A 48,327-nucleotide genomic window follows, 5' to 3' on the forward strand; every position below is an offset into this window, starting at 1 on the left:
AGAACAGGCGCTATAAAAATGACGTCAAAAACCCAATTTACGCTTATCCGACTACCCCACTCAGGCTAAACTCGCCTCAGCTTTCCTGGCCCGCCCTGAGTGCGCAATGAATCACCCCCACGAAATCCGCCCTGACCTGGACGAAGGCATCGACCGCAAGGTGCTGGCGACATTGCGTGCGCGCTTCCTGTACATCAACCAGTGCCGGCTCGAGCGCGCGATGGAGGGCCTGTCGAGCCGCCAGCAGCTGGTCCTGACCCTGCTGCCGCTGCTGTTCCACGTCAATCACCCGCTGTTGCCCGGTTACGTGTCCGGCGCCACACCGTCCGGGGTGGCGGGGTTCGAGCCGGATGCCGATCAGGTCGCCGATGCCCAGCGCCTGGCGCGCTCGTTCGCCTACAAGGCGCGCCATGGCAACCCACCGCGGCCGATTCACGGCCTGTTCCTGATGGGCAGCCTCGGCTCGCTGGCCCAGGCCGAACAGAGCGACATGGACCTGTGGGTGTGCCACGCCCCCTGCCTGGCCGAAGCCGAGCGCGAGGAACTGCGCCGCAAATGCCAGTTGCTGGAAGCCTGGGCGGCCAGCCAGGGTGCCGAGGCGCACTTCTTCCTGATCGACCCGCAAAGTTTCGCCCAGGGTCAGCGTGACAGCCAGCTCAGCTCCGACGACTGCGGCACCACGCAGCATTTCCTGCTGCTCGACGAGTTCTACCGCACGGCCATCTGGCTCGCCGGGCGCACACCGCTGTGGTGGCTGGTGCCGGTCTATGAAGAGCACAACTATCAGGCCTATACCGAGACCCTGCTGTCCAAGCGGTTCATCCGCAACCAGGACGCCCTCGACCTTGGCAACCTTTCACACATACCGCCCGGCGAGTACGTCGGGGCCGGGCTGTGGCAGCTGTTCAAGGGGATCGATTCGCCCTACAAGTCACTGCTCAAGCTGCTGCTGACCGAGGCCTATGCCAGTGAGCACCCAACCGTGCGCTGCCTGAGCCTGGACTACAAGCAAGCGGTGTTCGCCAACCATCTCGACCTCGACGAGCTCGACCCCTATGTGATGGTGTACCGGCGTATCGAGCGCTACCTGCAGCAACGCGGCGAAACCGCACGACTGGAACTGGTCCGGCGCAGCCTGTACCTGAAGGTCAACAAGAAGCTGAGCGGCCTGGACCGCACCCGCAGCAACGGCTGGCAGCGCCAACTGTTGCAGCGCCTGGCCGATGAGTGGGGCTGGGACGAACGCCAGCTGGCCATGCTCGACAGCCGCAGCCAGTGGAAGGTACGCCAGGTCGCCGTCGAGCGCCGTGAACTGGTAGCGGAGCTCAACCACAGCTATCGCTTTCTCGGCCAGTTTGCGCAAAGCCAGGATGCCAGCAGCCGCGCCGACCAGCGTGACCTGAATGTCCTGGGCCGGCGCCTGTACGCCGCCTTCGAACGCCGCGCCGGCAAGATCGAAGTGATCAACCCGGGCATTGCCCCGGACATCGCCGAAGACACCTTGACGCTGGTCCAGTCGCCAAACCGCAAGGAGCCTGGCACCCATCACTGGGGCCTGTACAACGGCAACCTGGGGGTGCACGAATGGGAGCATTTCAGCCCGATCAAGCGCTGCCGCGAATTGCTCGAGCTGCTGACCTGGGCCCACCGCAATGGCGTGATCGACAGCACCACGCGCCTGGCCCTGCACCCGGGCGACAGCGACCTCAGCGAATTCGAGCTGTTCAACCTGTTGGGCAGCCTGCAGCAAAGCATCCCGTTGCCGCTGGACAGCGTCAGCGAAGAGCGCCTGCTGCAGCCGAGCGTGGCTGACGAAGTCCTGCTGCTGGTCAATGTCGGCGTCGACCCACTGCACCATCACCGCGACCTGAACATCCTGATGACCACCGAGCGCACCGACTCGTTGAGTTATGCCGGTGTACGCGAGAACCTGGTACTGACCCTCGACCAGGTCACCCGCAACAGCTGGAACGAAGTGCTGGTGCAGCGCTACGACGGCGAACACGCGCTGCTGCGCTGCCTGCGGGACTTCCTCAACAGCCTCGGCCAGCGCAGCCACCGCCCGCAGGTTCGGGTACGCTGCTTCTGCCACAACCGCGCCCAGGCCATCGGCCAGCGGGTCGAGGAAATTTTCGACACGGTGCAATTGCTGCTCGACCAAGGCCTGAATCACCGTTACCTGCTGCAGGTGGCGCAGTACACCCATGTGCTGGAACTAGTGCCCGGCCAGGTCAGCCTGGCGACCCTGGCCGGGCATGACGCCGTGCTCGATCACCTGGGCGAAGAGCGCAGCGAGTACAGCCCGTTGCACCTGGATGGCAATGCCCTGCAGGACTACGACCTGCCCCTGTTGCTGGAACAAGGCCGGCGCAATTGCATCCAGGTGTTCTACCGCCTGCTCGATGGCTGGGCCGACCTGTACGTGCTGGATGAGTACAACGCCCTCTGGCAGCAGCGCCTGCCATTGTTTGACGAAAGCCACTTGCTGCTGCCGTTGCAGCGTTTTCTGCGCTCGGTGGTGGTGCGCCATGATGCCCGCCTCCCGCTCGACCACCTGCAGCAGGCTTCACTGGCCATCCACTACGCCCAGCTGCTGCCCTCCGGCCCGGGCAAGGCGCGCAGCATCGAGCCGCGCCCGGCGCCCAGCGCGGGTGTCGACCAACCTTATTACGAGGTGCAGGCCATTCTGCAGGCCGGCACGGGGGATGAGGTGCATGTGACGCTGTATTGCGACCAGCAGGAGTTTTCCGAGCTGGACCATGGTGACCAACTGTATGAAGTGGTCGCCCGGCAGATTCTTGGCCAGCGCCGCAGTGCCGGGCACTACCGCTGCTACATCACCGACCTGGACCTGTCCGAGCTGCTCGAGGACGAGCAGGGGTCGACCTGCCTGTACCTACGCTACAAGCGTCAACTGGAGCAGGCATTGAATCAGGGGCTGGAGCAATTGCAGGCCGCACTCACCCCCTGAGCCAACCGGTGTTTCCCTCTGCACGGAACAGCTGGCAACCAACATGCTGCGCACTCATCCAACGATTGGAGTGCGTCATGAACAAACAGAACTGGATGGCCAGCGTGCCTGAACTTGGCCGCCTGCGCGTTGACCAGCTCATCCTGCCCGGCAGCCATGATTCGGGCATGGACAAACAAGCCGACAATATCGTGCTACCACAGGAAGTGACCCAGGACGTTTCCTGCATCGAGCAGATCCGCGCCGGTATTCGCGTGCTGGACCTTCGTGTACGCGCCAACCGCGAATACACCCCCGACTCAACCTACCGCTACAAGCTCTATCACCTGAGCACATCGGGGCGCACTGTGCTCGGCGACGTCGTGTCGGAGCTGAACCGCTTTTACGAAGACCCCGCCAACGAACGGGAAATCATCATTCTCGACTTCCATCAATTCGATCACTTCAGTGCCCAGGAGCACGAGTGGATGCTGGCGATGCTGGACCAGCACATGGGCCAGCGAATCATCCCTTATGACTTGCACATGCTGACCTTGGATCAACTGTGGAATGACCACCCCGGCAGAACCGTGGTCATTGCCTATAACGACCAGGCCGGAGGCAACCACTGGAATGGTGTGGAACAGGTCTGGATGGGTGAGAACACACCCTCCACAGAGGAGCTGAAAGCCTTCATGGACAAGAAGCGAGGGCAGCAGTACAAGCCAGACGGCACGCTACGCTCGATCCAGTGCGCCAAATACAACAAGGTGGTGTTCACCCCTGATGATTTCAGCGACAAGATTGATGAGTGGTTCCATTCAAAAGACCTGGGCAGCTATATCCAGGGCTTCCACATCATCAATACCGATTGGTCGCTGCGCAGTCGCATCGTCGACAACTGTATTCACGCCTGCCAGCTCAGGGCGCAGAACACGCCCTGAAAGGCCATGCAGGGCTCAGAGGTCGAAATCGCCAGCCGCTTCTGGCTGGTATTCGACTTCCAGCAACTTCAGTTTCAGGGTCTTGCCCCCCGGTGCCGGCCAGTCGATCTGCTCGCCGACCGACAAGCCCAGCAGCGCACAGCCGATCGGCGCGAGGATCGAAACCTTGCCCTCGCCGCCGGCATCTTTCGGGTACACCAGGGTCAGGTGGTAGTCCTTGCCACTTGCTTCCTCACGGCAATGCACGCGCGAGTTCATGGTCACCACACCGGCGGGCACTTCATCATGGCCGACCACCTGACCGGCACGGTCCAGCTCCTCCTGCAAGGCGAGCACACCCGGCGTACTTTCGTCGAGGCTGTCGATCAGGCGCTCGAGACGCTGTACGTCCAATCGGGTGAGGATGAGGGAAGGCTTGGTGCTCATGATCCAGTCAGACTCCTTTGAACAGGCGGTTTCCTGCAGGCAGATAAAGCAAAACCCCGCCCAAGGGCGGGGTTTGTGAATGCTGTTGCGTCACCGACGCACTACCCGACACTACCACAGCCGGGCAAATACTCAAGCCCGTGCACGCAGGGCCTCGGCTTCGCGGCAGATCTGCCGACGCCGTTCGTCATCGGCCGAACGCCATTCGCGAATGTGCTCGACATGCCGGTGGCAGCCGGTGCATACCCGCTGCTCATCCAGCCGGCAAACGCTGATGCAAGGTGAAGGCACCGCCGGGCTGACGTTGCTGTACAGCGGCTTGGGTGGCCGCGCCTGGCTGCTCATGTCAGATCTCGTTGAAGTCCAGCTTCTCGCCGGCCCGCTCCCAGACGATGCGCTCGAGCATTTCGCCAAGCAGCTCTTCGCTCTTCTCGCACACCCACTTGCCGCTCTCCGGGTCGTAGTCGAAGTGGAAACCGCCGGAGCGGTCGGCCAGCCACAGCTGGCGCAGCGGCTCCTGGCGGCTGAAGATCAGCTGGGCGCCGCCTTCGAACTTGACGGTCAGCACGCCGCCGGAATTTTCCATGTCCAGGTCCAGGCCGCTCTCGTCGAACAGGTCTTCCAGTGCCTGTTGGGTCGCGTCGACCAGATCATGGAAACGCGCTTCGCTCAAACTCATTGCAGGAACCTCGAAATTGGCTGCTTTACGGGCAAGCCGGGCAAGATACGGGCGCCGGGCCATGAATGCAAAGGTTTAGCCGCGCTCGATACGGGCCCATTACCGGCGGCGATAACCCCTAAGCATAGCCCGCCCGACGGACCGGCTCTTGCATAGGCAATCCGCCGGTCGCTCGGTATACTCGGGCGCAATACTGCATATTTCAAAGGATTTCACCCATGAAGCGCCTGATTTCCTCGCTCGCGGCGCTGGTCGCGGTTGCCTGCCTCGTTTCGGCCTGCGGTCAGAAGGGCCCCCTGTACCTGCCAGAAGACGGCAAGGACGGCAAAGGCCCGAAAAAGTCGCACCAGCACCAGCACGCTCCAGCGGTCCAGCCGCAAGAAGAGCAGCCAATCCAGCCCGAGCAGACGCCAGAGCAGTAAGGAATTCAGATGAACGCTTTCAACTACCGCGACGGTGAACTGTTCGCGGAAGGCGTGGCCCTGTCGGCTATCGCCGAACGTTTCGGCACCCCGACCTACGTGTACTCGCGCGCTCACATCGAAGCCCAGTACCGCAGCTACACCGATGCCCTGCAAGGTACCGAGCACCTGGTCTGCTTCGCCGTCAAGGCCAACTCCAACCTCGGCGTGCTGAACGTCCTGGCGCGCCTGGGCGCAGGCTTCGACATCGTCTCCGGCGGTGAGCTGGAGCGCGTGCTGGCCGCTGGCGGGCGCGCCGACCGCGTGGTGTTCTCCGGCGTCGGCAAGACCCGTGAAGACATGCGCCGCGCCCTGGAAGTCGGTGTGCACTGCTTCAACGTCGAATCCACCGATGAGCTCGAGCGCCTGCAAGTGGTGGCCGCCGAAATGGGCAAGGTTGCCCCGATCTCGCTGCGCGTGAACCCGGACGTCGATGCCGGCACTCACCCGTACATTTCCACCGGCCTCAAAGAGAACAAGTTCGGCATCGCCATCGCCGACGCCGAAGCCATCTACGTGCGCGCCGCGCAGCTGCCGAACCTGGACGTGGTCGGTGTCGACTGCCACATCGGCTCGCAGCTGACCACCGTCGACCCGTTCCTCGATGCCCTCGACCGCCTGCTGGCCCTGGTCGACCGCCTGGCCGAGTGCGGCATCCACCTGCGCCACCTGGACCTGGGCGGCGGCGTTGGCGTGCGCTATCGCGACGAAGAGCCGCCACTGGTAGCCGACTACATCAAGGCCATCCGCGAGCGCGTCGGCACCCGTGACCTGGCCCTGGTATTCGAGCCTGGCCGCTACATCGTGGCCAACGCCGGTGCCCTGCTGACCCGCGTGGAATACCTCAAGCACACCGAACACAAGGACTTCGCCATCATCGACGCGGCGATGAACGACCTGATCCGCCCGGCCCTGTACCAGGCCTGGATGGGTGTCAGTGCGGTCACCCCACGGGCGGGCGAAGGCCGTGCCTACGACCTGGTCGGCCCGATCTGTGAAACCGGCGACTTCCTCGCCAAGGACCGCGTGTTGAACCTGGCCGAAGGTGACTTGCTGGCCGTGCAGTCGGCGGGCGCCTATGGTTTCGTCATGAGCTCGAACTACAACACCCGTGGCCGTTGCGCGGAAATCCTGGTCGACGGCGACCAGGCTTTCGAAGTCCGCCGCCGCGAGACCATCGCCGAACTGTACGCTGGCGAAAGCCTGCTGCCGGAGTGAGCCCATGCTGCTGCGCTTTACCAAGATGCATGGGCTGGGCAACGACTTCATGGTCCTCGACCTGGTCAGCCAGCACGCGCACATCCAGCCCAAGCACGCCAAGCAATGGGGTGACCGCCATACCGGTATCGGCTTCGACCAGCTGCTGATCGTCGAGGCGCCGAGCAACCCGGAAGTGGACTTCCGCTACCGGATCTTCAACGCCGACGGTTCCGAGGTCGAGCAGTGCGGCAATGGTGCGCGCTGCTTCGCCCGCTTCGTGCTGGACAAGCGCCTGACCGCGAAGAAGCGCATCCGCGTGGAAACCAAGGGCGGCATCATCGAGCTGGACGTGCAGAACGACGGCCAGGTGTGTGTCGACATGGGCCCGCCGCGCTTCGTCCCGGCGGACATCCCGTTCATTGCCGACGAACAGGCGTTGAACTACCCACTGGAGGTCGACGGCCAGGTGCATTCGATTGCCGCCGTGTCCATGGGCAACCCGCATGCCGTGCTGCGCGTCGATGACGTGCACACCGCGCCGGTCCATGAACTGGGCCCGAAAATCGAAAACCACCCGCGCTTCCCGCAGCGGGTGAATGCTGGTTTCCTCCAGGTCATTGACCGCCATCGCGCCAACCTGCGGGTATGGGAGCGTGGCGCCGGCGAGACCCAGGCCTGTGGCACCGGCGCCTGCGCCGCAGCCGTGGCCGCCATCAGCCAGGGCTGGATGGACTCCCCGGTGACCCTTGACCTGCCGGGTGGCCGCCTGAACATCGAATGGGCCGGCCCCGGCAAGCCCGTGTTGATGACCGGCCCAGCCGTACGCGTCTTCGAAGGACAGGTTCGTCTCTAAGCGAGTAACCCCCATGACCGATCAGCCAGTACCCCAGCAGCCCGATGAGCTCGATGCCGAAGCGGTGGTCGCCTACCTGCGCGCCCACCCCACCTTCTTCGCCGAGCACGACGAGCTGCTGCTCGAGCAACGCATCCCCCACCAGCGCGGCGACAGCGTGTCGCTGGTGGAACGCCAGCTCAAGCTGCTGCGCGACCGTAACATCGAGATGCGCCATCGCCTGTCGCAACTGATGGACGTGGCCCGTGACAACGACCGGCTGTTCGACAAGACCCGCCGGCTGATCCTCGACCTGCTCGATGCCGGCAGCCTGGAAGAAGTGGTGATGGCCGTCGAAGACAGCCTGCGTCAGGAATTCCAGGTGCCTTTCGTCAGCCTGATCCTGTTCGGCGACAACGCAGCGCCCGTCGGCCGCTGGGTGAGCAATGCCGAAGCCCAGCAAGCCATCGGCGGCCTGCTTGGCGGCGGCAAGACGGTCAGCGGCAACCTGCGCGAGCATGAACTGGCCTTCCTGTTCGGCAAGGAGCAGCAGCAGGAAGTCGGCTCCAGTGCCGTTGCAGCCCTGGAATACCAGGGGCTGCATGGCGTGCTGGCGATCGGCAGTCGTGACCCGCAGCACTACAAGAGCAGCGTCGGCACCTTGTTCCTCGGCTATATCGCCGAAGTGCTCGGCCGCGTGGTGCCGCGCGTGACCCAGACCCTGCGTCCGGTGCGCTGATGGAACGCCAGCTGGAGGCTTATTGCGCACACCTGCGCAACGAGCGCCAGGTGTCGGAGCACACCCTGCTGGCCTACCGCCGCGACCTCGACAAGGTCATCGAATACTGCAACAGCCAGGGCATCGCTGGCTGGGGCGCGCTGCAGATCCAGCAACTGCGCCAACTGGTTGCCCGCCAGCACCACCAAGGGCAGTCCTCGCGCAGCCTGGCGCGGTTGCTATCAGCGGTGCGCGGCCTGTACCGCTACCTCAACCGCGAAGGGCTGTGCCAGCACGATCCGGCCACCGGCCTGAGCGCGCCCAAGGGCGAGCGCCGGCTGCCCAAGGTGCTGGACACCGACCGCGCCCTGCAGCTGCTCGATGGCGGCGTCGACGACGATTTCATCGCCCGCCGCGACCAGGCCATCCTCGAACTGTTCTATTCCTCCGGCCTGCGCCTGTCCGAGCTGAACAACCTAGACCTCGAGCAGCTCGACCTGGCCGCTGGCCTGGTGCAGGTGCTCGGCAAGGGCAGCAAGACCCGCGTGCTGCCCGTCGGCCGCAAGGCCCGTGAGGCCTTGCAGGCCTGGTTCAAGCTGCGTGGCATCGGCGGCCCACGTGACAGCGCGGTGTTCATCACCCGCCAAGGCAATCGCATGAGCCCGCGGGCCATCCAGCTGCGGGTCAAGGCCGCTGGTGAGCGCGAGCTGGGTCAGCACCTGCACCCGCACATGCTTCGCCATTCCTTCGCCAGCCATGTGCTGGAATCGTCCCAGGACCTGCGCGCGGTGCAGGAAATGCTCGGCCATGCCGACATCAGCACCACGCAGATTTACACCCACCTGGACTTCCAGCACCTGGCCGCGGTGTACGACAGCGCCCACCCTCGGGCCAAACGCAGCAAAGGCACAGACTCATGAGCATCAAGCTGATCACCTTCGACCTCGACGACACCCTGTGGGATACCGCGCCCGTGATTGCCAGCGCCGAGGTCGTACTGCGCGACTGGCTCGAAGCCAACGCCCCGATCCTTGGCGGGGTGCCGGTGGAACACCTGTTCGCCATTCGCGAACGCCTGGTGCAGGCCGAACCGGGGCTCAAGCACCGCATCAGTGCCCTGCGCCGGCGTGTGCTGTTCCACGCCCTCGAGGAGGTCGGCTACAGCGAGAAGCAGGCGCAGGAGCTGGCCAACGAGGGTTTTGAAGTGTTCCTGCATGCCCGCCACCAGGTCGAAGTGTTCCCTGAAGTGCAGCCGGTGCTGGAAATTCTGCGCCATTACTACACCTTGGGCGTGGTCACCAACGGCAACGCCGATGTACGCCGCCTGGGGCTGGCGGATTACTTCCGCTTTGCCCTGTGCGCGGAGGATCTGGGCATTGGCAAGCCGGACCCGGCGCCGTTCATGGAAGCGCTCAAGCGTGGCGAAGCTGAAGCCAGTGCAGCGGTGCATATCGGTGATCACCCGGGCGACGACATCGCCGGGGCCCAGCGCGCCGGTTTGCGCGCGGTGTGGTTCAACCCGCAGGGCAAGGCCTGGGCTGGCGATCAGGCGCCGGATGCAGAGATCCAGCGCTTGTCCCAGCTGCCCGACATACTCGCGCGCTGGCGCTGACAGGGGCCGCTTCGCGGCCCATTCGCGGGCATGCCCGCTCCCACAGGGACTGCACAGGTCCTGAGGCCCATGGTGAACCTGTGGGAGCGGGCGTGCCCGCGAAGAGGCCGGCACAGGCAACCCAAACCTCACAGGCACAAAAAAGCCCGCAGCGACGGCGGGCTCTTTTGTATTCAGCCACTCAGATAGGGCGGCTGCCGTACTTGTTGTCCGGCTTCTTGGGCGGGTCGGCGACCACGTTGGCCTCGACTTCCTGCACCTTGCCACCGCGCGACAGGAATTCTTCCATCGCCTTGGCCAGGGCATCACGCTCTTTCTGCTTGGCTTCCATGCTCGGCATCTCGTCTACCGAGACAGCGGCCTTGGACTTGCCCTTGGCAGTCGGTGCCGGGCTGCTGTCGTCATCGCCAGCATCTTCCGCGCCATCGTCAGCCGCCGCTTCAAGGCCTTCATCAGCCTCGTCTTCGTCGCCTACTTCGAGGTCATCATTTTCCAGATCGTCGTCGCTCATGTTCTACCTCATGACTTGCGAAAAGCAGGTTAGTTATAGACCAGTGCAGCCGTAGACCGGCAGCCACCAGTGAAAATTCAACTGGCCGTGGGTTAGGCCACTGCCCTTGGGTCGGCACTCCTGATGGGAGGCGGCACCCGGCAGGCCCTGCTCCTGGCAGGACCTGAAAAATCCTTGAACCCTGCTGGCCACACGCTATTGGCAAGCCTAGCAAAGGCTGGTGAAGCGTGCGGACTACTCGTCAAACACCCTTTGGCGCGCATTCTAGCGCGCCCGTGGAAAAAGCAAAGCACCATAAACGCCCCAGGACTTGTAAGTTTTTGGCCTACGTCGCGAACGTGAGTGATAAACCGTTTGCACTGCGGGAAATGGCAAAAAACAGGCAAAAAAATGCCCGGCGAACCGGGCAAGTTTTTCCAGCGTCGCGGTTACAGGTTGTAGCCGCGTTCGTTGTGCTGAGCCAGGTCGAGGCCGACCGACTCTTCTTCTTCGTTGACCCGCAGGCCCATCACCACATCCAGCACCTTGAGGATCACGTAGGTGACGATGGCGGTGTAGACCACGGTGAAGATCACACCCTTGGCCTGGATCCAGACCTGGGCACCGATGTCGGTGACAGCGCCGAAGCCGCCCAGGGCCGGTGCCGCGAATACGCCGGTGAGGATGGCACCGATGATGCCACCGACACCGTGCACGCCGAAGGCGTCGAGGGAGTCGTCATAACCCAGCTTGCGCTTGAGGGTGGTGGCGCAGAAGTAGCAGATCACGCCGGAGGCCAGGCCGATCACCAGGGCGCCCATCGGGCCCACGGTACCGGCGGCCGGCGTGATGGCGACCAGGCCAGCGACTACACCTGAGGCGATGCCCAGGGCACTTGGCTTGCCGTGGAAGATCCACTCGGCGAACATCCAGCCCAGCGCTGCGGCGGCGGTGGCAATCTGGGTCACCAGCATGGCCATGCCCGCAGTGCCGTTGGCGGCGGCGGCGGAACCGGCGTTGAAGCCGAACCAGCCGATCCACAGCATGGCCGCGCCCATCAGGGTGTAGCCCAGGTTGTGCGGGGCCATCGGGGTGGTCGGATAGCCTTTGCGCTTGCCCATGACCAGGCAGCAGACCAGGCCCGCGATACCGGCGTTGATGTGCACCACGGTGCCTCCAGCGAAGTCGAGTACGCCCCAGTCCCACAGCAGCGCGCCGTCACCGCTCCAGACCATGTGCGCGATCGGTGCGTAGACCAGGGTGAACCAGATGCCCATGAACACCAGCATCGCCGAGAACTTCATGCGTTCGGCGAAGGCACCGACGATCAGCGCCGGGGTGATGATGGCAAAGGTCATCTGGAAGGTGACGAACACCGCTTCAGGGAACAGCGCGGTGGCCGAGGTCAGGTTGGCCGGGGTGACCCCGCTCAGGAACGCCTTGGAGAACCCACCGACGAAGGAATTGAAGTTGAGCACGCCCTTTTCCATACCGGTGGTATCGAAGGCCATGCTGTAGCCGTAGATGACCCAGAGAATGCTGATCAGGCCCGTGATGGCAAAGCACTGCATCATCACCGACAGCACGTTCTTGGAACGCACCATGCCGCCGTAGAACAGGGCCAGACCCGGAATGGTCATGAACAGCACCAGCGCTGTCGAGGTGAGCATCCAGGCGGTGTCGCCGGAGTTCAGCGCTGGGGCAGCTGCTTCCTCTGCCAGGGCAAGCCCGGGCATTACGAGGGACAATAGGGCTCCTAGCCCTGCGATCTTACGCAGAGTCATGTTGTTTTCTCCTGGGGCGTTGGGTTTGGTGAGGCTTTTTTCGGCGCTTAGATCGCGTCGGTATCGGTTTCGCCGGTACGGATGCGGATCGCCTGCTCCAGATTCACCACGAAGATCTTGCCGTCACCGATCTTGCCGGTGTTGGCTGCCTTGGTGATGGCTTCGATCACTCGATCAAGGTCCTTGTCGTCGATGGCGACGTCGATCTTCACTTTGGGCAGGAAGTCGACCACATACTCCGCGCCGCGATACAGCTCGGTGTGGCCCTTCTGCCGGCCGAAACCTTTGACTTCGGTGACGGTAATGCCCTGCACGCCGATTTCCGACAGCGACTCGCGCACGTCGTCCAGCTTGAACGGCTTGATGATGGCTGTGACTAGCTTCATGAAACTCTCTCCCGATTTGGTGGACTTGCCCCAGGAAAACAAACCCGTCTCAAGTCTAAGCGCAGCGGTTGGCTTTGTAACGCGTCGTCGGCATCCGGCTCCGCGTGCGCACTGCCTGGTCACAAGGAACTGCATCAGTGCATGGCTCGCACAGGTCTTTGCAGAAACCTTGCCAGTTCCGTTAAACCACCGGAAAACAGCGAGTTATGTGAATGGGTCGGGATTGGCCAGTCGCCAGCATGGTAAACATGCACAACTACGGTGCAGCCAGGCCCGGCAAGTTGCTCGAAAAATGTGCAATGACCTGGGGTCAATGGCGCAGCTTTGCCCCGTGCTACACTGCGGGCCATTTCTCAGTATCAGTGGACAGCCGCCCATGCTCGCGCCCAAAGCCCTTCTCGACGCCCTGAGCGACCAGGCCTCGCGCCTGTTCAGCAGCGATACCGCCCAGCCCCGCGCGGAACTGGAAAGCCAGTTCAAGGTGCTGATGCAAGGTGCCTTCAGCAAGCTGGACCTGGTCAGCCGCGAAGAATTCGACAGCCAGATGGTCGTGCTGGCGCGCACCCGTGCCCGCCTCGAGGCTCTGGAGAAGCAGGTCGCCGAGCTGGAAGCGCGGATGGCGCCAGCGTCGCAGGAATAACAATCGATAAGGAGTAGTCACCATGAAAGTCAGTGCCCGCAATGTCTTCGAAGGTACCGTCAGCGCCGTGCAGCCCGGTGCCGTGAATGCCGAGGTCGAACTGACCCTCGGCGGCGGCGAGAAGCTGGTGGCGGTGGTCACCATGACCAGCCTGCACAGTCTCAATATCAATGTCGGCAAACAGGCCGTGGCCCTGGTCAAGGCACCTTGGGTGGTGCTGATGACCGATGCCGACGGCTACCGGCTGTCCGCCCGCAATGCCCTGGAAGGTGAAGTGGTGCGGGTAGGCGACGGTGCGGTGAACGCCGAAGTGGTCCTCAAGCTGGCTGGCGGCACCGAAGTGTTCTCCATCGTCACTCGCGAAGCCGTGCAGGAGCTTGGCCTGGCCCCTGGCGTGAAGGCCACCGCGCTGATCAAGGCGTCGCACATCATCCTCGGCGCCAAGCCATGAAAGCTATGGGGCCGCAAAGCGGCCCCGACTCTATTCAGGCCGAAGCCCGATGATGGCCGGTGGCCTTGGGCGGTAGCTCGCTGGCATGCAGGTCGCCACGGAACAACGCCGCCCCGCACACGGTGAACAACGTCTTCACCCGGCTGTGCGAATTGCGGATCTCGGCCTGAATTTCCTCGATGAGCGGATCGCTCGACTGCAGCGCAACGGCACGACTGGCCCATTCGATTGCCGCAAAGCGGCTCTGTTTGCGCGTGCCGCTGCCCTGCATCCAGGCCAGCCCGAGTTCCGCACAGGCACGCGCGGCGGTCCAGGCATCGGGGTGCTCGGCCAGCCCCAGCAGATAGTCGACCGCCTCGACACGTTCCCGCGCATCGCCGTACTGGCGGAGCAGGATGCCCAACTGCAACTGCGCCTTGGCATGGATGTTCGGATCGCCCAGTGCGTCGAGCAGCAGCCGCTTGACCGCCAGCACTGCCTTGCGGTCCTCCAGCCCTTGTGGGGCGCTCATGCGTTGGCGGGCCAGATCGAACTTGGCCAGGGGGTGACCAGACTCCGCCGCACGCAACAACCAGTGCTCGGCAGCCTTGCCGCTCAGGTAGTGCGCGGGGGTGTTGTCCAGCCAGCCACGGTGCAGGTCGTACAGCGCAATGGCAGCACCCGGCAGCTTCTGCTCTGCACAGGCTTCGTACAGGAAATGCGCAGCCTCATGCAGGTTGGCAGCCCAGAGCAGGCGCGGCACATCGAGCACATCGAAGCCCTGCCCCTCTCGCCCGCACTGGCGCTTGACCGCCATGCGCAACCACAGGCGTGCCTGCTCGTCTGATGGCCCAAAGCCCCACAAGCCGAACTGGTGCCCCGCAGCCCGCAGAGCGCAGGCCGCCGCCTGTCGACGGTCGTCGCATAGCCGCTCGATGACGGTGCGCAATACCTGCGAATCGTCTTCGGCCTCGTTGAACAGCACCAGGCACACAAGGCTATGGAAAGGCTCACCAATGGCCGGGACGAAGCCGTGGTCTGGGTAGAGCGCGACGCTGTCGGCAAAATCACGCATCGCACCGGCGTAATCACGCATCGAATAGCGCCGCAGCGCGCCACGCCGGGCCAGCAGCGTAGCGCGCTCCTTGGGCCTGAGTTCGCACTGTGCCCATTGGGCAAAGGTTCTCTGCCAGGCCGCGACCTGAGGCAGTTGCTTGGCATGCGGCAGCCAGAATGTCTCTTCCAGGGCCAGCCAGCGGATCGCATTACGCTGCGCTTCAGGCCAACCCTGGCACGACGGGCCGCGGACCAGTGCATCGATCGCCTCATCGCTACCGCCCCAACGTGGCGTCAGGCAAGCGGCATAGGCCTCGATCGCCTCGAAGCAGCCGGGAAACCACGCCAACGCATGGCGCAGCCAGTAATCCCGGGCACTCTCACCCTGCTCATGCAAGCGCGCGCTCAACCTTGCGGGCAATGTTTGTGGCAGCTCAAGCAACGGCGTCAGGCCGAATTTGACCAACAGTGGCGCAGCGGCCTCCTGCACCTCCACATCGGCATGCGCGCTGGGCCGATAACGCGCCACCTGGCCATCGAACAGTTCGAGCAGCCAGCCTGGCTCGCGCAGCTGCGAGCTGATCAGCAGCATGCCGATGACTGCAGCAACAGGCTGTGCGCCATGTTCCATGGCCCGCAGAAAATGTGCCGCGCCCTTTTCACAGGCCTGTTCGGCAGCCAGCCAGCGTTCTTCGGACACTTCATGGGAGCCGGCCTGCCCACGGATCTGGCAGGCATGGCTGAAGCAGTGAAAACCCATCACCACATGCGGGTGATAAGCCTTGGGGCAGGCGTCGATCCAGGCCTTGAGGGTGTGCGTCAGGGATTTGCCGCCCTGAGTGTCCCAGTCCAGCATGTAGCCTTGCAGGGCCTCCAGGTAGGCGGGGCACTCACCGGGGGGCGCCTGATGCCACTGCGCCTGGAGTGCATCGAAGAGGCGGTTGAGTTCGACGAATTCATTGGCCTGCACCCGTTCTCGGATCTGCTGGCGGGTGCGAATGAGCGTTTGCACGGGCAGTACCTTAAGTCCATTTCAGGGTTGCTTTGCCATCCACTGGCAACAGCAGTCGCTCTTGAACACTAAGCCATAGCCGGCCACTTCGCAAAGATGTTGGATCCAGTATTTGTCAGATTGTGTGAAATGGCAGGGGAAAAACCTGGCATGCAAAATAAAGTCGCATTTTTCTTGCGCCCGACTTGCTGAAGCTCTCTAGGCTTCGACAAGCCGCAGGAAGCGGCTCTGGATCCAGTCACAACGGAGCGTCCATGTCCCTCGCCCTCATCCACAGCCGCGCCCAGGTCGGCGTACAAGCACCAGCAGTCAGCGTCGAAACGCACCTGGCCAACGGCTTGCCCCATCTCACCCTGGTCGGCCTGCCGGAAACCACGGTCAAGGAGAGCAAGGACCGTGTGCGCAGCGCCATCGTCAATTCCGGGCTGAACTACCCGCAGCGGCGCATTACCCAGAACCTCGCACCGGCCGACCTGCCCAAGGACGGCGGGCGTTATGACCTGGCCATCGCCCTGGGCATCCTGGCCGCCGATGGTCAGGTGCCGTTGCCAGCCCTGGCTGAAATGGAATGCCTGGGCGAGCTGGCCCTCTCGGGCAAGTTGCGCCCGGTGCAGGGCGTGTTGCCAGCGGCACTGGCGGCGCGCGAGGCCGGCCGGGCATTGGTGGTACCACAGGAAAATGCCGAAGAAGCCAGCCTGGCGGGCGGGTTGGTGGTGTATGCAGTGGGGCACCTGCTGGAGCTGGTGGCGCATCTGAACGGGCAGGTGCCGCTACCACCATTTGCTGCCAATGGCTTGGTCCTGCAGCAGCAACCCTACCCTGACCTCAGTGAAGTGCAAGGCCAGGTCGCGGCCAAGCGAGCACTGCTGCTGGCCGCAGCCGGAGCGCACAACCTGCTATTTACCGGTCCGCCCGGTACGGGCAAGACATTACTCGCCAGCCGCCTGCCTGGCCTGCTGCCGCCACTGGATGAACACGAGGCGCTGGAGGTGGCGGCGATCCAGTCGGTCAGTGGCCACACACCGCTGAGCAGTTGGCCGCAGCGCCCCTTTCGCCACCCACACCATTCGGCCTCGGGGCCGGCGCTGGTGGGCGGCAGCAGCCGGCCGCAGCCAGGCGAGATCACCTTGGCGCACCATGGCGTGCTGTTTCTCGACGAGCTGCCCGAGTTTGAACGGCGCGTGCTGGAAGTCCTGCGCGAGCCGCTGGAATCGGGCGAGATCGTGATTGCACGGGCACGCGACAAGGTGCGTTTCCCGGCGCGCTTCCAGCTGGTAGCAGCGATGAACCCCTGCCCTTGCGGCTACCTGGGCGACCCCACTGGCCGCTGTCGCTGCAGTACCGAGCAGATCGCACGGTATCGCAACAAGCTGTCAGGCCCGTTGCTGGACCGCATCGACCTGCACCTGACTGTGGCCCGCGAGTCCACCACCCTCAACAACCAGCCAAGCGGTGAGACCAGCGCCGATGTGGCTGCCAAAGTGGCCGAGGCTCGGGAGGTGCAGCAACGGCGGCAAAGTTGTGCCAATGCATTTCTGAACCTCGAAGGGTTACGCAGCCACTGTCAGCTGGCAGCGGCTGACCAGGCCTGGCTGGAAAATGCCTGCGAGCGGCTGAGCCTTTCTTTGCGGGCGGCGCATCGGTTGCTGAAGGTTGCACGTACATTGGCGGATCTGGATGGCAGCCAGGCGATCAGCCGGGGGCATCTGGCCGAGGCTTTACAGTACCGACCGGGCAGCAGCTAGAGCATGGGGCTGCTTTGCAGCCCCATGATCCATCAGGAAAACTTGCTTCGGCCGATCACCCCGGAGACCGAGTACAACCCAGGCCCAGTCAACGCCAGCCCGCCATAAAGCGCCACCAGCAACCAGGCAAACTGTCCCTGCTCCAGCGACCAGTCCGGATGCACCACCACCAGCGCCACCAGCAATACCGCCAACACCGGCAAGCAGGCCAACCGCGCTGCCACGCCCAGCACCAGCAACACCGGGCAGACCACCTCGGCAAACACTGCCAGGCCCAGGGTCAGCGGTGCGCCCAGGCCAAAAGGATCCTCGATGCGCTGCAACTCCCCGCTCCAGTCCAGCAGCTTGGGCAACCCGTGGATGGAAAACAGCAGCACAGCGGCCATCACCCGCATGAACAGCAGGCCACTGGCGATAAGGGTTGGCGACTGGGGGGCGAGCAGGGTCTTGAGGTGTGGCATGGCAAAGATCTCGTAATTCAATCAATCCAACGAGCATCAGCCGACGGCACAGCGATTGATTGTTCAGGTGTGCTCATTCGCCTGCCAACGCCTCTTCGACCACCTTGAGCAGTACCTCTTCGGAAAACGGCTTACCCAGGCAAGCCTGCGCGCCATTGGCTAGCGCCGCCTGCACCGCGCCATCGTCCCAATGCGCCGACATGCCGATCACCGGCAAGCGCCAACCCCGCCGCGCCAGCTCACGCTGCACCTCCAGCCCGCTCATTCCCGGCATCCTCAGATCGAGCAGCACGCACCCAGCCTCAGGTGCCAGGCCCGAGGCCAGAAACATATCCCCCGTCGCGAACGCCAAGCACTCGAACCCTGCCGAACGCAGCAGGTTGCCCAGGCTTTTGCGCACCGAAGCATCGTCATCGACAATGCACACCGCTCTGCTCATGCGCCAGACCGAGCCTCGATGACGTTGTGCATGGCCACCAACTCCAGCAGCGAGCGAGATTGCATCTTGTTCATGATGTTCTTCTTGTGCACCTTGGTGGTCACCTCACTGGTGCCGATCGCCTTGGCGATCTGCTTGTGCGACAAGCCGCCGACCACCAGCGAAAACACCTGGCGCTCGCGCGGGGTCAGGTGCTGGTACTTTTCCTCGACCTGCCGCGCGTGCTGCCGTTTGCGCCCCTCGGTCACGGCACGCGCACGTACCGACTCAAGCAGCGCCAGCAACTGGTCTTCGTCGAAGGGCTTGGTCAGAAACTCCACGGCCCCGGCGCGCATGGCCTGTACCGTCATGGGGATAGTGCCGAAACCGGTCATGAACACGATCGGCCAGGGCAGCGCCAGCCGGCACAGCGCAGCCTGAACCTCAAGGCCGGTGGTTTCGGGCAGATGCATGTCCAGCAGCAGGCAGGCGCAAGGGCTTTCCAGGCGCGCGTCGAACAGCTCCTCGGCGCTGGCGAACAAACGGTGCGGAATGTCCTGCGAGCGCAACAGGCGGCCCAGTGCCTTGCGCACCGAAGGGTCGTCATCCACCACCAGCACAGGGACGTTCGCAGCGTCGTTGATCGGTTCGCTGGCATCGGCCATAGCGCCAAATGGCGACTTGCCCGGCGCCAGGCAAGGTACGTCGAAGCTGACTTGCGCAGCCAGACGATAGCCCCGGCGCGGCACGGTCTGGATCAGCCCGCGGTCGCCAAAGGCCTTGCGCAGCAGCGACACCTGCACCTGCAGGTTGTTGTCCTCGACCACCGTGCCGGCCCACACCTGGCTGAACAGCTCATCCTTGCCGACCACCCGGCCCTTGGCCTTGATCAGCGTGGCCAACACCTCGAATGCGCGCCCGCCCAACGGGATCGGCTTGCCATCGAGAAAGGCTTCTCGCCGCTCCAGCGATACCTGGGCATTACCAATTCGGATCATGGTTTCCTCGCGCGGGCATGGGCGTTTGCGCAGCCTCGGGCAGCCTAGGTGAGCATCCGCATTCAGACAATTATCCCGAGGGATAGGTCGGCCTCAGCACTATACAAGCGCCTCCCAGCCGCCAGGTATTGATAACGGACAACAGCGTGCCCGTTTCTGCCAAACCGGCTGCAGGCCGCATTCTTGAAGGGGCTGCTGCGTATACTCGCGCGTCAGGATGTTGCTAGCAGGGGGTGCTTTATGCTCGATGAACGCCTCGCAAACAGGCCCATCGATTTCGACCAGTCGATCGACGACGACTGGCTGAATCGCTGCGATATCACGCCACTGGGCCAGGAAGGTGAGCTCAGCTACTTCCGCTTGTGCGACCCCGCCACCCGCCAGGCCTGGATCGCCGTGCGCGCCCCGCTCGAGGCCCCCGCGGCCTGTCAGCGCCTTGAGCGTGACTACCGCCTGCAGCTTGACCCGCAATGGGCGGTAATCCCCTCGGCGTTCGTCCGTTCCGCCGAAGGCCCTTTGCTGGTGTACCCGGCCGGCCGCTCCATCGCCGACCTGATCAGCGAGGGCCCGATCGTCCTGGAGACCTTTCTCGACATCGCGGTAAACGCCGCCAACGCCTTGGCCCAAGCCCATGAACACAACGTACTGCACGGTGCATTGCAGCCCGAACACGTGTGCCTGCGGCCGAACCAGCAGGTGCGACTGGGCTGCTTTCGTGCCGATACGCCAGAACTGATCAGCGATCAGGGCAACGCGCTCGGCAACTGGGCCTACCTGGCACCGGAGCAGGTCTGCCCCCATGGCAGCAGCAGCGACCGGCGCAGCGATATCTATGCCTTGGGCGCGATCCTCTACCAGCTGCTGCTGGGCGAGCTGCCGCTGGCCGGGCGCGATACCCAGCACTGGCGCCAGCTGCATGCCGGCGTTCAGCCACGCACGGCCTGTGAGGTCGACAGCCAGGTACCACAGCCGCTGAGCCGGATCCTGGCCAAGGCCCTGGCAAAGGAACCCGATGCCCGCTACCAGAGCGCCCGGGCCCTGGCAGTGGACCTGGCCCACTGCCAACGGCAATGGGCCGCCAGCAAGACCATCGCTCCCTTCGAGCCCGGTTGCGCCGACCCGGTTTCGCCCAGTCGCCAGCGCCTGTACGGCCGCAATGCCGAACAGAAGCTCATCACCCTGATGTTCAATGCCATGCGTCGCGACAGCAAGCCCCAGGTGTTGTTCATCAACGGCGCGGCAGGCATGGGCAAGTCCAGCCTGGTCGAGGCCGCACTCAAGGCCCATGCCGAAGGCTATTGGGCTGTCGGCACGTGCAACAGCCCGGAACAGGCTATGCCTTATGCCCCCTGGGTCGAGATCCTCGGTTCGCTGACCACCCAGCTGCTGGCCAAGAACAGCCAGGACCTGGACACGCTGCGCCGCGAGATCCTCCATCGCATCAAAGACCACGGTCGGTTGCTCGGCAAACTGGCCCCAGACCTGCAGCTGATCCTCGGCCCCTTGCCCGAGCTGCCGGAAAAGCCCACGCGTCTGGCATTGCAGAAAGCACAGCAGGCCATCATCGAATTCCTGCAGGTGTTCAGCCACCCCGGCCACCCGCTGACGCTGTGTTTCGATGACCTGCAGTGGGCCGACGATGCCACCCGACAGTTGCTGGCACAGTTGCTCGCCCAGGCCCCCGACAACCTGCTGCTGATCTTCGTCAGCCGCAACGATGCGCAAACCGCAGGTATGCCACTGGCCACGCCGGCAACACTGCACAGCATCACACTGAACCTGCGGCCACTGACCGTCGGAGCAGTCACCGAGCTGGTCGGCGAGCGCTACCACGTCAGCCCCGACCAGGCGTTGCAGGTTGCCGAGCTGATTCACGGCAAGACCGCAGGCAACCCGTTCTTCATCAACCAGATCCTCAGGGTCATGGTCGAAGACCGGCTGTTCACCTTCGATACCCAGGCCATGCGCTGGTCGTGGTGCCTGCAGGCAGTGGCCCGGCAACGCTATTCCGACAACGTCGCCGATCTGATGATCCACCGTCTGGCACGTCTGCCGGCCCCTCAGCGCGATGTGCTGCGGATCGCCAGCGCGGCAGGCAGCCGCTGCGATGAACGCCTGCTGCTTGCACTGCTGCCGGGCAAACCGCTGAAGGCCCTGGTTGACGCGGGCTTCCTGCTACCGGGTCAGAAAGGTCTGAGCTTCGCCCATGGCCGCGTGATGGAGGCCGCCTACCAACTCACGCCTGCGCGTGATCGCGGCCAGCTGCATGCATGCATTGCCCAGGCCATGCTCCAGGTCTGGCGCAACGACTTGCAGGAGGGCGTGTTCGAGATCGCCAATCAGCTGCAACGCGCCAGCCCACGCGGGTTTGCAGCGGATGACTGCGAACTTTTCCTGCAGCTTTTGCGTGATGCGGCGCTGCGTTCGCGCGACACCGGCGCCTGCGAACAATCTGCGGCCTACCTGCAAACGTGCGAGCTGCTGCTGCACCAGAGTGCCACGCCGCAAAGCCACGCCACCCATGCCTTTGCCATCGCCTGCATGGCTGCAGAATGCGACCTGCAGCTGTCGCGCGTGGCTGCAGCAGAAGACCGGGTCATGGAATGCCGCCAGCGCGCGCGCTCGACGCTGGAGCGGGTACGGGTATGCCGGCTGCAGGCACGCCTGCACACCGTGCGCGGCGACTACCAGGCCGCCATCAACACCGCCGTCGACGGCCTCGAGCTGCTGGGGATAAGCCTGACTCGCGGTGTCGACCCGCAGCAGGTGGAAGCCAGCCATGCGCATGTCCGGGCTCTGATCGAACAGCAAGGCCGCCATTGCCTGGCGTCGCTGCCGCGTACCGACTCGGAGGAGGTAGCCGCTGCCATTGGCTTGCTGGCCACCCTGTCGTCATCGTTTTTCGTACAGGACGATATCTGCTTCCTGCACCTGGCCAAGCTCATGGAGCTGTCGCTGTTGCACGGTGTCGCCCCGGGCAGCACCTACGGCCTGGCCTGGTATGGGGTAATGATTGCCGAGCGCTTCGGCAGCTACCACGACGGCCATGCCTGCTGCCTGGCCGCGCTCAAGCTGATCGAGCGACACGGCTTCGAGGCCGATCTCACCAGCGCGCTGCTGGCATTGGACCAGGTCAGTGCCTGGACCTCGCCAATGGAGTTCGCCCGCCGCATGGCGCTGGAAGCACTCGGCTCGACACGCCTGAGCGGTGACGAGGCCATGACCTGCTATGCCTGCAACCATCTGGTTTCCGACTCCCTGTTCATGGGCCGCTATCTGCCGGAGGTAGCCGAGGAGGTGGCACAGGGCCTGGCTACCGTGCGTGGTTACGGCTACAGCGATATCGAGCAGATCCTGCAAGCCCAGCAGGCATTCGTCGCCAGCCTGAGCGGCGCACCCTGCACGATCCTGCCCGCGCAGGTGAACTCACCCACCACGTTGTTCTTCCAGCAGCTGTTCAGCGGCATGTCAGCCTTCTACCTGGGCAATGTCGCGCAAGCCATGCACAGCCTGAACGCTGCGGGCGATAACGCCTGGGCAGCACCGGCACATATCAACCTGGCGGACTACCACCTGTTCCGCGGCCTGGCCCTGGGCAGCCCGGAAGCCCCCGGCAGCCTGGCCGGCAAGCTGGCCGAGCTGCAGGCCCTGCGCGGGCGCTTCGGCCGCTGGGCCGGCTTCAATCCGCTGACCTTCCGCAGCAAGCTACTGCTGATCGAAGGGGTGATTGCCAAGCTCGAAGGCGACGGCCTGACGGCCATCCGCTGCTTCGACCAGGCGCAGATCGCCGCGACCGCCGCCGGCTTCATCCACGAACAGGCCTTGGCCCACGAGCAACTGGCCGAGGTCTGCATCCCCAGCGGTCTGATCTCCGGCGCCAACCTGCACCTGCGTATTGCCCGCGACTGTTTCCATATCTGGGGGGCGACCGGCAAGGTGCAGCAGCTGGAGGCCTTGCATCCGTTCCTGCGCACGCAACCCGTCCAGGAGACCTACCGCGCCACCCAGCAGGCCAAGCTGGACCTCGAGGCCGGCATCGAGGCAGCACGGGCGTTGTCCGAGGAAGTGCTGCTCGAAGGCCTGATCGAGACGCTGATGGGCCACCTCACCCAACACTCCGGCGCCGATCACGGTGCACTGCTGATCGTCAGCGGCGCCGAATTCCAGATGGCCGCCCTCGCCTTCATCGACAATGCCGGGCTGCACGTGAGCATGGACAACTGCCAGAAGTTCATGACCCAGGCGCCGCTGTCGATCATCAACGCCACCCTGCGCACCAAGAAGCCGCTGGTGCTCAATGATGCCCAAAACGAATGCCCGGAAGCCTTCCGCCAGGAACTGCACGCCCGCAACGCCCGTTCGGTGCTGTGCCTGCCGCTGGTGATCCAGGGCGTACTGATCGGCCTGGTGTACCTGGAAAACCGCCTGGTGCCGAACCTGTTCGGCAGCCAGCGCCTGGCAATGCTCGAGATCCTTGCCTCGCAGGCGGCCGTGTCGCTGCAGACTGCCAAGTTCTATACACGCCTGGCCGAGGACAACCAGGCCCGGGCGCAAATGGAAGAAGAACTGCGCCGATCACGCGCCGAACTTGCGCGCAGTACCCACCTGCAGGTGATGAACGAGCTGTCGGCGTCCATTGCCCACGAGATCAGCCAGCCGCTGCTGGGTATTGCCTCCAACGCTGCAGCCAGCCTGCGCTGGCTCAAGCGCGCCGAGCCCAACCTGGAAGAGGCGATTGCCGGCCTGGAAGATATCCGCAACGACAGCGAACGCGCCGCCAACATTGTCCGCGCACTGCGCTCGCTGGCCAAGCAGTCGCCGATGCAGCTCAAGGCAGTGAAAGTCGACGAGCTGATTCGCGGGGTATTGCGCCTGACTTCGGCCGATGCTGCCAAGCACCTGGTCGAGGTACAGACCCGATTGCAGGCAGGGGTGAGCGTGATGGCCGACCCGGTGCAGTTGCAGCAACTGGTATTCAACCTGATCACCAATGCACTGGAGGCCCTGGCCGGGTATCGCAGTGAGGGGCTGTTGCGGATTGCGTCTGCGGTCATCGGGGATGTGGTCGAGATCTGCGTGGACGACAACGGGCCCGGCATTGCTGCGGATGAACGCGCGCGGGTGTTTGATGCATTCCATACCACCAAGGACGAAGGGCTGGGGATGGGGCTGGCGATCTGCAGCTCGGTGGTGCAGGCCCATGGTGGGCAGTTGCAGGCGCTGGAGTCGGCGTTTGGCGGGTGCCGGATTCGCTTCACGCTGCCTGTGAAGTCTTCTTAGCCTGTACCGGCCTCTTCGCGGCGGTTCGACGCCTCGATGAACCCGCCCCACAGAGGCCGGAGCAGGTTTACATCAGCGAGCGCTCAACGCCGCATAGCTGTTCATCAGGTTGCGGTAGTTGGGGATCCGCTGCGACAGCAGGTTACCCAACCCTTCGATGTCGTTGCGCCAGTCGCGGTGCAGCTCGCAGGCCACCGAGAACCAGTTCATCATCTGGGCACCTGCCTGGGTCATGCGCACCCATGCCGCCTGCTGCACGGTCTCGTTGAAGGTGCCCGAGGCATCGGTCACCACGAACACTTCAAAGCCTTCAGCCAATGCCGACAGGGTCGGGAAGGCCACGCACACATCGGTCACCACGCCGGCGATGATCAGCTGCTTGCGGCCAGTGGCCTTGATCGCCTTGACGAAGTCTTCGTTGTCCCAGGCGTTGATCTGGCCTGGGCGAGCAATGTACGGCGCATCCGGGAACATCTCTTTCAACTCCGGCACCAGCGGGCCGTTGGGGCCTTGCTCGAAGCTGGTGGTGAGGATGGTTGGCAAACCGAAGAACTTGGCCAGGTCGCCCAGGGCCAGGACGTTGTTCTTGAATTCGTTGGGCGAGAAGTCCTGCACCAGCGAGATCAGGCCAGTCTGGTGGTCGACCAGCAGCACCACGGCGTCGTCTTTGTTCAGGCGCTTGTAATCAGGTTGGCTCATGGGGGTGACTCCTTGGGTTGGGAAAACGGACCGGGACTTACCTGAGGGCTTATCCCGGCGGATAGATCCGGCTTAAGAAAATGCCTGCGCCTGGCGCCAGGCCTTGGGCGGCTGGCCGACCAGGCGGCTGAAGGCCCGGGTGAAATGGGCCTGGTCGCAGAAGCCGCATTCCAGGCTCACGTGGGTGATCGGTGCCTCGGTGACGAGCAGGCGCTTGGCTTTTTCCATGCGCGCCAGCAGGCGCCAGGCCTGGGGCGACAGGCCGGTGTTGACCTTGAAGGCACGGGAGAAATGGCTACGGGTGAGGTTGCACACCGCCGCGATCTCGATGATCGACAGCGAGCTGCGCAGCATCAGTTCCTTCGCCTGGCGCAACCGCGCGGGCGTCAGCGCGCCGGGGGTTGGCAATGGCTGTTGGGGCGTCCCAGGGTGCATGGCGACTCTCCTGTTCAATGGAGAAAGTCTCGCCGCCGGCCTGTGACAAAGTCCTGAGCCAAAGCTGAATTGTTCTTAATTGTGCAGCACTGCCCTAAGATGCAGTGCTCAGGACACGAAGGGCTATGGGGTATGCAGGAAATTCGCGCTCATCGAACCGTGGCCATGGTGCTGTTCAACGACGTGCTATTGCTGGACGTAACCGGGCCGATGGATGCCTTTGCCATCGCCAACCGGTTCTTGCCTGCAGACCAACATTATCGGTTGGTGACCGTGGCCGAAGGCCAAGGGACCATTCGCGGCTCATGCGGCCTGAAGGTGGTGGCCGACCTGCGCCTGGAGCAATTGCCGGCCAGCGTCGACCTGTTGCTGGTACCCGGTGGACCGGGGGCCTACCACGTCGCCCTGCCGGCGATCGAACGCTGGCTGCCCCAGGCGGTGCAACAGGCCCAGCGCTTCGGCGCGATCTGCACGGGGGTGTTTTTACTCGGACGTGCCGGGTTGCTCGGCGGCTATCGCTGCACCACCCACTGGAACTACGTGGAGCGCCTGGCCCAGACGTTTCCCGAGGCCAAGGTCGAGACCGAGCAGATCTACGTGATCGACCGCAGCCTGATCACTTCGGGCGGGATCACTGCCGGGATCGATCTGGCGCTGGCGGTGGTGGCCGAGGACCACGGCAAGGCGCTGGCCCTGGAAGTGGCCAAGGTGCTGCTGGTCGCCCGCCATCGCCAGGGCGGGCAGACGCCTTACGGGCCGCTGCTGGCCGCCGTACCGCGGGATGATTCGCCAATTGCCCGGGTGCAGGCTTATATCGTCGACCACATCGACCAGGCGTTCACCGTGCAAAAGATGGCCGACCTGGTGGCTATGAGTGGGCGCAACTTTGCCCGGACCTTTCAGCGAGAGGTCGGGATCACGCCGTTGCAGTACCTGCAGAATGCGCGGATCGACCAGGCGCGCAAGCTGCTCGAATGCGGCGAGCTGCCGTTGAAGGTGGTGGCGGCGCGCTGCGGGTTTGGCAGTGACCGGCATATGAGAAAGGTGTTCTGCGAGCGGATCGGCATGACACCGGCGCAGTATCGGGCGCAGTTTGGCGGGGCCTGAGTCTGTCAACCCAATCGGGACAATGTGTCTACTCGACAGCAGATTGTCTGGCTCACAACCAACCTCCAGAATTGTCCGCCAAACTGTTCAAACGCTGCCCCGGCAGCTCATGGAGTACGAGCCAATGCCACACGAAGGCAGCCTTCTGCAAACCGCGGTGATCTTTCTGCTCGCCGCCGTTGTCGCCGTCCCACTGGCCAAGCGCCTGCAACTGGGGGCCGTAATCGGTTACCTGCTCGCCGGCGTGGCCATCGGCCCGCAGGCCCTGGGCCTGATCCGCGACACCGAAAGCGTCGCGCACATTTCCGAGCTGGGCGTGGTCCTGCTGCTGTTCATCATCGGCCTTGAGCTGTCGCCCAAGCGCCTGTGGCTGATGCGCAAGTCGGTGTTCGGCGTCGGCACCGCCCAGGTGCTGCTGACCGGCGCGGTGATTGGCGCCATCGCCCTGTTCGGCTTTGGCCAGTCGCTACCGGCCGCCATCGTGCTCGGCCTGGGCCTGGCGCTGTCGTCCACCGCCCTCGGCCTGCAGAGCCTGGCTGAAACCAAGCAGCTCAACGCGCCCCATGGCCGCCTGGCGTTTGCCATCCTGCTGTTCCAGGACATCGCCGCGATCCCGCTGATCGCCCTGGTCCCGTTGCTGGCCGCCAGCGGCCCGGACACCAGCCACGGCGACAGCCTGCAACACGGCCTGAAGGTATTCGCCAGCATCGCCGTGGTCATCATTGGCGGCCGCTACCTGCTGCGCCCGGTGTTCCGCACCGTGGCCCGCACCGGCCTGCCGGAAGTGTCCACCGCCACCGCGCTGCTGGTAGTGATCGGCACCGCCTGGCTGATGGAAGAAGCCGGCATTTCCATGGCCCTGGGCGCCTTCCTCGCCGGCCTGCTGCTGGCCGACTCGGAGTACCGTCACGAGCTCGAATCACAGATCGAGCCGTTCAAGGGCCTGCTGCTGGGGCTGTTCTTCATCAGCGTCGGCATGGGTGCCAACCTGAGCCTGCTGCTGGAAATGCCACTGGTGCTGCTGGGCCTGACCCTGCTGCTGGTGGCGGTGAAGCTGGCCCTGCTGATCGGCGTCGGCCGCCTGGCCGGTGGCCTCAACAGCGCCAGCGCGCTGCGCCTGGGCATGGTGCTGGCGGCTGGTGGCGAGTTCGCCTTCGTGGTGTTCAAGCTGGGCAAGGACCAAGGCCTGTTCGACGCCCAGACCTACGACCTGCTGCTGATGACCATCACCCTGTCGATGGCCATCACCCCGCTGCTGATGCTCGGCTGCGCCCGCGCCCTCAAACGCCCGCAACCGGCGCGTGAAGTGCCCGAGCAATACAAGACCATCGACGCCGGCACGCCACGGGTGGTGATCGTCGGCATGGGCCGCATGGGCCAGATCGTCGCGCGCATCCTGCGCGCGCAGAAAATCCCGTTCATTGCCCTGGAAACCTCGGTGGACACCATCGAGATGACGCGCATGTTCGAACAGGTGCCAGTGTTCTACGGCGACCCGCTGCGCCCCGAGGTGCTGCATGCGGCCAAGGTCGGTGAAGCGGAATACTTCATCATCACCATCGATGACCCCGAAGCCGCCATCCACACTGCTGAACGAGTGAAGCGCCAATATCCGCACTTGAAAGTGCTGGCCCGGGCGCGTAACCGCCAGCATGTGCACAAGCTGGCGGATGTCGGCGCCGAGCCGATTCGCGAGACGTTCTACTCCAGCCTGGAGATGACCCGCCGGGCGCTGGTCGGGCTGGGCTTGAGCGACGAGCAGGCGGCGGACCGGATCGAGCGGTTTGCCCAGCATGACGAGGAAGTGCTGGAGGCTCAGGGCCTGGTGCGCGATGACCGGGCCAAGGTGATGCAGACGGCCAAGGAGGCGCGGGTGGAGTTGGCGCGGTTGTTTGATTCGGATGCGGATTAACGCCTCTGCCAGTCATCGTAGGCTGCCTGCTCGGCCAGGTATTGGCGGGCAGTTCCCAGGCCAGCGGCCTCTAGTTTTTGTGCCAGCTCGCCTGAGATAGGCGCATGGCCGCTGAGTACAGCGGCCAGTTGCTCTTGTGGGTAATCAAGCAACTTCGCCAACTGCTGAGTAGTCATGGCGATTGCTAACAACACATCTTCGCGCAGTGATTCTCCCGGATAGGGAGGGTCAAATTGAGGCATGGGAAATCTCCTGGATTGGTTTCCCGATGTTCCTCCCATTCCTCGCTGGATATCAGTTCATAGCGTCTGTATGCGCTGTCAGAACTTTCTGCGCCCTTTATTACTGTTGGGACTGCTGCGCAGTCCTTCGCGGGCATGCCCGCTCCCACAGGTGCTTTGCTGAAGCTGAGTCTTGGTATCCACCACAGAAAAGGGCCACTGTCTCCAGTGGCCCTCATCAAATGCCTGATATTCATATGCACCCCCTCAAGCCGGGGTGTGGAGGTCTCACCCTACGCTGATGATTCAGCCATCGACGGGGTTCCTGATCCAGTTACTGCCGCTGAATGACAACTGGCTTCGCGCTCAGATGAAACGCTAACAACGCCATCAATAAGGGTCAACAGCTGGAACAAAGTGCAACAAAAAAGGCCGGCCCCATGGTGGGGCCGGCCTTTGTAGTTTGCGCTGCTCGCTGTTATTTACCAGCAGTCAGGGCGTTGTAGCTGGTCATGAGATTGCGGTAGTCCGGAATATGGTTGGAGCACAGCGCCGCCAACCCTTCGATGTCGTTGCGCCAGTCACGGTGCAGCTCACAGGCCACGCCGAACCAGGTCATCAGCTGGGCACCGGCCCGGCTCATACGGTCGTGGGCGGCGTCGCGGGTCATTTCGTTGAAGGTGCCGGAAGCATCAGTCACCACGAACACCTCGAACTCTTCTTCCAGAGCAGCCAGCGCCGGGAATGCCACGCAGACCTCGGTAACCACACCCGCAATGATCAGCTGCTTCTTGCCAGTAGCCTTCACCGCCTTGACGAAGTCTTCGTTGTCCCAGGCATTGATCTGGCCTGGGCGAGCGATGTACGGCGCATCCGGGAACAGTTCCTTCAGCTCTGGAACCAGCGGGCCATTGGGGCCTTGCTCGAAGCTGGTGGTGAGGATGGTTGGCAGGTTGAAGAACTTGGCCAGGTCGGCCAGGGCCAGCACGTTGTTCTTGAACTTGTCCGGCTCGATGTCGCGGACCAGGGACAGCAGGCCCGCCTGGTGGTCGACCAGCAGTACGGCAGCGTCATCTTTGTTCAGGCGGTTGTAGGTGAATTTGCTCATGGTCTGTGCTCCTAAGGTTTATGAATTTTTCAGCAATCTGGGGTGTTTCGCGTTGATGGGCACAGATTAAAATCATCACCTTTACGGCGGTAGACTGCGAAAATTGCCTTTAGCGTTCCATTTGGAGAACGACCATTGGAAGACCTCAATTCCCTCTACTACTTCACCCAGGTTGTAGAGCACGGTGGCTTCGCCCCGGCCGGCCGGGCACTGGACATGCCCAAGTCGAAGCTCAGCCGGCGCATCGCCGACCTTGAGGACCGCCTCGGCGTGCGCCTGCTGCACCGCACCAGCCGCCACTGCTCGCTGACCGAGATCGGCCAGGCCTACTACAACCGCTGCCTGGCCATGCGCGTGGAGGCCGAGGGCGCGGCAGAGATCATCGAGCGCAACCGCAGCGAACCGCGCGGGCTGGTGCGCATCAGTTGCCCGACCACCCTGCTCAACTCCTGGGTCGGGCCGATGCTGACCCGCTACATGCTCAAATACCCGCAGGTAGAGTTGTTCATCGAGAGCACCAACCGCCGCGTCGACCTGCTGCACGAGGGCTTCGACATTGCGCTGCGGGTGCGCTTCCCGCCGCTGGAGAACACCGACATGGTGATGAAGGTGCTGAGCAACAGCACCCAGTGCCTGGTCGGCCAGCCGCAGTACCTGGAACAGCTGCCGAAAGGCTTCGACCCGCAGCTGCTCGGCACGCTGCCAAGCCTGCACTGGGGCAGCGCCCAGCGGGAGTATCAGTGGGAGCTGTTCCAGGGCGAGGACAGCAGCCGCAGCATCGTCATCCCGCATACGCCGCGCATGGTGACCGATGACCTGTTTGCCCTGCGCCACTTCGTGGTGGCTGGAGTGGGCATTGCGCATTTGCCGCGGGTGGCGGTGCGTGAAGACCTGGCGGCGGGGCGACTGGTGGAGCTGACGCCTGACTGGCACCCACGTTGCGGCATCGTGCATGCGATCTTCCCGTCGCGGCGCGGGTTGTTGCCGTCGGTGCGGGCGTTGATCGATCACCTGGCCGAGGAGTTCGCCATCAGCGACATGGCTTGAGGCCTGGGCTGCCTGTGCTGGCCTCTTCGCGGCGGTTCGACGCCTCGACATGCCCGCTCCCACAGGAACCGCACAGGGCTCGGAGCCTTTGGTGATCCTGTGGGAGCGGGCGCGCCCGCGAAGAGGCTAAAGCAGATCAGCCAGCACACCGTTACAAGACCCCTGACCTATCCTTCATCCACAGTCCCGGATCATCCCCCTTGGAGGCCCCATGATCCGCGCCAATCACGGACCAGGCCGCGCCCTGTTCGCCACCCTCGCGCTCTGCCCGGCACTCGGCCAGGCCGACGAACCCGGCTGGTCGCTGCTCAGCCGCAACTACTTCCTGCACAGCGACTTCCGCTCGCCCTCCGCCAGCGGCCAGAACTACCGCCAGGAATGGGCCCAGGGTTTCATCGGCGAGGTCCGCTCCGGCTACACCGAGGGCACTGTAGGCCTGGGCCTCGACGCCCACGGTTTCCTCGGCCTCAAGCTCGACGGCGGTCGCGGGCACGCCGGCACCGGCCTGCTGCCCCGCGACAGCGATGGCCGCGCCGAATCCGACTACTCCAGTGCCGGTGCCGCGCTCAAGCTGCGCCTGGGCAATACCCAGTTGCGCTACGGCGAAATGACTGTGGAAACCCCAGTGTTCGACACCGGCGACAAGCGCCTGCACCCGGAGTACGCCACCGGTTGGTTGGTGGACAACGCCGACCTGCCCGACTGGCGGCTGCAGGCCGGGCGCTTCACGGCCTTCAACAACCAGGACAACAGCTCCACCCACGACGATTTCAGCGGCTACGGCGCCACCACCCGCAACCGCGCCATCAGCCTGGCCGGCGCCACCTTCGCGCCGCACGGCCCGTTCGGCGGCGCACTGTACGCCGGAGAGCTTGAGGACACCTGGCGCCAGGCCTATCTCAACCTGAACCTCGCCGAGGGCAACTGGCGCCTGGACGGCAATCTCTACAAGACCCGCGACACCGGCAACGCCAGCGCCGGAGCGATCGACACCCTCGCCTATAGTCTGCTGACCAAGTACAGCTTCGGCGCTCAGGCACTGACCCTGGCCTACCAGAAGGTCGAGGGCGACACGCCGTTCGACTTCGTCGGCGGTGACTCCATCTACCTGGCCAACTCCATCAAGTACGCCGACTTCAACGGCCCCGGCGAACGCTCGTGGCAACTGCGCTACGACCTCAACTTCGCCACCCTCGGGGTCCCCGGCCTGAGCTTGATGGGCCGCTACGTCAGCGGCCGCGGCATCGATGGCAGCCATGCGCCTGCAGGCGGTGCCTACGTGAACAAGTACGGCCAGGGCGGCAAGCACTGGGAGCGCGATGTCGACCTGAAATACGTGGTGCAGTCGGGCGCCGCCAAAGACCTGAGCCTGTCGTTCTCCCACGTCAGCCATCGCGCCAACCAGGCCCAGGCCGGCGATGACATCGACCGCATCTACCTGATCATCGAATACCCACTCAAAGGCAGCTTCTGACATGAGCACTTCCCCTTCAGGCGCCTGGAGCCCGCTGCGCAACACCACCTTCCGCATGCTGTGGATTGCCACCATCGCCTCCAATATCGGCACCTGGATGCATGAGGTGGGCGCCGGCTGGCTGATGACCACGCTGTCAGCCAACCCACTGCACGTGGCGCTGATCCAGGTGGCCGGCTCGCTGCCGATGTTCTTCCTTGCCCTGCCAGCCGGCGCGGCAGCGGATATCGTCGACAAGCGCCGCTACTTGCTGCTGGTGCAGTTGTGGATGTCATCGGTGGCCGTGGTGCTGGCGGCCCTGACGCTGCTCGGGCTGATGAATGTCACCCTGCTGCTGGTGCTGACATTGGCGCTGGGCATCGGCACGGCGTTGATGATGCCGGCCTGGAGCGCACTCACGCCGGAGTTGGTGGGCAAGGAAGACCTGGCCAACGCGGTGGCCATTTCCAGCGTCGGCATCAACGTGTCCCGCGCCATCGGCCCGGCGCTGGCCGGCGTGGTGGTGAGCATGGTCGGCCCCTGGCTGACGTTCGCCCTGAATGCCGCTTCCTTCGCCGGGGTGATCCTGGTGCTGTTCCTGTGGAAGCGCGAGGTGAAGGAGCCGTTGTTGCCGGCCGAGCGCTTCGTCGGTGCCATGCGCACCGGCCTGCGCTTTGCGCGCAGTGCCAAACCCTTGCAGGCCGTGCTGTTGCGGGCATTGGCGTTCTTTTTCTGCGCCAGCGCCGGGACCTCGCTGTTGCCGTTGATCGTGCGCGGTGAGATGCACGGCACTGCGGCAGACTTCGGCCTGCTGCTGGCGGCCATCGGCATCGGCGCGGTAGCCGGCGCCACCTTGCTGCCACGCCTGCGCGAGCGCATCAGCCGCGACCGCCTGGTGATGCTCGCCAGCTTGCTGTATGCCCTGTTCCTGCTGGCCCTGGCGCTAGTGCGCAATTTCCATGTGCTGCTGCCGGCGATGCTGCTCAGTGGCGCGGCGTGGATCGCGGTGCTGTCCAACCTGCAGGTGGCGGCGCAGACCTCGGTACCGGCCTGGGTACGGGCGCGGGCGTTGTCGGTGTACATCCTGGTCTTCTTCGGTGCCATGGCCAGCGGCGGGTTGCTGTGGGGTACGCTGGCAAGCCATGCGTCGATCACCCTGAGCCTGTTGCTGGCTGCCGGTGGCCTGGCGCTAGGTACATTGCTGACCTGCAAGGTCACTCTGCCGGAAACCGAAGCCGAGGAGCTGACACCGTCGCTGCACTGGCCGGTACCGGTGCTGAGCGATGACATGGACAAGGAAAGCGGGCCGGTGATGGTGACCGTGGAGTACCACATCGAGCCGGCCAAGGCCGAGGCGTTCCAGCAGGCTGCGCGGGAGCTGGAGGCGATGCGCAAGCGCAATGGCGCACTGTCGTGGGGGTTGATGCGTGACAGTGCAGACCCTGCGCTTTGGCTTGAGTTCTTCTTCGAGGAGTCGTGGCTGGAGCATTTGCGGCATCACCATCGGGTGACCCGGGGTGAGCTGAAGATCGAGGCGCGGGTGCGGATGCTGCAGACCAATGGGGTCGAAGTGAAGATCCGGCATCTGTTGGCTGGGGGGGAGCACAAGGCTCACCATTGATGCTGCCTGTTCCGGCCTCTTCGCGGGCATGCCCGCTCCCACAGGGACCGCGTAGAGCCTGAGGGATGCACTGTACCTGTGGGAGCGGGCGAGCCCGCGAAAAGGCCAGCACTGCAGGAACAAAAAAGGGGGCCAGTAAAGAGCCCCCTTTCCACATCAGCTCACCTTAGAAAGCAAAGCACGAGCAACCCAACGCCCCCCAGAAGCCCTGGAAGTCATTGACCGGCACACTCGATTGACGCGCCTTGTCATGGCTGTGCGCATGCACCCCGCATGGCCCCGAACACTGGTGCACGGCTGCCGCCAGCGATGGCGTGCCTACACGCCAATGCCCCGGCACCTTGACCACCGGTGACCACTCCGGCAGCACCGGCACCTGCGGCGGGCCGAGCTTGTCGAATTCGGCCGCGCCGTACACCACCTTGCCGTCAACGATCGTCAGCACCGACTCGATGCCCTTGATCGCTTCTTCATCGACGCTGAAGAAGTCCAGCGACAATGCCGCCAGGTCGGCCAGCTGGCCCACTTTGATCTGGCCCTTCTTGCCCTGCTCGCTGGAGAACCAGGCACTGCCCTGGGTGAACAATTGCAGCGCGGTTTCGCGGTCCAGGCCCTCCTTGTACAGCTCCATGCCGCCGACGGTCTTGCCGCTGACCAGCCAATACAGCGAAGTCCACGGGTTGTAGCTGGACACGCGGGTGGCATCGGTACCGGCACCCACCGGCACGCCCATGTCGAGCATGCGCTTGATCGGCGGGGTCTGCTCGGCAGCCTTGGCGCCGTAGCGATCGACGAAGTATTCACCCTGGAAGGCCATGCGGTCCTGGATGGCGATACCGCCGCCCAGCGCTCGCACGCGTTCGATGTTCTGCGGTGTGATGGTTTCGGCGTGGTCGAAGAACCACGGCAGGCCGTTGAACGGGATGTCGCGGTTGACCTTCTCGAACACGTCGAGCATGCGCGTGATCGATTCGTTGTAGGTGGCGTGCAGGCGGAATGGCCAGCGCTGCTCGACCAGGTGGCGCACCACCGGTTCCAGCTCTTCTTCCATGGTTTGCGGCAGGTCCGGGCGCGGTTCGAGGAAGTCCTCGAAGTCGGCGGCGGAGAACACCAGCATCTCGCCAGCACCGTTGTGGCGCAGGAAGTCGGTACCGCTGTGCAGCTTGACGCTGGAGGTCCACTTGCGGAAGTCGTCCAGCTCTTCCTTGGGCTTCTGGGTGAACAGGTTGTAGGCGATGCGCACGGTCAGCTGGTTGTTGTCGGCCAGCGCCTGGATCACCGAGTAGTCATCGGGGAAGTTCTGGTAACCGCCGCCGGCATCGATGGCACTGGTCAGGCCCAGGCGGTTCAGCTCGCGCATGAACTGGCGCGTGGAGTTGACCTGATATTCCAGCGGCAGCTTCGGCCCTTTGGCCAGGGTCGCGTAGAGGATCATCGCGTTGGGGCGAGCGATCAGAATGCCGGTCGGGTTGCCGAACTTGTCGCGCTGGATCTCGCCACCCGGCGGGTTTGGCGTGTCCTTGGTGTAGCCGACAGCCTTGAGCGCGGCGCGGTTGAGCAGCGCACGGTCATACAGGTGCAGCAGGAATACCGGGGTATCGGGCGCGGCCTGGTTGATTTCTTCCAGGGTCGGCATGCGTTTTTCGGCGAACTGGAATTCGTTCCAGCCACCGACCACGCGCACCCACTGTGGCGTCGGCGTACGTGCGGCCTGGTCCTTGAGCATGCGCAGGGCATCGGCCACCGACGGCACGCCTTCCCAGCGCAGTTCGAGGTTGTAGTTCAGGCCACCACGAATCAGGTGCAGGTGCGAGTCGTTCAGGCCGGGGATCACCGTGCGCTGCTTGAGGTCGATGATCTGCGTGGCGCTGCCCTTGTGGGCCATGGCCTCGGCGTCGTTGCCCACGGCGATGAAGCGGCCGTCCTTGATGGCGACGGCAGTGGCGGTGGGCTTTTCGCGGTCAACGGTGTGCAGTTTGCCGTTGAACAGAATCAGGTCGGCGGACATGGAGCCTCCTTGGGTGGATGCGTGGGCGGAACCGGCTTGGCCGGTGAAGGGCAATGCAGACCAGAGGGCGCCGGCGGCACCGAGCACGGTGCTGGTGGCAAGGAACTGGCGACGGGTCTTGTCGTTGCGGTCCTGGGGCATGGGCTTCTCCATCTGGGTGCGGCGGCGGCAGGCGCAACTGCGGAGCATGCCGGTTGATGCAAGGCCTGGGATTGCACGGATGTGCGGTGGGTCGTAGAAGGTTAGCCCTGTTGAAAATTTGTGCTGCCTGGGCTGGCCTCTTCGCGGGACAAGCCCGCTCCCACAGGGAAATCACAGGTTTCGACTGCTGCGCTATTCCTGTGGGAGCGGGCGAGCCCGCGAAGGCCTCCCACCGTTACTTCTGGAGGAACGCCAGCAAGTCTTCATTCAGCTGCTGCGCATGAGTCACGGCAAACCCGTGCGGCGCGCCGGCATACACCTTCAGCTCAGCCCCGCGAATCAGCTCCGCCGCCTGCTTGCCGGTGGTCTCGAACGGCACGATCTGGTCGTCGTCACCATGGATCACCAGAGTCGGCACATCGATCCTGGCCATATCCGGGCGGAAGTCGGTCTCCGAGAACGCAGTCACGCAATCGAGGGTGCCCTTGATCGACGCCATCAGCGCGATGTTCAGGGTCTGGGTCTGCACGCCTTGGGACACCTGCTGCCCATGGTTCAGGCCATAGAACGGTGTGGCGAAATCAGCGATGAACTGCGCCCGGTCGGCACGCAGGCCGGCGCGGATACCTTCGAATACCGACAGGTCGACCCCTTCAGGGTTGTCTTCACGCTTGCCGAACACCGGTGTCACCGCACCCAGCAGCACCAGCCCGGCCACCCGCTCGCTGCCGTGGCGGGCGATGTAGCGGCTGACATCACCACCCCCCATCGAGAAGCCCACCAGGGTCACTTCACGCAGGTCGAGGTGTTCGATCAGCTGGGCGATATCGTCGGCGAAGGTGTCGTAGTCGTAGCCGGTCCACGGCTGGCTCGAACGGCCGAAACCACGGCGGTCGAAGGCAATGGCGCGGTAGCCGCGGCTGGCCAGGAACTCCATCTGCGAGTCCCACATATCGGCGTCCAGCGGCCAGCCGTGGCTGAACAGCACCGGTTTGCCGCTGCCCCAGTCCTTGTAATAGATCGAAGTGCCGTCGCGGGTTACGAGCGTAGTCATGTCGGTATCTCCTTGAAAGTCTGAAGGTGCAGGCGTGGCTCAGCCGCGCAGCCAGTTGGCGCAGCGGCGGGTTACCCAAGGCATGATGTAGAACACCACGGGCAGGATGACGAACAGGTTGACGATCAGGTTGCCGCTGATCGGGCCGCCCAGCTGCGGGAAGCGCGCAAACAGCGGCGCCAGCAATTGCGGGATGACCAGGGTCATCGGGCAGATCACCAGGTAGGTCAGCAGCGCCTGCTTCCAGCGTGGCGGTTGAGCGGCGTTGACGCTTGGCGGGGTGAACCAGAACTCCGGGTCGTCGTGCACCTGGGTGTGGTCACCGCCTTCGAGCAATGGCAGCACTTCGTTGACCAGCGCCTGGCGTTCGGCCGAGTTGACCCAGGCTTGCAGCAGGCTGGCGTCGGCGAAGCGCACCACGGTGGTGAAGTGCAGCCCGCCCTGGTCGGGACGAATGACGTTGACGTCCAGGTGCCCCGGCTGGCGGCGTGCGGTGCTGACCGTACGCTTGAGCCACGCTTCGTAGGCCGCCAGCGACTCGGCGCGAACCTTGTGCTGGATGACCAAGGTCACCACGTTGCGGTTGTCTTGGAGTGCGGTGTTCATCGGCGTTCCTTGGGATGAGCTTGCCCGCATCCACTGTGCAACGGCAGACGGGCGGAGGATTGAATGGGTGTGCTGCCCGTGGCGGGCACCGCCTGGCGGTGCCCGGGGGAGCGGCTTACTTGTTGGCGTTGAAGGCGTTGTAGCTGGTCATCAGGTTGCGGTAGTCCGGGATGTGGTTGGAGCACAGCGCGGCCAGGCCTTCGATGTCGTTGCGCCAGTCGCGGTGCAGCTCACAGGCCACGCCGAACCAGGTCATCATTTGCGCGCCGGCCTGGCTCATGCGGTCGTGGGCGGCGTCGCGGGTCATGGCGTTGAAGGTACCGGAGGCATCGGCTACCACGAACACTTCGAACTCTTCTTCCAGGGCCGACAGCGCCGGGAAGGCCACGCAGACTTCAGTCACCACGCCAGCGATGATCAGTTGCTTCTTGCCGGTGGCCTTCACCGCCTTGACGAAGTCTTCGTTGTCCCAGGCGTTGATCTGGCCTGGGCGGGCGATGTATGGGGCGTCCGGGAACAGCGCCTTCAACTCTGGCATCAGCGGGCCATTGGGGCCTTGCTCGAAGCTGGTGGTGAGGATGGTCGGCAGGTTGAAGAACTTGGCCAGGTCGGCGAGGGCCAGGACGTTGTTCTTGAACGCGTCCGGCTCGATGTCGCGGACTAGGGACAGCAGGCCAGCCTGGTGGTCGACCAGCAGGACAGCGGCGTCGTCTTTGTTCAGGCGGTTGTATTTGAAGTTGGTCATGGCGGTAGCTCCTAAGGATTTCGGTTTTCAGTAAGTGGGGGTGTTTCGCGTTGATGGGAGAAGATTAAAACCACCACCTTTGGAGCGGTAGATAGCGGTTTTTGGCTTTAGCGTTCCATTTAATGAACGATCTGTTGGCAGTGGATTTGCTGGCCTCATTGCTTGCCCGACCAAGCTGCTCTATTACTACGCACAGCCCTCCCCTCACCCCCGAGACCACCATGCTGGCGTTCATCCAGTCGTCCCCGTTGTTGCTCGGTACCGCCCTGATCCTGCTCGACCTCATGCTCTGGCAGTTGATCCCGATCCAGCGCCTGGCCTGGCGCATCGGCACGCGGCTGGCGATCTTCCTGCTGTTCAGCGCGGTGCTGGTAACCGCCGGGATGAGCCCGCTGCAACCGCCGCCGTGGCCCGACGATGTATCGCGCAACCTGATCGCCACCGTATTGACCATCGGCTGGTGGCTGTTTGGCGCGCGCACGGTGACGGTGGTGTTCGGCCTGCTGCTGGTGGCCCGTGGCAGCCACGGTGGGCGCCTGCTGCAGGATGTGCTGGGGGCGCTGATCTTCCTCGCGGCCGTGGTCGCTGCCGCGGGCTATGTGCTGCAACTGCCGGTGAAGGGCCTGCTGGCCACTTCCGGGGTGATGGCCATCGTCATCGGCCTGGCGCTGCAGAGCACCCTGGCCGACGTGTTCAGCGGCATCGTGCTGAACACCACGCGGCCGTATCAGATTGGCGATTCGATCTCCATCGACGGTACCGAGGGCAAGGTGCTGGACATCGACTGGCGCGCCACGCGCCTGCTCACCGGCAGTGGCAGCCTGGCGGTGATTCCCAACTCGGTGGCGGCCAAGGCGCGGCTGCTCAACCACAGCCGCCCGGCCGATGTGAACGGGGTGTCGATCTGCGTGGTGGTGCCGGCCAAGGTACGCCCCAAGCGGGTTTTCGATGCCCTGGAGAAAGCCCTGCAGGGCACCAGCGCAATCCTCGCCTCACCCAAGCCCAAGGTCTCGGTGAAAGCCTCGACGCTGGAGTCGGTGGAGTACGAGGCCAGCGGCTTCATCGCTGACATGGGCGGCAAGACCGAAGCCCGCAATCAGCTGTTCGACCTGGCGCACCGCCATCTGGAAGCCAGCGGGGTGATGTGGAACGTCGACCTGGCCATGCCACCGCGCAGCCGTCAGCGCGAAGTGCTGGACGAGGTGCGGGTGTTCCGCTCGTTGAGTGCTGAAGAACGGGATGCCTTGAGCCAGCGCATGACTGCGGTTGAGTACCTGGCCGACCAGGTGATCCTGGAGGTGGGTGAGCAATCCGAGCATTTGCTGGTGATTGGCAGCGGCGTGGTGTCGGCGTCGGTGCGCGATGGCGACAAGCTGCTGGAGGCCGGGCGCATGGGGCCGGGCGAGGTGCTGGGGATCGAGGGGATCATCGATGAAGACAACTCGTTTGCCGAGTTCCGTACCCTGACCAGCTGCGTGCTGTACCGCATCGACAAGGAGCAGGTGAAGAGCTGCCTGGTGCAGCGTGGAGAGGTGCAGACCGCACTGAGCAAACTGCAGCGGTTCCGGCGGCAGAGCCGGGAGTCGTTTTTGCTGCAGAAGCCGGTTTCGATCAAGAAGGGTGGCTTCTTGAGCTGGTTGCACAAGTAAGCCTGTACTGGCCTCTTCGCGGGTAAACCCGCTCCCACAGGGATCGCGCAAGGTCTGAATCCTGTGCAGTACCTGTGGGAGCGGGTTTACCCGCGAAGAGGCCATTAGCTACAGCACAACCCTCAGACATTGACCGGCGTGGTACAGCGAGAACCCTGATTCATAGAACGCGGTCCGCAACGACGGCGCACTCACCCCGGTCATCGGTGAGAACGGGATCGGCAGGCTGTCCGCCTCTCCCTTCAGCAGAAACTCGGCAAACGCCCGGCCAATCACGGTCCCGGTGGTATTGCCACGGCCGTTATAGCCGGTCACCGCCACCAGCCCCGGCGCCGGCTCGAACAGCCGCATCAGGTGGTCCGGGGTGAAATCGATGCAGCCGGTCCAGTGCATTTCCCACTCGACCTTGCCCAGTTCCGGGTAGTAATGGCTCTGGATCCGGTCGGCCCAGCTGCGCACGAACCAGGCCGGCTTGTTGTCGACCCGGCCGAGGCTGCCCAGCAGCAGGCGGCCCTGATCGTCGCGGCGGATGCTGCTGAGTACGGTGCGGGTGTCCCACGAGCCCTGGCCGTGCGGCAGCACCTTGTCGGCTGCCGCGCCGTGCAGCGGCTTGGATGCCACCTGGTAGTAGTAGCCTCGGAAGAACTGCTTCTGCAGGTTGCTCCAGTCGCCTTCGGTGTAGGCACCAGTGGAAATCACCACTTTCTCGGCGCGTACCGAACCACGCGCGGTCTTCACCCGCCAGGCATCGCCCTCGCGCTCAAGGCCTTCGACCGAGGATTGCTGGAACAGCTTGCCGCCCAGGCGCGCCACGGCGGCAGCCAGGCCCTGGGTGTAGCCCATCGGGTTGATGGTGCCGGCGCGGCGGTCGAGCAGCGCGGCGGAAATCTTGTCGGTACCGCAGTATTCCTGGCACTGGGCGCCGGTCAGCAGCTCGACGTCGGCACCGCGGCGGCGCCATTGTTCGTGACGAGCTTCGAGGTCGGCGATGCCGGTGGCGTTGTGCGCCATGTGCAGCGTGCCTTTGTGCTGGGCCTGGCAGTCGATGCCGAGGCGCTCGATCATGGCGAACACTTCAGCCGGGGCTTCACCCAGCACCTTGTTCAGGCGGCTGCCCTGCTTCTGGCCGAGGGTTGCTTCGACGTCATCGGGGCGGATCCAGGTGCCGGCGTTGACCAGGCCGACGTTGCGACCGGAGCCGCCGTGGCCGATCTTCCAGGCTTCCAGCAGGATCACCGACTTGCCCTGCTCGAGCAGGTGGATGGCCGCCGACAGGCCGGTGATGCCACCGCCGATCACGCAGACATCGGCCTTGTGTTCCCCGGCCAGGGCCTGGCTGGCGACGCTTGGTTGGCTGACGTGTTCCCACAAGCATTGTTGACGCAGTTCGGACATGGCCCGGCTCCAGCAGTGTTGTTCTTGTTGGGGCTGCTTTGCAGCCCATTCGCGGGCAAGCCCGCTCCCACAGGGACCTCACAGTTTCGAAGGCTGTGGGGACCCTGTGGGAGCGGGCTTGCCCGCGAACCGGGGGCAAAGCCCCCGGCCATGCAGCATCAATCCATCAGTCGAACACGATACCCTGCGCCAGCGGCAGCTCGCGCGAGTAGTTCACGGTGTTGGTCTGGCGACGCATGTAGCCTTTCCAGGCATCGGAACCGGACTCACGACCACCGCCAGTCTCCTTCTCGCCACCGAACGCCCCGCCAATCTCGGCGCCGCTGGTGCCAATGTTGACGTTGGCGATGCCGCAGTCGCTGCCCGACGCACTCTGGAAGCGCTCGGCTTCGCGAATGTCGGTGGTGAAGATGCACGACGACAGGCCTTGTGGCACTTCGTTGTTCAGGCGCAGGGCCTCTTCGAAGTCGTCGTAGGCCAGCACGTAGAGGATCGGCGCGAAGGTTTCGTGGCGCACCACGTCGCTCTGGGCCGGCATTTCAGCGATGGCCGGCGACACGTAGTAGGCATTCGGGTACTGCTCGGCCAGCTGACGCTCGCCGCCGAACACCTGACCACCCTCGTCACGGGCCTTGGCCAGTGCACCCTGCATGGCGTCGAACGACTGCTTGTCGATCAGCGGGCCGACCAGGTTGTCCTTGCGTGGGTCGCCGATACGCACTTTGCCGTAGGCGGCTTTGACGCGGGCAACCACCTCGTCCTTGATCGAGCGGTGCACAATCAGGCGGCGCAGGGTGGTGCAGCGCTGGCCGGCAGTGCCGACCGCAGAGAACAGGATGCCGCGCACGGCCAGGTCGAGGTCGGCGCTCGGGGCCAGGATCATGGCGTTGTTGCCACCCAGCTCAAGGATGCTGCGACCGAAGCGGGCGGCAACACGTGGGCCCACTTCACGGCCCATGCGGGTGCTGCCGGTGGCGCTGACCAGCGGTACGCGTGGGTCGTCGACCATGGCTTCGCCAGCTTCGCGGCCGCCGATCACCAGTTGTGCCAGGCCAGCCGGGGCATCGCCAAAGGCCTTCAGGGCTTTTTCGAACAGCGCCTGGCAAGCCAGGGCGGTCAGCGGAGTCTTCTCGGACGGCTTCCACACCACCGAGTTACCAGCCACCAGGGCCAGCGCGGTGTTCCAGGCCCATACCGCAACCGGGAAGTTGAAGGCGCTGATCACACCGACCACGCCCAGCGGGTGCCAGGTTTCACGCATGTGGTGGCCCGGGCGCTCGGAGGCGATGGTCAGGCCGTACAGCTGGCGCGACAGGCCGACGGCGAAGTCGCAGATGTCGATCATTTCCTGCACTTCGCCCAGGCCTTCCTGGGTGATCTTGCCGGCTTCGATCGAGACCAGCTCGCCGAGATCGGCCTTGTGCTCACGCAGCACTTCGCCGAACAGGCGCACCAGCTCGCCACGGCGCGGGGCCGGCACGCTGCGCCAGGCCTCGAAGGCGCTCTGGGCCTGATCGATGCGGGCGATGGTCTCGGCCTTGCCGAGCAATTTCACCTTGGCGATCTGACTGCCGTCGATCGGCGTGTGAACAGGGTAGTCGCCCTGGGTGTAAGCCTCGGCGGCAACGCCAAGGCGCTCGAGCAATCCAGCAACCATTTGTGCTTCTCCTACATCGGGTGATGGGGTGGAAAAATGATGTGGATCAGTATTAATCCGATCACACCGGTGCAACAAACGACCTTTATTCCGCTTATCATTCCGTCAGGTAATGATTTAAGCCGCAGAGACCGCTATGTCCAAACGCCTGGTGCCCTCCATGACCGCCCTGCAGTGCTTCGAAGCTGCAGCCCGTCACCTGAGCTTTACCCGTGCCGCCGAAGAGCTGCACCTGACCCAGAGTGCGGTCAGCAAACAGGTGGCGCAGCTCGAAGAGATGCTGCGCCATCACCTGTTCCTGCGCATCCGCCGGCGCCTGCAACTCACGCCCGCTGGCAGTCTGTACCTGGCCGAGGTCAACAAGATCCTCACCCAGGTCGACATGTCCAGCCGCTACGTGCTCACCTACGGCGAGCAGACCGAGATATTGAAAGTAGCCACTCAACCGAGTTTTGGCGTGCGCTGGCTGATCCCGCACCTCAAGGGTTTTGGCAAACGGCACGCGAACATCCACCTCGACATCCGCAACGAGATGGAGCCGTTCGCCTTGCTGCAGGGCTCGGCGGACGTGGTGTTCTTCTATGGCCAGGGCACCTGGCCGGGGGCTACCTGCGTGGAACTGTTCGGCGAACAGGTGGTGCCGGTGTGTGCGCCGGAGTTGCTGGCCGGGCGTGAGCTGGCGGATGCAAGTGAGTTGGCGGACATGGTGCTGTTGCAGAGCACGTCGCGGCCGGAAGCCTGGCATGAGTGGTTCCTTGAGCAGGGGTTGCACAGTGTCAGCGCCTACCATGGGCCGCGCTTCGATACGTTCTACATGGCGTTGAGTGCGGCGCAGGCCGGGTGTGGGGTGGCGTTGGTGCCGCGCTACCTGGTGACCAAGGAGCTGGCTGAGGGAAGCCTGGCGATTGCCTGGAACCATGCAATGCGCAGTGCCGGTAAACACTATCTGGCGTATGCAGAGCATGCGGCGGAGGTGCCCAAGGTCAGGGCATTGGTGGAATGGATTCGCGAGCAGCTCCAGGCTTGAGGGCCTCTTCGCGGCTAAAGCCGCTCCCACAGGGTACTGTGCAAAGTCTGAATCCTGTGCAGTACCTGTGGGAGCGGCTTTAGCCGCGAAAGGGCCATGGAGGTCGATCAAAAAAGGAATGACACACTCACTTTTTTTCGCTTGTGAGCCAAGTGCATTCCCAGCTTTCATGTAAGTGTCCGAACCTAACCAGGAAGCTAGCGATGCCCGCCCACGATTTCGTCAGCCCCGACAGCATCCGCGCGCAGTTCTCTGCCGCCATGTCGCTCATGTACAAACAGGAAGTGCCGCTGTACGGCACGCTGCTGGAGCTGGTGAGCGAAATCAACCAGCAGGTCATGGCCGAACAGCCCAAAGTGGCCGAGGCCCTGCGCTGGACCGGCGAGATCGAGCGCCTGGACCAGGAGCGTCACGGCGCCATCCGCGTCGGCACAGCCGAAGAGCTGGCCACCATCGCCCGCCTGTTCGCGGTGATGGGCATGGCGCCGGTCGGCTACTACGACCTCAGCTCCGCGGGCGTGCCGGTGCACTCCACCGCGTTCCGCGCCGTGCACGAGCAGTCGCTGCACGTCAGCCCGTTCCGCGTGTTCACCTCGCTGCTGCGCCTGGAGCTGATCGACAACCTGCCACTGCGTGAACTGGCCCAGGGCATCCTCGCCAAGCGCAAGATCTTCACCGCCCGCGCACTCGAACTGATCGCTCAATCTGAGCACGATGGCGGCCTGAACAAAGCAGATGCCGACGAGTTCGTCCGCGAAGCCCTGCACACCTTCCGCTGGCACCAGGACGCCACGGTCACTGCCGAGCAGTACCAGCAGCTGCACGACCAGCACCGCCTGATCGCCGACGTGGTGGCCTTCAAAGGCCCGCACATCAATCACCTGACCCCGCGCACCCTGGACATCGACGCGATCCAGGTCGGCATGCCGGCCAAGGGCATCCCGCCGAAAGCCGTGGTCGAAGGCCCGCCGACCCGTCGCCACCCGATTCTGCTGCGCCAGACCAGCTTCAAGGCGCTGCAGGAGCAGGTTGCGTTCAGCGATCACCAGGGCAGCCACACCGCTCGTTTCGGCGAGATCGAACAGCGCGGTGCAGCGCTGACGCCGAAGGGCCGCCAGCTGTACGACAAACTGCTCGATGCCACCCGCGCCGCCCTGGGTGGCGCACCCGCCGAGGCCAATGCCGAGCGCTACAGGGCGCTGCTGCAGGAAAGCTTCGCTGCATTCCCGGATGACCTGGCGCAGATGCGTGAGCAGGGGCTGGCGTACTTCCGCTATTTCGCAACGGAGAAAGGTATGGCGCAGCGCGAACAGCAGGACCGCCCGACTACGCTGGAAGGCCTGATCGCGGCCGGCCATGTGCACTTCGAGGCACTGGTTTACGAGGACTTCCTGCCGGTGAGTGCGGCGGGGATCTTCCAGTCGAACCTGGGGGATGAAGGCCAGGCCGAGTATGGCAGCAATGCTAACCGCGAGGCTTTCGAGGCGGCATTGGGGCTGCAGGTGCAGGATGAGCTGGCGCTGTATGCGCAGAGCGAGCGGCGCTCGTTGCAAGCCTGTGCCCAGGCGCTGAACCTGGGCTCGATGTAAGGCTCAGGATTGCCGGGGGCGCTTTGCGCCCCTTTCGCGACACAAGGCCGCTCCTACAAAGGCAGCGCGCACTCCTGTAGGAGCGGCCTTGTGTCGCGAAAGGGCCGCGAAGCGGCCCCCTGCGGTCTCAGCGGAAGCGGTCCACTTCCTGGCGCAGTTGCGCCGCCAGCCCTTCCAGTTCCCGCGCAGTAAAGGCCAGCTCGTTGGCCACATCGCGCTGCTCGCTGTTGGCCTGGGCAATGCTCTGCAGGTTGCGGCTGAGCACGGTGGCCGTGCTGCTCTGCTCCTGGGTTGCCGTGCTGATCACGGCAAACTGTTCACCCGCCGTGCGGCTTTGCTCATCAATGCGCGCCAACGCCTCGGCGACCTTGTCGTTGCGCGCCAGCCCTTCCTGCATCAGCTGATTGCCCTGTTCCAGGGTATTGATGGCATGCCCGGTCTGTTGCTGGATGCTGGTGATCATCCCGGAAATCTCATCGGTGGCCTGGCGCGTGCGCGCGGCCAGCCCGCGCACTTCATCGGCGACCACGGCAAAGCCACGGCCCTGCTCACCGGCCCGGGCAGCCTCGATGGCGGCGTTCAGCGCCAGCAGGTTGGTCTGTTCGGCAATCGCGGTGATCACGCTGATGATGCCGCCGATCTCCTGCGAGCGTGCGCCCAGGCTGTCCATCACCGTGGCGGTGCCGCCCAGGGCTTCGGCAATCTGCCGTAGCGAGCTCGACGCTTCGTCCATGGCACTGCGGCCGATGCGCGTCTGCTGGGCATTGTCGCGGGCCATGCGTTCGGTACCGGCCATGTTGTCGGCGATGTTCATCGAGGTCGCGCTGAACTCCTCCACCGCACCGGCCATGCTGGTGATCTCGCCGGACTGCTGGTCCATGCCCTCGCAGGCACCGGTAGACAGCCCGGACAGCGAGCGCGCACGGCTGCTGACCTGCTCGGAGGCACTGCGAATGTGCTCGACCATGGTCGCCAGTGCCTCACCCATCTGGTTGAAGCTGCGCGCCAGCTGGCCGATTTCGTCGTGGCTGGACACGCTCAGGCGCGCATTCAGGTCGCCGGCACCGAGAGCTTCGGCCTGGCGCACCAGATCATCCAGCGGCCGCAGCTTGCGGCGCAGCAGCCACAGGGTGGCGGCCACGGCCAGCATCATCGCCAGCAGGCTGCCAATGGCCAGGCGCAGGCCGACGCTCCAGGTCACTTCGCGAATTTCTGCCTTCGGCATGCTGGCGACCACGGTCCAGGGGCCCTCGGCGAACGGCGCGCTGGCGCTGAACAGGTCCTGGTCGGCATTGGCCGGAGGCACCAGCCATTGGTCTTTTTCATCGCGAATGGCCAGGGAGCCGGTTTCACCGATACGGAAGCGCTTGAGGTTGGCGAACTGGGCGTTTTGCGCGTCGGTGTAGTCGAAGCCGACGAACAGCACCGCGATCACCCGGCCGCTGCTGTCGCTGACCGGCACGTAGCGGGTCATATAGTTGCGCTCGAACAGCACGGCGCGGCCGACGTACATCTGCCCGGCCAGCAGCTTGGTATAGGCCGGGTGCTGGCGATCGAGCTGGGTACCGATGGCGCGGGTGCCGTCCTGTTTCTTCAGGTTGGTGCTGATGCGCACGAAGTCATCGCCGCTGCGCACGAACAGGGTCGCGATGCCGGCGGTCATCTGCTGGAACTCGTCGACCACCTGGAAATCGTTGTTCAGCAGCCGATCACCCAGGTACAGGGCGGGCGTGGCAAGGCCTGCGACCTGCACGGTCTCGCCAGCGTGCAGCGACAGGCCCGAGGCGAAGCGGCGCTCGAACAGACCGCTCAAGCGCTGGGTGTTGTCCTTGAGCGAACCGTGGAAGGTATCGAGCTGGTCGGCTAGCAGCCGCGCTTCGCTGGCCAGGTGGGCCTGGCGGGTGGCGAGGTTGGCGTCGTCCAGCGCACGCAGGGCGAACAGGGTACTGCCGGAAATCACCAGCGCCAGCACGATGGCGAGGGCGACACCGAGTTGCGAGGCAATTCGGGCACGCGGTTGAGACATGAAGAAGCTCCTGGCAAGAGGCCGGGATCGTCCCTGATCACGCTGACCGCCCGCTTGATATCGACGGGAAGCGCGTCCTCTTCCGGGACGCTGGTGCCAGTTGATCGGCGTCGCCTTTGAATACTTGAGTGTCGGACCGGGGTATTCGCAAACGTTTTCCTTTTGCCTGTACCGGCCTCTTCGCGGGCACGCCCGCTCCCACAGGATCTCCACTGATCTCGAACCTGGTGGAATACCTGTGGGAGCGGGCGTGCCCGCGAAGAGGCCGGTACAGGCAAAAGGAAAACGTTTGCGAATACCCCGGT

The 48,327-nt window shown here is 64.2% G+C and carries 41 protein-coding genes; 20 read left to right on the forward strand and 21 right to left on the reverse strand.

What is annotated here, in order from left to right:
• Positions 1-106 precede the first annotated feature (106 nt).
• Positions 107-2,971 carry a class I adenylate cyclase gene (locus tag J7573_RS20565; RefSeq protein WP_294339707.1) on the forward strand — a complete coding sequence of 955 codons (2,865 nt, stop codon included), beginning with the start codon at positions 107-109 and terminating at the stop codon, positions 2,969-2,971.
• Between the two features lie 77 nt (positions 2,972-3,048).
• Entirely contained in the window at positions 3,049-3,894 is an 846-nt protein-coding gene (locus J7573_RS20570) for a hypothetical protein (RefSeq protein ID WP_294339708.1), read from the forward strand.
• 15 nt (positions 3,895-3,909) lie between these two features.
• On the opposite strand, the gene rnk is transcribed toward J7573_RS20570, so the two are convergent.
• The 3 genes from rnk to cyaY form a co-directional block, all read right to left on the reverse strand.
• Positions 3,910-4,320 carry a nucleoside diphosphate kinase regulator gene (gene rnk, locus J7573_RS20575; RefSeq protein ID WP_110637922.1) on the reverse strand — a complete coding sequence of 137 codons (411 nt, stop codon included), beginning with the start codon at positions 4,318-4,320 and terminating at the stop codon, positions 3,910-3,912.
• Between the two features lie 132 nt (positions 4,321-4,452).
• A complete protein-coding gene (locus J7573_RS20580) occupies positions 4,453-4,665 on the reverse strand; it encodes a DUF1289 domain-containing protein (RefSeq protein WP_294339715.1) in 213 nt (70 codons plus the stop codon).
• Position 4,666: 1 nt separating this feature from the next.
• Complete coding sequence (gene cyaY, locus J7573_RS20585; protein ID WP_294339718.1) at positions 4,667-4,999, reverse strand: iron donor protein CyaY; 333 nt, start codon at positions 4,997-4,999, stop codon at positions 4,667-4,669.
• A 218-nt stretch (positions 5,000-5,217) separates the two neighbouring features.
• Between cyaY and J7573_RS20590 the strand changes: the two genes are divergently transcribed.
• The 6 genes from J7573_RS20590 to J7573_RS20615 are packed head-to-tail and all read left to right on the forward strand — an operon-like array spanning position 5,218 to position 9,822.
• Positions 5,218-5,421, forward strand: a complete 204-nt coding sequence (locus J7573_RS20590; RefSeq protein ID WP_054886459.1) for a lipoprotein — start codon at positions 5,218-5,220, stop codon at positions 5,419-5,421.
• 9 nt (positions 5,422-5,430) lie between these two features.
• Complete coding sequence (lysA, locus tag J7573_RS20595; protein WP_110637924.1) at positions 5,431-6,678, forward strand: diaminopimelate decarboxylase; 1,248 nt, start codon at positions 5,431-5,433, stop codon at positions 6,676-6,678.
• Positions 6,679-6,682: 4 nt separating this feature from the next.
• Positions 6,683-7,513: a diaminopimelate epimerase gene (dapF, locus tag J7573_RS20600; RefSeq protein WP_110637925.1), complete on the forward strand. Its 831-nt coding sequence runs from the start codon at positions 6,683-6,685 to the stop codon at positions 7,511-7,513.
• Positions 7,514-7,526: 13 nt separating this feature from the next.
• A complete protein-coding gene (locus J7573_RS20605) occupies positions 7,527-8,231 on the forward strand; it encodes a DUF484 family protein (protein ID WP_294339727.1) in 705 nt (234 codons plus the stop codon).
• Positions 8,231-9,130: a tyrosine recombinase XerC gene (gene xerC, locus J7573_RS20610; protein WP_103448524.1), complete on the forward strand. Its 900-nt coding sequence runs from the start codon at positions 8,231-8,233 to the stop codon at positions 9,128-9,130. The genes J7573_RS20605 and xerC overlap by 1 nt, the downstream gene beginning before the upstream one ends.
• Positions 9,127-9,822, forward strand: coding sequence for an HAD family hydrolase (locus tag J7573_RS20615; protein WP_294339731.1), 696 nt, complete (start codon positions 9,127-9,129; stop codon positions 9,820-9,822). The genes xerC and J7573_RS20615 overlap by 4 nt, the downstream gene beginning before the upstream one ends.
• A 181-nt stretch (positions 9,823-10,003) precedes the next feature.
• On the opposite strand, the gene sutA is transcribed toward J7573_RS20615, so the two are convergent.
• The 3 genes from sutA to glnK form a co-directional block, all read right to left on the reverse strand.
• Positions 10,004-10,333: a transcriptional regulator SutA gene (sutA, locus tag J7573_RS20620; RefSeq protein WP_056794110.1), complete on the reverse strand. Its 330-nt coding sequence runs from the start codon at positions 10,331-10,333 to the stop codon at positions 10,004-10,006.
• 428 nt (positions 10,334-10,761) lie between these two features.
• Positions 10,762-12,096: an ammonium transporter gene (locus J7573_RS20625; protein WP_294339739.1), complete on the reverse strand. Its 1,335-nt coding sequence runs from the start codon at positions 12,094-12,096 to the stop codon at positions 10,762-10,764.
• A gap of 47 nt (positions 12,097-12,143) precedes the next feature.
• On the reverse strand, positions 12,144-12,482 hold the full coding sequence (gene glnK / locus J7573_RS20630) for a P-II family nitrogen regulator (RefSeq protein ID WP_002555808.1): 339 nt from the start codon (positions 12,480-12,482) through the stop codon (positions 12,144-12,146).
• Positions 12,483-12,858: 376 nt separating this feature from the next.
• On the opposite strand from glnK, the gene J7573_RS20635 reads away from it, so the two are divergent.
• Both J7573_RS20635 and J7573_RS20640 read left to right on the forward strand, forming a co-directional pair.
• Complete coding sequence (locus J7573_RS20635) at positions 12,859-13,122, forward strand: accessory factor UbiK family protein (RefSeq protein ID WP_103448521.1); 264 nt, start codon at positions 12,859-12,861, stop codon at positions 13,120-13,122.
• 22 nt (positions 13,123-13,144) lie between these two features.
• Entirely contained in the window at positions 13,145-13,573 is a 429-nt protein-coding gene (locus J7573_RS20640) for a TOBE domain-containing protein (protein WP_294339746.1), read from the forward strand.
• Between the two features lie 34 nt (positions 13,574-13,607).
• On the opposite strand, the gene J7573_RS20645 is transcribed toward J7573_RS20640, so the two are convergent.
• Positions 13,608-15,620, reverse strand: coding sequence for a DUF4034 domain-containing protein (locus tag J7573_RS20645; protein WP_294339748.1), 2,013 nt, complete (start codon positions 15,618-15,620; stop codon positions 13,608-13,610).
• A 254-nt stretch (positions 15,621-15,874) separates the two neighbouring features.
• On the opposite strand from J7573_RS20645, the gene J7573_RS20650 reads away from it, so the two are divergent.
• Positions 15,875-17,365 (forward strand): YifB family Mg chelatase-like AAA ATPase, encoded by a 1,491-nt coding sequence (locus J7573_RS20650; protein ID WP_294339750.1) that lies wholly within the window; start codon positions 15,875-15,877, stop codon positions 17,363-17,365.
• 32 nt (positions 17,366-17,397) lie between these two features.
• Here the strand turns inward: J7573_RS20650 and J7573_RS20655 are convergent, their stop codons facing one another.
• From J7573_RS20655 to J7573_RS20665, 3 genes are all read right to left on the reverse strand, one after another.
• A complete protein-coding gene (locus tag J7573_RS20655; protein WP_294339752.1) occupies positions 17,398-17,826 on the reverse strand; it encodes a DoxX family protein in 429 nt (142 codons plus the stop codon).
• 73 nt (positions 17,827-17,899) lie between these two features.
• Positions 17,900-18,265, reverse strand: a complete 366-nt coding sequence (locus tag J7573_RS20660; protein ID WP_294339754.1) for a response regulator — start codon at positions 18,263-18,265, stop codon at positions 17,900-17,902.
• On the reverse strand, positions 18,262-19,242 hold the full coding sequence (locus J7573_RS20665) for a response regulator (RefSeq protein WP_294339757.1): 981 nt from the start codon (positions 19,240-19,242) through the stop codon (positions 18,262-18,264). The genes J7573_RS20660 and J7573_RS20665 overlap by 4 nt, the downstream gene beginning before the upstream one ends.
• A gap of 240 nt (positions 19,243-19,482) precedes the next feature.
• Between J7573_RS20665 and J7573_RS20670 the strand changes: the two genes are divergently transcribed.
• Positions 19,483-24,522 (forward strand): ATP-binding sensor histidine kinase, encoded by a 5,040-nt coding sequence (locus J7573_RS20670; RefSeq protein ID WP_294339759.1) that lies wholly within the window; start codon positions 19,483-19,485, stop codon positions 24,520-24,522.
• A gap of 72 nt (positions 24,523-24,594) precedes the next feature.
• Here J7573_RS20670 and ycaC (J7573_RS20675) read toward each other — a convergent pair whose 3' ends face one another.
• Positions 24,595-25,221 (reverse strand): isochorismate family cysteine hydrolase YcaC, encoded by a 627-nt coding sequence (gene ycaC, locus J7573_RS20675; RefSeq protein WP_004375560.1) that lies wholly within the window; start codon positions 25,219-25,221, stop codon positions 24,595-24,597.
• Between the two features lie 72 nt (positions 25,222-25,293).
• Positions 25,294-25,656: an AraC family transcriptional regulator gene (locus J7573_RS20680; protein ID WP_294339763.1), complete on the reverse strand. Its 363-nt coding sequence runs from the start codon at positions 25,654-25,656 to the stop codon at positions 25,294-25,296.
• A gap of 132 nt (positions 25,657-25,788) precedes the next feature.
• On the opposite strand from J7573_RS20680, the gene J7573_RS20685 reads away from it, so the two are divergent.
• Positions 25,789-26,763: a DJ-1/PfpI family protein gene (locus J7573_RS20685; RefSeq protein ID WP_294339766.1), complete on the forward strand. Its 975-nt coding sequence runs from the start codon at positions 25,789-25,791 to the stop codon at positions 26,761-26,763.
• Between the two features lie 124 nt (positions 26,764-26,887).
• The gene (locus J7573_RS20690; RefSeq protein ID WP_294339768.1) at positions 26,888-28,675 is read left to right on the forward strand and encodes a monovalent cation:proton antiporter-2 (CPA2) family protein; all 1,788 of its coding nucleotides are present in this window, start codon (positions 26,888-26,890) and stop codon (positions 28,673-28,675) included.
• Here the strand turns inward: J7573_RS20690 and J7573_RS20695 are convergent.
• Both J7573_RS20695 and ycaC (J7573_RS20700) read right to left on the reverse strand, forming a co-directional pair.
• The gene (locus J7573_RS20695) at positions 28,672-28,917 is read right to left on the reverse strand and encodes a HigA family addiction module antitoxin (RefSeq protein WP_294339772.1); all 246 of its coding nucleotides are present in this window, start codon (positions 28,915-28,917) and stop codon (positions 28,672-28,674) included. The two genes, J7573_RS20690 and J7573_RS20695, sit on opposite strands and share 4 nt — an antisense overlap.
• Positions 28,918-29,374: 457 nt before the next feature.
• Positions 29,375-30,004 (reverse strand): isochorismate family cysteine hydrolase YcaC, encoded by a 630-nt coding sequence (gene ycaC, locus J7573_RS20700; RefSeq protein ID WP_079230358.1) that lies wholly within the window; start codon positions 30,002-30,004, stop codon positions 29,375-29,377.
• A 135-nt stretch (positions 30,005-30,139) separates the two neighbouring features.
• On the opposite strand from ycaC (J7573_RS20700), the gene J7573_RS20705 reads away from it, so the two are divergent.
• From J7573_RS20705 to J7573_RS20715, 3 genes are all read left to right on the forward strand, one after another.
• Entirely contained in the window at positions 30,140-31,051 is a 912-nt protein-coding gene (locus J7573_RS20705; protein WP_294339776.1) for a LysR substrate-binding domain-containing protein, read from the forward strand.
• Between the two features lie 211 nt (positions 31,052-31,262).
• Positions 31,263-32,525, forward strand: coding sequence for an OprD family porin (locus J7573_RS20710; protein ID WP_294339780.1), 1,263 nt, complete (start codon positions 31,263-31,265; stop codon positions 32,523-32,525).
• A gap of 1 nt (position 32,526) precedes the next feature.
• A complete protein-coding gene (locus tag J7573_RS20715) occupies positions 32,527-34,125 on the forward strand; it encodes an MFS transporter (protein WP_294339782.1) in 1,599 nt (532 codons plus the stop codon).
• A 166-nt stretch (positions 34,126-34,291) separates the two neighbouring features.
• Here the strand turns inward: J7573_RS20715 and J7573_RS20720 are convergent, their stop codons facing one another.
• From J7573_RS20720 to ycaC (J7573_RS20735), 4 genes are all read right to left on the reverse strand, one after another.
• The gene (locus J7573_RS20720; RefSeq protein ID WP_294339804.1) at positions 34,292-36,133 is read right to left on the reverse strand and encodes an amidohydrolase; all 1,842 of its coding nucleotides are present in this window, start codon (positions 36,131-36,133) and stop codon (positions 34,292-34,294) included.
• A 376-nt stretch (positions 36,134-36,509) separates the two neighbouring features.
• Complete coding sequence (locus tag J7573_RS20725) at positions 36,510-37,328, reverse strand: alpha/beta hydrolase (protein ID WP_294339784.1); 819 nt, start codon at positions 37,326-37,328, stop codon at positions 36,510-36,512.
• A 39-nt stretch (positions 37,329-37,367) separates the two neighbouring features.
• Positions 37,368-37,934, reverse strand: a complete 567-nt coding sequence (locus tag J7573_RS20730) for an antibiotic biosynthesis monooxygenase (RefSeq protein WP_294339786.1) — start codon at positions 37,932-37,934, stop codon at positions 37,368-37,370.
• A 115-nt stretch (positions 37,935-38,049) separates the two neighbouring features.
• Positions 38,050-38,679 carry an isochorismate family cysteine hydrolase YcaC gene (ycaC, locus tag J7573_RS20735; protein WP_294339788.1) on the reverse strand — a complete coding sequence of 210 codons (630 nt, stop codon included), beginning with the start codon at positions 38,677-38,679 and terminating at the stop codon, positions 38,050-38,052.
• A gap of 221 nt (positions 38,680-38,900) precedes the next feature.
• Between ycaC (J7573_RS20735) and J7573_RS20740 the strand changes: the two genes are divergently transcribed.
• The gene (locus J7573_RS20740) at positions 38,901-40,328 is read left to right on the forward strand and encodes a mechanosensitive ion channel family protein (protein ID WP_294339790.1); all 1,428 of its coding nucleotides are present in this window, start codon (positions 38,901-38,903) and stop codon (positions 40,326-40,328) included.
• Positions 40,329-40,436: 108 nt separating this feature from the next.
• Here the strand turns inward: J7573_RS20740 and J7573_RS20745 are convergent, their stop codons facing one another.
• Positions 40,437-41,723 carry an FAD-binding oxidoreductase gene (locus tag J7573_RS20745; RefSeq protein WP_294339792.1) on the reverse strand — a complete coding sequence of 429 codons (1,287 nt, stop codon included), beginning with the start codon at positions 41,721-41,723 and terminating at the stop codon, positions 40,437-40,439.
• Positions 41,724-41,889: 166 nt separating this feature from the next.
• Entirely contained in the window at positions 41,890-43,380 is a 1,491-nt protein-coding gene (locus tag J7573_RS20750) for an aldehyde dehydrogenase family protein (RefSeq protein WP_103448501.1), read from the reverse strand.
• Positions 43,381-43,516: 136 nt separating this feature from the next.
• On the opposite strand from J7573_RS20750, the gene J7573_RS20755 reads away from it, so the two are divergent.
• Together J7573_RS20755 and J7573_RS20760 are read left to right on the forward strand one after the other, a co-directional pair.
• Positions 43,517-44,407, forward strand: a complete 891-nt coding sequence (locus J7573_RS20755) for a LysR family transcriptional regulator (RefSeq protein ID WP_294339797.1) — start codon at positions 43,517-43,519, stop codon at positions 44,405-44,407.
• Between the two features lie 203 nt (positions 44,408-44,610).
• Positions 44,611-45,996, forward strand: a complete 1,386-nt coding sequence (locus J7573_RS20760; RefSeq protein WP_294339799.1) for a VOC family protein — start codon at positions 44,611-44,613, stop codon at positions 45,994-45,996.
• A gap of 127 nt (positions 45,997-46,123) precedes the next feature.
• Here the strand turns inward: J7573_RS20760 and J7573_RS20765 are convergent, their stop codons facing one another.
• Positions 46,124-48,022 (reverse strand): methyl-accepting chemotaxis protein, encoded by a 1,899-nt coding sequence (locus J7573_RS20765; RefSeq protein ID WP_294339801.1) that lies wholly within the window; start codon positions 48,020-48,022, stop codon positions 46,124-46,126.
• Positions 48,023-48,327 lie beyond the last annotated feature (305 nt).

This window comes from Pseudomonas sp. (assembly GCF_017744435.1).
Classification (GTDB): domain Bacteria; phylum Pseudomonadota; class Gammaproteobacteria; order Pseudomonadales; family Pseudomonadaceae; genus Aquipseudomonas.

Excerpts from the sequence above, each read along its gene's own strand:
- J7573_RS20565 (WP_294339707.1), top strand. The coding sequence starts at position 107 with ATGAATCACCCCCACGAAATCCGCCCTGACCTGGACGAAGGCATCGAC.
- J7573_RS20570 (WP_294339708.1), top strand. The coding sequence starts at position 3,049 with ATGAACAAACAGAACTGGATGGCCAGCGTGCCTGAACTTGGCCGCCTG.
- rnk (WP_110637922.1), bottom strand. The coding sequence starts at position 4,320 with ATGAGCACCAAGCCTTCCCTCATCCTCACCCGATTGGACGTACAGCGT.
- J7573_RS20580 (WP_294339715.1), bottom strand. The coding sequence starts at position 4,665 with ATGAGCAGCCAGGCGCGGCCACCCAAGCCGCTGTACAGCAACGTCAGC.
- cyaY (WP_294339718.1), bottom strand. The coding sequence starts at position 4,999 with ATGAGTTTGAGCGAAGCGCGTTTCCATGATCTGGTCGACGCGACCCAA.
- J7573_RS20590 (WP_054886459.1), top strand. The coding sequence starts at position 5,218 with ATGAAGCGCCTGATTTCCTCGCTCGCGGCGCTGGTCGCGGTTGCCTGC.
- lysA (WP_110637924.1), top strand. The coding sequence starts at position 5,431 with ATGAACGCTTTCAACTACCGCGACGGTGAACTGTTCGCGGAAGGCGTG.
- dapF (WP_110637925.1), top strand. The coding sequence starts at position 6,683 with ATGCTGCTGCGCTTTACCAAGATGCATGGGCTGGGCAACGACTTCATG.
- J7573_RS20605 (WP_294339727.1), top strand. The coding sequence starts at position 7,527 with ATGACCGATCAGCCAGTACCCCAGCAGCCCGATGAGCTCGATGCCGAA.
- xerC (WP_103448524.1), top strand. The coding sequence starts at position 8,231 with ATGGAACGCCAGCTGGAGGCTTATTGCGCACACCTGCGCAACGAGCGC.
- J7573_RS20615 (WP_294339731.1), top strand. The coding sequence starts at position 9,127 with ATGAGCATCAAGCTGATCACCTTCGACCTCGACGACACCCTGTGGGAT.
- sutA (WP_056794110.1), bottom strand. The coding sequence starts at position 10,333 with ATGAGCGACGACGATCTGGAAAATGATGACCTCGAAGTAGGCGACGAA.
- J7573_RS20625 (WP_294339739.1), bottom strand. The coding sequence starts at position 12,096 with ATGACTCTGCGTAAGATCGCAGGGCTAGGAGCCCTATTGTCCCTCGTA.
- glnK (WP_002555808.1), bottom strand. The coding sequence starts at position 12,482 with ATGAAGCTAGTCACAGCCATCATCAAGCCGTTCAAGCTGGACGACGTG.
- J7573_RS20635 (WP_103448521.1), top strand. The coding sequence starts at position 12,859 with ATGCTCGCGCCCAAAGCCCTTCTCGACGCCCTGAGCGACCAGGCCTCG.
- J7573_RS20640 (WP_294339746.1), top strand. The coding sequence starts at position 13,145 with ATGAAAGTCAGTGCCCGCAATGTCTTCGAAGGTACCGTCAGCGCCGTG.
- J7573_RS20650 (WP_294339750.1), top strand. The coding sequence starts at position 15,875 with ATGTCCCTCGCCCTCATCCACAGCCGCGCCCAGGTCGGCGTACAAGCA.
- J7573_RS20655 (WP_294339752.1), bottom strand. The coding sequence starts at position 17,826 with ATGCCACACCTCAAGACCCTGCTCGCCCCCCAGTCGCCAACCCTTATC.
- J7573_RS20660 (WP_294339754.1), bottom strand. The coding sequence starts at position 18,265 with ATGAGCAGAGCGGTGTGCATTGTCGATGACGATGCTTCGGTGCGCAAA.
- J7573_RS20665 (WP_294339757.1), bottom strand. The coding sequence starts at position 19,242 with ATGATCCGAATTGGTAATGCCCAGGTATCGCTGGAGCGGCGAGAAGCC.
- J7573_RS20670 (WP_294339759.1), top strand. The coding sequence starts at position 19,483 with ATGCTCGATGAACGCCTCGCAAACAGGCCCATCGATTTCGACCAGTCG.
- ycaC (WP_004375560.1), bottom strand. The coding sequence starts at position 25,221 with ATGAGCCAACCTGATTACAAGCGCCTGAACAAAGACGACGCCGTGGTG.
- J7573_RS20680 (WP_294339763.1), bottom strand. The coding sequence starts at position 25,656 with ATGCACCCTGGGACGCCCCAACAGCCATTGCCAACCCCCGGCGCGCTG.
- J7573_RS20685 (WP_294339766.1), top strand. The coding sequence starts at position 25,789 with ATGCAGGAAATTCGCGCTCATCGAACCGTGGCCATGGTGCTGTTCAAC.
- J7573_RS20690 (WP_294339768.1), top strand. The coding sequence starts at position 26,888 with ATGCCACACGAAGGCAGCCTTCTGCAAACCGCGGTGATCTTTCTGCTC.
- J7573_RS20695 (WP_294339772.1), bottom strand. The coding sequence starts at position 28,917 with ATGCCTCAATTTGACCCTCCCTATCCGGGAGAATCACTGCGCGAAGAT.
- ycaC (WP_079230358.1), bottom strand. The coding sequence starts at position 30,004 with ATGAGCAAATTCACCTACAACCGCCTGAACAAAGATGACGCTGCCGTA.
- J7573_RS20710 (WP_294339780.1), top strand. The coding sequence starts at position 31,263 with ATGATCCGCGCCAATCACGGACCAGGCCGCGCCCTGTTCGCCACCCTC.
- J7573_RS20715 (WP_294339782.1), top strand. The coding sequence starts at position 32,527 with ATGAGCACTTCCCCTTCAGGCGCCTGGAGCCCGCTGCGCAACACCACC.
- J7573_RS20720 (WP_294339804.1), bottom strand. The coding sequence starts at position 36,133 with ATGTCCGCCGACCTGATTCTGTTCAACGGCAAACTGCACACCGTTGAC.
- J7573_RS20725 (WP_294339784.1), bottom strand. The coding sequence starts at position 37,328 with ATGACTACGCTCGTAACCCGCGACGGCACTTCGATCTATTACAAGGAC.
- J7573_RS20730 (WP_294339786.1), bottom strand. The coding sequence starts at position 37,934 with ATGAACACCGCACTCCAAGACAACCGCAACGTGGTGACCTTGGTCATC.
- ycaC (WP_294339788.1), bottom strand. The coding sequence starts at position 38,679 with ATGACCAACTTCAAATACAACCGCCTGAACAAAGACGACGCCGCTGTC.
- J7573_RS20740 (WP_294339790.1), top strand. The coding sequence starts at position 38,901 with ATGCTGGCGTTCATCCAGTCGTCCCCGTTGTTGCTCGGTACCGCCCTG.
- J7573_RS20745 (WP_294339792.1), bottom strand. The coding sequence starts at position 41,723 with ATGTCCGAACTGCGTCAACAATGCTTGTGGGAACACGTCAGCCAACCA.
- J7573_RS20750 (WP_103448501.1), bottom strand. The coding sequence starts at position 43,380 with ATGGTTGCTGGATTGCTCGAGCGCCTTGGCGTTGCCGCCGAGGCTTAC.
- J7573_RS20755 (WP_294339797.1), top strand. The coding sequence starts at position 43,517 with ATGTCCAAACGCCTGGTGCCCTCCATGACCGCCCTGCAGTGCTTCGAA.
- J7573_RS20760 (WP_294339799.1), top strand. The coding sequence starts at position 44,611 with ATGCCCGCCCACGATTTCGTCAGCCCCGACAGCATCCGCGCGCAGTTC.
- J7573_RS20765 (WP_294339801.1), bottom strand. The coding sequence starts at position 48,022 with ATGTCTCAACCGCGTGCCCGAATTGCCTCGCAACTCGGTGTCGCCCTC.